At 71.6% G+C, this 43,155-nt stretch carries 37 protein-coding genes; 18 read left to right on the top strand and 19 right to left on the bottom strand.

Features of this window, described 5'->3' with window-relative positions:
* From AB0E14_RS02795 to AB0E14_RS02780, 4 genes are all read left to right on the top strand, one after another.
* A partial coding sequence (locus AB0E14_RS02795) for an MFS transporter (protein WP_362410832.1) occupies positions 1-1,300 on the top strand: 1,300 nt, incomplete at its 5' end.
* A 9-nt stretch (positions 1,301-1,309) separates the two neighbouring features.
* A complete protein-coding gene (locus AB0E14_RS02790; RefSeq protein WP_362410829.1) occupies positions 1,310-1,819 on the top strand; it encodes a MarR family transcriptional regulator in 510 nt (169 codons plus the stop codon).
* 152 nt (positions 1,820-1,971) lie between these two features.
* The gene (locus AB0E14_RS02785; RefSeq protein ID WP_362410826.1) at positions 1,972-2,304 is read left to right on the top strand and encodes a DUF3817 domain-containing protein; all 333 of its coding nucleotides are present in this window, start codon (positions 1,972-1,974) and stop codon (positions 2,302-2,304) included.
* Positions 2,305-2,387: 83 nt separating this feature from the next.
* Positions 2,388-4,088 (top strand): methylmalonyl-CoA mutase family protein, encoded by a 1,701-nt coding sequence (locus AB0E14_RS02780; RefSeq protein WP_362410823.1) that lies wholly within the window; start codon positions 2,388-2,390, stop codon positions 4,086-4,088.
* A 59-nt stretch (positions 4,089-4,147) separates the two neighbouring features.
* Here AB0E14_RS02780 and AB0E14_RS02775 read toward each other — a convergent pair whose 3' ends face one another.
* Positions 4,148-4,558 (bottom strand): PPOX class F420-dependent oxidoreductase, encoded by a 411-nt coding sequence (locus AB0E14_RS02775; RefSeq protein WP_362410820.1) that lies wholly within the window; start codon positions 4,556-4,558, stop codon positions 4,148-4,150.
* A 50-nt stretch (positions 4,559-4,608) separates the two neighbouring features.
* Complete coding sequence (locus AB0E14_RS02770) at positions 4,609-5,238, bottom strand: TetR/AcrR family transcriptional regulator (protein WP_362410817.1); 630 nt, start codon at positions 5,236-5,238, stop codon at positions 4,609-4,611.
* Between the two features lie 255 nt (positions 5,239-5,493).
* Between AB0E14_RS02770 and AB0E14_RS02765 the strand changes: the two genes are divergently transcribed.
* The 4 genes from AB0E14_RS02765 to AB0E14_RS02750 all read left to right on the top strand — a co-directional run bounded on the left by AB0E14_RS02765 (position 5,494) and on the right by AB0E14_RS02750 (position 9,772).
* A complete protein-coding gene (locus tag AB0E14_RS02765) occupies positions 5,494-6,468 on the top strand; it encodes a tetratricopeptide repeat protein (protein ID WP_362410814.1) in 975 nt (324 codons plus the stop codon).
* 585 nt (positions 6,469-7,053) lie between these two features.
* Positions 7,054-7,704, top strand: coding sequence for a DUF6230 family protein (locus AB0E14_RS02760; RefSeq protein ID WP_362410811.1), 651 nt, complete (start codon positions 7,054-7,056; stop codon positions 7,702-7,704).
* 138 nt (positions 7,705-7,842) lie between these two features.
* Complete coding sequence (locus tag AB0E14_RS02755) at positions 7,843-8,490, top strand: DUF6114 domain-containing protein (protein ID WP_362410807.1); 648 nt, start codon at positions 7,843-7,845, stop codon at positions 8,488-8,490.
* Positions 8,480-9,772, top strand: coding sequence for a hypothetical protein (locus AB0E14_RS02750; protein WP_362410804.1), 1,293 nt, complete (start codon positions 8,480-8,482; stop codon positions 9,770-9,772). Before AB0E14_RS02755 ends, AB0E14_RS02750 begins: the two co-directional genes overlap by 11 nt.
* Positions 9,773-9,870: 98 nt before the next feature.
* On the opposite strand, the gene pyk is transcribed toward AB0E14_RS02750, so the two are convergent.
* The 3 genes from pyk to pta form a co-directional block, all read right to left on the bottom strand.
* Complete coding sequence (pyk, locus tag AB0E14_RS02745) at positions 9,871-11,298, bottom strand: pyruvate kinase (protein WP_362410801.1); 1,428 nt, start codon at positions 11,296-11,298, stop codon at positions 9,871-9,873.
* 120 nt (positions 11,299-11,418) lie between these two features.
* Positions 11,419-12,630 carry an acetate kinase gene (locus AB0E14_RS02740; protein WP_362410798.1) on the bottom strand — a complete coding sequence of 404 codons (1,212 nt, stop codon included), beginning with the start codon at positions 12,628-12,630 and terminating at the stop codon, positions 11,419-11,421.
* Positions 12,627-14,717: a phosphate acetyltransferase gene (gene pta / locus AB0E14_RS02735; RefSeq protein WP_362410795.1), complete on the bottom strand. Its 2,091-nt coding sequence runs from the start codon at positions 14,715-14,717 to the stop codon at positions 12,627-12,629. The genes AB0E14_RS02740 and pta overlap by 4 nt, the downstream gene beginning before the upstream one ends.
* 257 nt (positions 14,718-14,974) lie before the next feature.
* Here pta and AB0E14_RS02730 point away from each other — a divergent pair, with 257 nt between their 5' ends.
* Positions 14,975-16,000 carry an ATP-dependent 6-phosphofructokinase gene (locus AB0E14_RS02730; protein WP_362410792.1) on the top strand — a complete coding sequence of 342 codons (1,026 nt, stop codon included), beginning with the start codon at positions 14,975-14,977 and terminating at the stop codon, positions 15,998-16,000.
* A 269-nt stretch (positions 16,001-16,269) separates the two neighbouring features.
* A complete protein-coding gene (locus AB0E14_RS02725; protein WP_362410789.1) occupies positions 16,270-17,376 on the top strand; it encodes a helix-turn-helix transcriptional regulator in 1,107 nt (368 codons plus the stop codon).
* A gap of 6 nt (positions 17,377-17,382) precedes the next feature.
* On the opposite strand, the gene AB0E14_RS02720 is transcribed toward AB0E14_RS02725, so the two are convergent.
* The 4 genes from AB0E14_RS02720 to AB0E14_RS02705 all read right to left on the bottom strand — a co-directional run bounded on the left by AB0E14_RS02720 (position 17,383) and on the right by AB0E14_RS02705 (position 21,371).
* Positions 17,383-18,141 (bottom strand): tyrosine-protein phosphatase, encoded by a 759-nt coding sequence (locus AB0E14_RS02720; RefSeq protein ID WP_362410786.1) that lies wholly within the window; start codon positions 18,139-18,141, stop codon positions 17,383-17,385.
* A gap of 29 nt (positions 18,142-18,170) precedes the next feature.
* Positions 18,171-18,779, bottom strand: coding sequence for a helix-turn-helix transcriptional regulator (locus AB0E14_RS02715; protein WP_362410855.1), 609 nt, complete (start codon positions 18,777-18,779; stop codon positions 18,171-18,173).
* A 211-nt stretch (positions 18,780-18,990) separates the two neighbouring features.
* On the bottom strand, positions 18,991-19,701 hold the full coding sequence (locus tag AB0E14_RS02710) for a response regulator (protein ID WP_362410783.1): 711 nt from the start codon (positions 19,699-19,701) through the stop codon (positions 18,991-18,993).
* Positions 19,698-21,371 carry a sensor histidine kinase gene (locus AB0E14_RS02705; protein WP_362410780.1) on the bottom strand — a complete coding sequence of 558 codons (1,674 nt, stop codon included), beginning with the start codon at positions 21,369-21,371 and terminating at the stop codon, positions 19,698-19,700. The genes AB0E14_RS02710 and AB0E14_RS02705 overlap by 4 nt, the downstream gene beginning before the upstream one ends.
* 125 nt (positions 21,372-21,496) lie before the next feature.
* On the opposite strand from AB0E14_RS02705, the gene AB0E14_RS02700 reads away from it, so the two are divergent.
* A complete protein-coding gene (locus AB0E14_RS02700) occupies positions 21,497-22,870 on the top strand; it encodes a cation:dicarboxylase symporter family transporter (protein ID WP_362410777.1) in 1,374 nt (457 codons plus the stop codon).
* A gap of 343 nt (positions 22,871-23,213) precedes the next feature.
* Here the strand turns inward: AB0E14_RS02700 and AB0E14_RS02695 are convergent, their stop codons facing one another.
* From AB0E14_RS02695 to AB0E14_RS02685, 3 genes are all read right to left on the bottom strand, one after another.
* Complete coding sequence (locus tag AB0E14_RS02695) at positions 23,214-24,677, bottom strand: glycoside hydrolase family 16 protein (protein WP_362410774.1); 1,464 nt, start codon at positions 24,675-24,677, stop codon at positions 23,214-23,216.
* Positions 24,678-24,812: 135 nt separating this feature from the next.
* A complete protein-coding gene (locus tag AB0E14_RS02690; RefSeq protein ID WP_362410771.1) occupies positions 24,813-25,700 on the bottom strand; it encodes an aldo/keto reductase in 888 nt (295 codons plus the stop codon).
* Complete coding sequence (locus AB0E14_RS02685) at positions 25,700-26,593, bottom strand: NAD-dependent epimerase/dehydratase family protein (protein WP_362410768.1); 894 nt, start codon at positions 26,591-26,593, stop codon at positions 25,700-25,702. Before AB0E14_RS02685 ends, AB0E14_RS02690 begins: the two co-directional genes overlap by 1 nt.
* A 44-nt stretch (positions 26,594-26,637) precedes the next feature.
* Between AB0E14_RS02685 and AB0E14_RS02680 the strand changes: the two genes are divergently transcribed.
* Entirely contained in the window at positions 26,638-27,171 is a 534-nt protein-coding gene (locus AB0E14_RS02680; protein ID WP_362410765.1) for an Lrp/AsnC family transcriptional regulator, read from the top strand.
* 22 nt (positions 27,172-27,193) lie between these two features.
* Here the strand turns inward: AB0E14_RS02680 and AB0E14_RS02675 are convergent, their stop codons facing one another.
* The gene (locus AB0E14_RS02675) at positions 27,194-27,787 is read right to left on the bottom strand and encodes a TetR/AcrR family transcriptional regulator (protein ID WP_362410762.1); all 594 of its coding nucleotides are present in this window, start codon (positions 27,785-27,787) and stop codon (positions 27,194-27,196) included.
* 51 nt (positions 27,788-27,838) lie between these two features.
* Here AB0E14_RS02675 and AB0E14_RS02670 point away from each other — a divergent pair, with 51 nt between their 5' ends.
* Genes AB0E14_RS02670 through AB0E14_RS02650 form a run of 5 tightly spaced genes read left to right on the top strand, consistent with a single transcriptional unit; the run spans position 27,839 to position 30,851 of the window.
* On the top strand, positions 27,839-28,393 hold the full coding sequence (locus tag AB0E14_RS02670; RefSeq protein WP_362410758.1) for a GNAT family protein: 555 nt from the start codon (positions 27,839-27,841) through the stop codon (positions 28,391-28,393).
* 46 nt (positions 28,394-28,439) lie between these two features.
* Positions 28,440-28,832 (top strand): MerR family transcriptional regulator, encoded by a 393-nt coding sequence (locus tag AB0E14_RS02665; protein ID WP_362410755.1) that lies wholly within the window; start codon positions 28,440-28,442, stop codon positions 28,830-28,832.
* A 4-nt stretch (positions 28,833-28,836) separates the two neighbouring features.
* Complete coding sequence (locus AB0E14_RS02660; protein ID WP_362410752.1) at positions 28,837-29,181, top strand: thioredoxin domain-containing protein; 345 nt, start codon at positions 28,837-28,839, stop codon at positions 29,179-29,181.
* 52 nt (positions 29,182-29,233) lie between these two features.
* Positions 29,234-29,728 carry a hypothetical protein gene (locus AB0E14_RS02655; protein ID WP_362410749.1) on the top strand — a complete coding sequence of 165 codons (495 nt, stop codon included), beginning with the start codon at positions 29,234-29,236 and terminating at the stop codon, positions 29,726-29,728.
* A 40-nt stretch (positions 29,729-29,768) separates the two neighbouring features.
* Entirely contained in the window at positions 29,769-30,851 is a 1,083-nt protein-coding gene (locus tag AB0E14_RS02650; RefSeq protein WP_362410746.1) for a zeta toxin family protein, read from the top strand.
* Between the two features lie 54 nt (positions 30,852-30,905).
* Here the strand turns inward: AB0E14_RS02650 and thrS are convergent, their stop codons facing one another.
* Positions 30,906-32,156 carry a threonine--tRNA ligase gene (gene thrS / locus AB0E14_RS02645; RefSeq protein WP_362410743.1) on the bottom strand — a complete coding sequence of 417 codons (1,251 nt, stop codon included), beginning with the start codon at positions 32,154-32,156 and terminating at the stop codon, positions 30,906-30,908.
* Between the two features lie 187 nt (positions 32,157-32,343).
* The gene (locus AB0E14_RS02640) at positions 32,344-32,928 is read right to left on the bottom strand and encodes a DUF6817 domain-containing protein (RefSeq protein WP_362410740.1); all 585 of its coding nucleotides are present in this window, start codon (positions 32,926-32,928) and stop codon (positions 32,344-32,346) included.
* A 132-nt stretch (positions 32,929-33,060) separates the two neighbouring features.
* On the opposite strand from AB0E14_RS02640, the gene AB0E14_RS02635 reads away from it, so the two are divergent.
* Positions 33,061-35,295, top strand: coding sequence for a UvrD-helicase domain-containing protein (locus AB0E14_RS02635; RefSeq protein WP_362410737.1), 2,235 nt, complete (start codon positions 33,061-33,063; stop codon positions 35,293-35,295).
* Positions 35,296-35,320: 25 nt separating this feature from the next.
* On the opposite strand, the gene glgB is transcribed toward AB0E14_RS02635, so the two are convergent.
* The 4 genes from glgB to AB0E14_RS02615 all read right to left on the bottom strand — a co-directional run bounded on the left by glgB (position 35,321) and on the right by AB0E14_RS02615 (position 43,022).
* Positions 35,321-37,603: a 1,4-alpha-glucan branching enzyme gene (glgB, locus tag AB0E14_RS02630; protein ID WP_362410734.1), complete on the bottom strand. Its 2,283-nt coding sequence runs from the start codon at positions 37,601-37,603 to the stop codon at positions 35,321-35,323.
* Positions 37,604-37,733: 130 nt separating this feature from the next.
* The gene (locus tag AB0E14_RS02625) at positions 37,734-39,077 is read right to left on the bottom strand and encodes a maltokinase (protein WP_362410731.1); all 1,344 of its coding nucleotides are present in this window, start codon (positions 39,075-39,077) and stop codon (positions 37,734-37,736) included.
* A 241-nt stretch (positions 39,078-39,318) separates the two neighbouring features.
* Positions 39,319-41,040, bottom strand: coding sequence for a maltose alpha-D-glucosyltransferase (treS, locus tag AB0E14_RS02620; protein ID WP_362410728.1), 1,722 nt, complete (start codon positions 41,038-41,040; stop codon positions 39,319-39,321).
* Entirely contained in the window at positions 41,037-43,022 is a 1,986-nt protein-coding gene (locus AB0E14_RS02615; protein ID WP_362410725.1) for an alpha-1,4-glucan--maltose-1-phosphate maltosyltransferase, read from the bottom strand. Before AB0E14_RS02615 ends, treS begins: the two co-directional genes overlap by 4 nt.
* Positions 43,023-43,155 lie beyond the last annotated feature (133 nt).

The raw sequence follows: 43,155 nt of genomic DNA, 5'->3' as shown, positions 1-43,155 counted from the left end.
GCCCGGTCCCGCCGCCCCCGGGCCGGCTCGGGCCGCCGCCGGGGCCGTCGAGCCCGGGGCCGACTCCGCAGCCGAGCCGCGGGTCGCCCGTACCCCCGGCTACCGGGCCGTCTTCGCCGTCGCCGAGTTCCGGGTCGTCTTCGGCGCGCACCTGCTCTCGCTGCTCGGCGTCGTCGTCAGCGAGATCGCGCTCACCGTGCTCGTCTACGAGCTCACCCGCTCGCCGCTGCTCTCCGCGCTCACCTTCGCCCTCGGCTTCCTGCCCTACCTCCTCGGCGGCACCCTCCTCGCCGGTGTCGCCGACCGGTACCCGCCGCGCCGGGTCCTCGTCGTCTGCGACCTGGTGTGCGCGGGGTGCGTCGCGCTCATGGTGCTGCCCGCCACCCCGGTCGCCGGGCTGCTGGTGCTGCGGTGCGTCGTCGCCGCCGTCGCGCCGGTCTTCAACGGGACGCGGATGGCGACCCTCGCCGACATCCTCGGCGAGGGCGACCTCTTCGTCCTCGGCCGCTCCCTCCTGCGGATCGTCTCCCAGAGCGCCCTGCTCACCGGCTTCGCCGTCGGCGGCCTGCTCCTCACCGTCGTCGCCCCGCGCGGCGCGATCGCCATCACCTCGGGCACCTTCCTCGCCTCCGCCCTCCTCCTGCGGCTCGGGACGCGGAGGCGGCCCGCCCGCGGGGCCGGGAAGGCGGAGAAGCGCGGAGGCAACCTCGCGCTCCTGCGCGACCGCCGCGTCCGCGCCCTCATGCTCATGTTCTGGGCGCCGCCCCTCTTCGCCGTAGTCCCCGAGGCACTCGCCGCCCCCTACGCCGACCAGGCCGGCGTCTCCACCGCCGCGCTCGGGCTGCTGATGTGCGCCCTGCCCGTCGGCACGATCGCGGGCGAGCTGTTCGCCGGGTCCGCGCTCGGTCCCGCGACCCGCTCCCGGCTCGTGTACCCGCTCGTGCTCGTCGGGGTCCTGCCGTATCTGCTCTACGTCGTCGAGCCCGGGGCCGCCCTCGCGGGCCTCGCCCTCGCGCTCGCCGGCCTCACCGGGGCGTACACCCTGGGCCTCGACGCCTGGTTCGTCGCCGCCGTCCCCGAGGAGCGGCGGGGGAGGGCCATGACACTGATGACCGCCGGGATGATGACCGCCCAGGGGGTCGGCATTGCCGGCGCCGGGCTCGCCGCCGAGTTCCTCCCCGTCCACCTCGTGGTCGCCGCCACGGGCGTCCTCGGCACGCTCTGCCTCGTCGCGGTCGTGCTCGAAGTGCGGGCGACCGAAGTGCGAGACGGGGCTGACCGGCATGTGACCAGTGGGTAAGGTCGACGCGTGCCGAAGCCGCTCAGTCTCCCCTTCGATCCCATCGCCCGCGCCGACGAACTCTGGCAGAAGCGCTGGGGGCCGGTCCCCTCGATGGCCGCGATCACCTCGATCATGCGCGCCCATCAGATCCTCCTCGCGGAGGTCGACGCCGTCGTCAAGCCGTACGGACTGACCTTCGCGCGCTACGAGGCCCTCGTCCTGCTCACCTTCTCCAAGGCCGGCGAGCTGCCGATGTCGAAGATCGGCGAGCGGCTGATGGTCCACCCGACCTCGGTCACCAACACCGTCGACCGGCTGGTCAAGTCCGGCCTGGTCGACAAGCGGCCCAACCCGAACGACGGGCGCGGCACCCTCGCCTCGATCACCGAGAAGGGCCGCGAGGTGGTCGAGGCGGCCACCCGCGACCTGATGGAGATGGACTTCGGCCTCGGGGTCTACGACGCCGAGGAGTGCGCCGAGATCTTCGCGATGCTCCGCCCGCTGCGGGTCTCCGCCGAGGACTTCGACGAGTCCTGAGCGCCGGGCCTGAGCGCCGGGCCTGAGCGCCGGGCCCGAGCGCGGGGCCCCGGCAGGCCCGTGCACGCGTCCCGAGCGCTCCCGACCGCGTCCCGAGCGCGAGCTCCCACCCGCCCGAAGATCGCCCGGAACGTGCCGTTACGCTCGACGGCATGAAATCCAGCGTGCTGACCCGCTACCGCGTGATGGCGTACATCACCGCCGTCATGCTGCTCGTGCTGTGCACCTGCATGGTCTTCAAGTACGGGTTCGACATGGGCGAGGACGTGACCTTCGCGGTCTCCCAGACCCACGGCGTCCTCTACATCATCTACCTGATCTTCGCCTTCGACCTGGGCTCCAAGGCGAAGTGGCCGTTCGGCAAGCTCCTGTGGGTGCTGCTGTCCGGGACGATCCCCTTCGCCGCCTTCTTCGTCGAGCGCAAGGTCGTCCGCGAGACGCTCCCGCTGGTCAACGGCGCGCAGCCGGCCCCGGCCAAGGCCTGATCCGACAGGAAGCCTGAACCTCCGCACGGATGTGCGGAGGTTTGCCATCGACATTTACTAGGACGTCCTAGTAAATTTGAAGCATGGACGCTGACGCCATCGAAGAGGGCCGCCGCCGCTGGCAGGCCCGGTACGACAAGGCCCGCAAGCGCGACGCCGACTTCACCACGCTCTCCGGCGACACCGTGGAGCCCGTCTACGGCCCCCGGCCCGGCGACACCTACGAGGGCTTCGAGCGCATCGGCTGGCCCGGCGAGTACCCCTTCACCCGGGGTCTGCACCCCACCGGCTACCGCGGCCGGACCTGGACCATCCGGCAGTTCGCCGGCTTCGGCAACGCCGAGCAGACCAACGAGCGGTACAAGATGATCCTGGCCGCCGGCGGCGGCGGGCTCTCGGTCGCCTTCGACATGCCCACCCTCATGGGCCGCGACTCCGACGACCCGCGCTCGCTCGGCGAGGTCGGCCACTGCGGCGTCGCCATCGACTCCGCCGCCGACATGGAGGTCCTCTTCAAGGACATCCCGCTCGGCGACGTCACCACCTCGATGACCATCTCCGGGCCCGCCGTGCCCGTCTTCTGCATGTACCTGGTCGCCGCCGAGCGCCAGGGTGTCGACCCGGGCGTGCTCAACGGCACCCTCCAGACCGACATCTTCAAGGAGTACATCGCGCAGAAGGAGTGGCTCTTCCAGCCCGAGCCGCACCTGCGCCTCATCGGCGACCTGATGGAGCACTGCGCCCAGGGCATCCCCGCCTACAAGCCGCTCTCCGTCTCCGGCTACCACATCCGCGAGGCCGGGGCGACGGCCGCGCAGGAGCTCGCGTACACCCTCGCCGACGGCTTCGGCTACGTGGAGCTGGGTCTGTCGCGCGGGCTCGACGTGGACGTCTTCGCGCCCGGCCTCTCCTTCTTCTTCGACGCGCACCTCGACTTCTTCGAGGAGATCGCCAAGTTCCGCGCCGCCCGCCGGATCTGGGCGCGCTGGATGAAGGAGGTCTACGGAGCCAAGACCGACAAGGCCCAGTGGCTCCGCTTCCACACCCAGACCGCCGGTGTCTCGCTCACCGCGCAGCAGCCGTACAACAACGTCGTACGGACCGCGGTCGAGGCGCTCGCCGCCGTCCTCGGCGGGACGAACTCGCTGCACACCAACGCCCTCGACGAGACCCTCGCCCTCCCCAGCGAGCAGGCCGCCGAGATCGCGCTGCGCACCCAGCAGGTGCTGATGGAGGAGACGGGCGTGGCCAACGTGGCCGACCCGCTCGGCGGCGCCTGGTACGTGGAGCAGCTCACCGACCGCATCGAGGCCGACGCCGAGAAGATCTTCGACCAGATCAAGGAGCGCGGCCGCCGGGCGCACCCGGACGGGCAGCACCCGATCGGTCCGATCACCTCCGGCATCCTGCGCGGTATCGAGGACGGCTGGTTCACCGGCGAGATCGCCGAGTCCGCCTTCCAGTACCAGCAGTCCCTGGAGAAGGGCGACAAGCGGGTCGTCGGCGTCAACGTCCACCACGGCTCGGTCACCGGCGACCTGGAGATCCTCCGGGTCAGCCACGAGGTCGAGTGGGAGCAGGTCCGGGTGCTCGGCGAGCGCAAGGACCGCCGTGACGACGCCAAGGTGAAGGCCGCGCTCGACGCGATGCTGGCGGCGGCCCGTGACGGCTCGAACATGATCGCCCCGATGCTCGACGCGGTCCGCGCCGAGGCCACGCTGGGAGAGATCTGCAACGTGCTCCGCGAGGAGTGGGGCGTCTACACCGAGCCCCCGGGCTTCTAGCCGCGAGGACAGCGCGAAGGGGCGGTACGGGACTTCCGTACCGCCCCTTCGCGTACGCGCTACCGCGTCGCCGTGCCGACCACCTTCGTCGGCGTCACGCGGATGACCACCCGCACCACCTCCGGCGGCAGTTCGAGGTAGTCCTGGCCGGCGCCCGGGCCCTCGTAGTGCTCGTCGAGCGAGACCGCGAGCGCCCGCCCGACGTCCTCCGTGACCGTGGCCGTACCGCGTATCTCGGCGTACAGCTGCGGGTCCTCGCTGTCGTACAGGGTCAGGCTGACCCGGGGGTCGGCCTCGATGTTCCGCACCTTGCGGCGGCCCGCCTGGGAGGAGATCAGGAGTTCGTCGCCGTCCCTGCCCACCCAGACCACCGAGGTCTGCGGGGAGCCGTCGGGATGGACGGTGGCCAGGATCGCTGGGTTGGTGCCGTCCAGAAGTGCGCGCACGGCGCTGTTCAGAGAGATCGTCACGACGCCTCACCCTAGGGGGTGACCCGTCGGCCGGTGCCGGGCCCGCGAGCCTAGGACGCGGCCGCCGCCGCGCCCAGGCCGCCGATCAGCAGGGCCGTGAAGCGCTGCACCCATGCCTCGTCGACCGGTTCCGCGCTCACCAGGGCGCGGTGGACGACGGCCCCCGCGATGACGTCGAAGATCAGGTCGTCGGTGCTGCCGACCGCGCCGGGGTCGCGGTCGTCCGGGAGTTCACCGCGCTCCTGGGCGCGCTGGCGGCCTTCGAGGACCAGCCGCTTCTGCCGGTCGACGATCGAGGTGCGGATGCGTTCGCGCAGCGGCTCGTCCCGGGTGGACTCCGCCACGACCGCCATCAGCGCCGTCTTGGTCTCGGGGCGCTGGAGGAGCGCGGCGAACTGCAGGACCACGTTCTCGATGTCGGCCTTGAGGGAGCCGAGGTCGGGGAGTTCGAGTTCGTCGAAGAGGACCGCGACGGCGTCCACGACCAGCTCGTTCTTGCTCGCCCAGCGTCGGTAGAGGGTGGTCTTGGCGACCCCCGCGCGGCTCGCCACATCGCCCATCGTCAGCTTCGACCAGCCCAGTTCGACCAGCGCGGCCCGGGTCGCGTCGAGGATCGCCGTATCGGCCTCGGCGCTGCGCGGGCGTCCGGTACGGGTGCGGGGGCTGATGCGCTTACACATGGGGATCGACCATACCCGCCGGTAGGTATTGCGCCAGGGGCCCGTGATGTGAGCCAGTTCACCGGGGAACCCTTCCCCCCGGTGGATCGGGACAGTTACGCTACGACCCGTAGCGAAAGGCTGGACCGGCCTTGAGCGACAACCACATGCGCCGGGTGGGGACCCGGGCGCGAAAACGAACGAGAGCCGTGCACCGTGGTGCACGGTTCAGCCATGACGTACCGGTTACGCGCGCGGAAGGGGGAGGATGTACTCATGCAGCCCAGAAACATGTCCATGAGCGGCGTCGTCGACCTCGCCGCGGTGAAGGCGGCCGGTGAGGCCAAGGCGAAGGCGGAGCAGGCGCGCGCCGAGGCCGCCCGGCAGGGTGGCGCGGCGGCCGTCGCCCCCTCTGCCCTGGTGATCGACGTCGACGAGGCCGGCTTCGAGCGCGACGTCCTGCAGCGCTCGGCCGAGGTCCCGGTCGTCATCGACTTCTGGGCCGAGTGGTGCGAGCCGTGCAAGCAGCTCGGCCCCCTCCTGGAGCGCCTGGCCGTCGAGTACAACGGCCGCTTCCTGCTGGCCAAGATCGACGTCGACGCCAACCAGATGCTGATGCAGCAGTTCGGCATCCAGGGAATTCCGGCCGTTTTCGCGGTGGTCGCCGGCCAGGCGCTGCCGCTCTTCCAGGGCGCGGCCCCCGAGGCCCAGATCCGCCAGACCCTGGACCAGCTGATCCAGGTCGGCGAGGAGCGTTTCGGCCTCACCGGTATCGCCGTCGACCCGAACGCCGAGTCCGACGGCGCGGCCGCCCAGGCCCCGGTGCCCGCAGGCCCCTACGACGCCCTGCTCGAAGCGGCCATGTCGGCGCTCGACGCCGGTGATCTGGCCGGCGCCGTCCAGGCGTACAAGAACGTGCTCGCGGACGACCCCGGTCACCCGGAGGCGAAGCTGGGCCTGGCGCAGGCGGAACTTCTCGCCCGCGTCCAGGACATGGACCCGCAGCAGGTGCGGAAGAACGCGGCCGACAACCCGGCCGACTCCGCCGCCCAGATCGCCGCCGCCGATCTCGATCTGGTGGGCGGTCATGTCGAGGACGCCTTCGGCCGGCTCGTGGACGCCGTGCGGCGCACGGCGGGCGAGGAGCGGGACGCGGCGCGGCTGCGGCTGCTTGAGCTCTTCGAGGTGATCGGTCCGGAGGACCCCAGGGTCACGGCGGCCCGACAGGCCCTCGCCCGGGTGCTGTTCTGACCCTTTCCCTCCCCCGGGAGGGCGCGCCGATCCGGCGACATTGCGACATGACGCGGCCGCGCTTTACCAAAACTTGGTAATCGCGGCCGCTGTTACTTGCAGTAAATCGAACCCGTGATTGTGTCCGGGTTTCCGCATACTCTTCCCGCTTTGCCGATGCCGCGGGCTGCACCCTGTGTGGCCACGCGGCATCGCGCTGTCGTGGCGAGGTTATCCGTCCGTTACTAGCGAGTAACGAACCCCCTTGTGCGGGCGCCCGGAATGGACCACGATCGGCGACGCTCGGTCCGATACCGCACCACCCCGGCAACCATCCGGGTCCGCGGCGGAGGGTCCCCACCGAGCGGGCCGACGGCAGTGGCGTCGGCCGTGGACAGGGGGGTTCCTGCTCGTACCGGCAGGGCCTGTCCAAGAGGTTGCGCGCAAGGCGTGGCCAGTGGTTGTCGCTCGGGGGTGATCGCCGGTGAAGTCGGACGCTCCGCGCGCCCGGTGTTCGGCGCTCCTTCCCGAGGACGTAGCACTTCTCCCATCCCAGGACGGGCCCTGGGCCCATCCGGAGATGTACGTCCGAGAAGGAGGATTCTCATGAAGTCCCAGGTTCGTGGCGGGACCAGATGGAAGCGGTTCGCCGTCGTCATGGTGCCGAGTGTGGCCGCGACGGCCGCGATCGGTGTCGGCCTGGCTCAGGGCGCGCTCGCCGCGTCCTTCAGCATCTCCGGCCAGGAGTTCAAGGTGAAGGCCGACAGCCTTGTCGGCAAGGACTTCGTCCAGTACGGCAGCGTGGCCGCCGGTAAGGACCTGCACGGCAAGCCGTTCGCTGAGCCGGTCGGTGTCTCGGGCTTCTCCGAGGCCTGGATCAGCAACATGTGCCAGTCCGTGGTGACGCCGGACGTGCCGTTCATCGGCAACGTCTCGCTGGAGCTGCGCGCCGGCACCGACCCGAAGAAGCCGGTCTACGCGAAGGACATCTACCTCGATGTCTCCTCGCTGAAGGCCGACGCCGAGTTCGGCAACATCGACATCGGTGTGGCCGCGGGTTCGCTCCCGAAGTCCGAGGGCAAGCCGGGCATCCAGCCCGGTACGAAGGCCAACCCGTACGGCTTCTCGCAGCGCGCCGAGACGGCGACGCTGACCAACGTGGAGCAGAAGGCGTGGGCGACCACTGCCGGAACCTTCAAGCTCAGCAACCTGAGCCTGAAGCTGCACAAGGGCACCAAGGAGTGCTTCACCGAGTAGTCACTCGGTGCGGTATCCGGCAGCAATGCCCGGCGGGCGCGGGCCGTCGACTCGTTCCGTACGGCCCCGCCCGTTCCCGGCCTCAAGTCCACTTTCTCCACTTCTCATCGCAACACCGCTTCCAGGGAGCTGTTTTCCATGAGCGCCGAGTCCACTGCTTCCCGCGGAGTCCCGACCGAGAGCGTGCGCCGCTTCCGCGACTGGCGGGGCAACCGTCCCTTCTGGGCCGGACTGTTCACCATGATCGGCGGCGTACCGATCGCCTACTTCCCGTACGCCGACCTGCGACTCGGCAACATGACGATCGCGATGGCGACCACGGGCGGCGCCGGAGCCCTGATCATCGGCGTGCTTCTGGTGACGCTCGGTCTGACGATGTGGTTCCAGCCCATCGTCCGGGTGTTCGCGGGCGTCGCGGCGATCGTCCTGGCACTCGTCTCCATCCCGGTCTCCAACCTCGGCGGCTTCTTCATGGGCTTCCTGCTCGCCCTGGTCGGCGGCGGACTCTCCGTGGCGTGGGCCCCGGGCAAGCCGGTGGAGGAGGAGACCGCGCAGCCGTCGGCCGAGCCGGCCGGCGAGCGTACGGAGGCCGGAGCGGACGAGCACGAGCACGACGGTCAGCAGCACGGCACCGAGGCGACGGAGACGACCGGCACGGTCGACTTCGGCAAGGCCCCGGTCCCGGAGCAGCGCGCCGGTGAGGAGCCGGACCCGCAGGCGGGTCCCGGTGCGCAGGCGACCGAATCGACGATCGACGCCAACGGCGGGAGGAACAGTGCGGGGTGACGACACACAGTCGGCGCAGTCGGCGGCGGCTGCGGACGGCGCCACTCTGGCTCGCAGCGGTCCGCGGCACGCGGCTCCGCGCAAGTCGCTGCTGAACAAGATCCAGGGACCCGCGGGCAAGGCCATGGCCCTGGCCGCCATGCCGACCGCGGTACTGATGGGCATGGGTATGGCGCCCAGGCTCGCCGTCGCCGACGAGAAGGACATCCCCTTCGCGCCCGGCCCGTGCGTGACCCGCTCCGACGAGCCGGTGACCGAGGAGCCGACGAAGCCCGCCGAGACGCCCAAGCCCACGGCGAGCGCGAGCGCGAGCGAGTCGCCCGAGCCGGAGACCGGCGAGGGCGGCGAGGGCGACGCGTCCCCGAAGCCGACCGCCACTCCGTCGGCGACGGCCACCACGGAGCAGCAGGCCACGCAGGAGAAGTCGCCCGCGCCGACGCCCACTCCCACCGCGACGACGAGCGTCAACCCGCTCGACCCGCTGGGCCTCGGTGACAAGATCAAGGACTTCTTCGACGGTCCGAACCCCACGCCGACGGCCACCCCGACGCCCTCCGCCACGGCCACCAAGCCGGCGAAGCCCGCGCCGACGGCCACCACGGCCCCGACCAAGCCCTCGACGACCGAACCCGACGCGGGCAAGGCCGACTCCACCGACGGCCCGGTCGACAAGACCAAGGCCGCCATCGAGAAGGCCGCCGAGGAGGCCGGTCAGAAGGTCGAGGAGCTGCCGGAGGACGCCAAGGGTCTCGACGCCAAGAAGGACGAGGCGATACCCGACGGCGCCAAGCCGCGCTTCCCCTGCCCTGAGCCCGACCCCAAGGCGCTCGCGGCGGCCGAACTGGAGCCGGGGATCCCGCTCCTGCCGGACGAGCCGTGGAAGCTGGAGAGCAGCCTGCTCACGCTGAAGGGGCTGAAGTACCACGGCATCGTCGAGGTCAAGACCGGCAGCGGCAAGGTCAAGAAGGCGCTGAAGTTCACCGCGAGCGAGGTCGACATCAAGGACCTGCACCAGCTCACGGTGCACGAGCCGGGCTACACGGGCCACGTCCGGTCCGACAAGGGCTCGACGTCGACGATCCGCAACGGCACGGTGACCATGTACACGGAGCAGCTGAAGGGCAACCTCTTCGGCCTGATCCCGATCACCTTCAACCCGCAGACCCCGCCGCCGCTCGACGTCCCGTTCGCCTTCTTCACGAACGTGGAGGTCATCCAGGCGGGCCAGTTCGGCGGCACCCTCAAGGTCCCCGGCCTGCGCAACACGGTCGAGCCCAGCTGACCCGCACCACCCCCAGCCCATCCGGGAGCCGCACATGACGAGGCCCCCGTCCGGTCGTCCGGACGGGGGCCCTCGTCGTGTCGTGTGCCGCGGGGGCGTCAGGCCTTGTCGCCGCCGAGGTGGTGGACCCGGACCATGTTCGTGGTGCCCGGGACGCCGGGGGGCGAGCCGGCCGTGATGACCATGGTGTCGCCCGAACCGTAGCGCTGGAGCTTCAGCAGCTCCGCGTCGACGATGTCGACCATCGCGTCCGTGGTCTCCACGAACGGGACGAGGAAGGACTCCACGCCCCAGCTCAGGGTGAGCTGGTTGCGGGTGGACTCGTCCGTGGTGAAGGCGAGGATGGGCTGGATCGTCCGGTAGCGGGACAGACGGCGCGCGGTGTCGCCGGACTGGGTGAAGGCGATCAGTGCCTTGCCGCCCAGGAAGTCCGCGATCTCGCAGGCCGCGCGGGCCACGGAACCGCCCTGCGTACGCGGCTTCTTGCCGGGCACGAGCGGCTGCAGGCCCTTGGCGAGCAGCTCCTCCTCGGCCGCCGCGACGATCTTCGACATCGTCTTGACGGTCTCGATCGGGTAGGCGCCCACGGAGGACTCCGCGGAGAGCATGACCGCGTCCGCGCCGTCCAGGATCGCGTTGGCCACGTCGGAGGCCTCGGCGCGGGTGGGGCGCGAGTTGGTGATCATCGACTCCATCATCTGGGTGGCGACGATGACCGGCTTGGCGTTGCGGCGGCACATCTCCACGAGGCGCTTCTGCACCATCGGGACCTTCTCCAGCGGGTACTCCACCGCGAGGTCGCCACGGGCGACCATGACGGCGTCGAACGCGGCGACCACGTCGGCCATGTTCTCGACCGCCTGCGGCTTCTCCACCTTGGCGATGACCGGGACCCGGCGGCCCTCCTCGTCCATCACCTTGTGGACGTCCTTGACGTCGTCGGCGTTGCGGACGAAGGAGAGGGCGACCATGTCGCAGCCCATCCGGAGGGCGAACCGCAGGTCCTCGACGTCCTTCTCGGACAGGGCCGGGACGTTGACCGCGGCGCCGGGCAGGTTGATGCCCTTGTGGTCGGAGATGACACCGCCCTCGATGACGACGGTCTTCACCCGCGGGCCCTCGACCTCCACGACCCGCAGCTCGACGTTGCCGTCGTTGATGAGGACCTGGTCGCCCTTGGAGACGTCACCCGGCAGGCCCTTGTAGGTGGTGCCGCAGATGGACTTGTCGCCCGGGACGTCGTCGGTGGTGATGGTGAACTCGTCACCGCGCACCAGCTCGACGGGACCCTCCGCGAAGGTCTCCAGACGGATCTTGGGGCCCTGGAGGTCGGCGAGCACGCCCACGGCGCGGCCGGTGTCCGCCACCGCCCTGCGGAGACGGTCGTACCGCTCCTGGTGCTCTGCCTGGGTCCCGTGGCTCATGTTGAATCGGGCCACGTTCATACCGGCCTCGATGAGCGCTTTCAGCTGCTCGTACGAGTCGACGGCGGGGCCCAGCGTGCAGACGATTTTGGAACGGCGCATGAGGCGGATCCTATCGGTTTGTTTCACTGCGGAATATTCCGTCTGGTGGAAAGTACAAATGGGCGCGGGGTCGCTCAGGCGTTCACTTCCGGAGCGCCCGACGACGGCCCGTGAGGACCCCTACCGGGCCACCAGGTCGTAGCTCTGGCGCGCGATCTCCAACTCCTCGTCCGTCGGCACCACGGCGACCGCCACCCGCGCGTACTCCGGCGAGATGATCCGGGCCTCGTCGGACCGTACGGCGTTGAGGTCGGCGTCCACCGCCAGGCCCAGCTCCTCCAGGCCCGCGATCGCAGCTTCCCGCACCGGGGCCGCGTTCTCGCCGACACCCGCCGTGAACGCGATCGCGTCCACCCGCCCGAGTACCGCGTAGTACGCCCCGATGTACTTCTTCAGCCGGTGGATGTAGACGTCGAAGGCGAGCGCCGCCCGTTCGTCGCCCTCGTCGATCCGGCGCCGGATCTCCCGCATGTCGTTGTCGCCGCAGAGCCCGACGAGCCCCGACCTCTTGTTCAGGAGCGTGTCGATCTCGTCCGCCGACATCCCCGCCACCCGCTTCAGATGGAAGGTCACCGCCGGGTCGACGTCGCCCGAGCGGGTGCCCATGACCAGGCCCTCCAGCGGGGTCAACCCCATCGAGGTGTCCACGCACCGTCCGCCCCGGACGGCGGAGGCGGAGGCTCCGTTGCCCAGGTGCAGCACGATCACGTTCACCTCCGCCGGCTCCTTGCCGAGCAGCTTCGCCGTCTCGCGCGACACATAGGCGTGCGAGGTGCCGTGGAAGCCGTACCGCCGGATGCGGTGCGCGTCCGCCGTCTCCACGTCGATCGCGTACCGGGCCGCCGACTCCGGCATCGTCGTGTGGAACGCGGTGTCGAAGACCGCGACCTGCGGCAGGTCGGGGCGGAGCGCCATCGCCGTACGGATCCCGGTGAGGTTCGCCGGGTTGTGCAGCGGCGCGACCGGCACGAGCCGCTCGATCTCGGCGAGCACCTCCTCGTCGATCACGGTCGGCGCGGTGAACCGCAGCCCGCCGTGCACCACCCGGTGGCCGATGGCGGCCAGTTCGGGGGAGTCCAGGCCGAGGCCGTCCGCCGTCAGCTCCTCGGCCACTGCCTTCAGGGCCGCCGCGTGGTCGGGGATCGGCCCCGTCCGCTCGCGCTTCTCACCGCCGCCGCCCTGGAGCGGGGTGTGGACGAGCCGGGAGGTCTCCTCGCCGATGCGCTCGACCAGGCCGACCGCGAGCCGGGTGTGCTCCTTCATGTCGAGGAGCTGGTACTTCACGGACGAGGAACCGGAGTTGAGGACGAGGACACGCGTGGGGGAGGTCATGCCGTGGGCTCCTGGGGGACCTGGGACTGGATCGCCGTGATGGCGACCGTGTTGACGATGTCGCTGACGAGCGCGCCGCGCGAGAGGTCGTTCACCGGCTTGCGTAGACCCTGCAGGACCGGGCCGACCGCCACGGCGCCGGCCGAACGCTGCACGGCCTTGTAGGTGTTGTTGCCGGTGTTGAGGTCGGGGAAGATCAGCACGGTCGCCTGGCCCGCCACCTCCGAACCCGGCAGCTTGGTCGCGGCGACCGACGGCTCGACGGCCGCGTCGTACTGGATGGGCCCCTCGATCCGCAGCTCCGGGTGGGACTCCCGGACCAGCTTCGTCGCCTCGCGGACCTTGTCGACGTCCGCGCCCGAGCCCGAGGTGCCGGTGGAGTACGAGAGCATCGCGATCCGCGGCTCGACGCCGAAGCGGGCCGCGGTGGCCGCCGACTGCACGGCGATGTCCGCGAGCTGCGCCGCGTCCGGGTCCGGGTTCACCGCGCAGTCGCCGTAGACGAGCACCTTGTCGGCGAGGCACATGAAGAAGACGGACGAGACGATCGAGGCCTCCGGCTTGGTCTTGATGATCTCGAAGGCGGGGCGGATCGTCGCGGCCGTGGAGTGCACCGAGCCGGAGACCATGCCGTCCGCGAGCCCCTCCTCGACCATGAGCGTGCCGAAGTAGTTGACGTCCGAGACGACGTCGTACGCCAGCTCCACCGTCACGCCCTTGTGGGCGCGCAGCTGCGCGTACTTCGTGGCGAAGCCGTCGCGCAGCTCGGAGGTCTGCGGGTCGATCAGCTGGGTGGCCGGCGAGGACAGGTCGATGCCGAGGTCCGCCGCCTTCTTGCGGATGACCTCGACGTCGCCGAGCAGGGTCAGGTCGCAGACGTCGCGCCGCAGCAGCACGTCGGCCGCGCGCAGCACCCGCTCCTCGGTGCCCTCGGGGAGGACCACCCGGCGGCGGTCGGCGCGGGCCTGCTCCAGGAGTTCGTGCTCGAACATCATCGGCGTCACCCGGCCGCTGCGGGCCAGCGAGATCCGCTTCAGCAGATCGGCGGTGTCCACGTGCCGCTCGAAGAGCCCGAGCGCCGTCTCCGCCTTGCGGGGCGTGGCCGCGTTCAACTTGCCTTCGAGCGAGAAGAGTTCGGCGGCCGTCGGGAAGCTGTTGCCGGGGACGGAGATGACCGGCGTGCCGGGCGCGAGCCGGGCCGCCAGGGTCAGGATCTCCGCACTGGGCCTCTCGTTCAGGGTGAGCAGCACGCCGGCGATCGGCGGGGTGCCGGCCGAGTGCGCCGCGAGCGCGCCCACGACGAGGTCGGCGCGGTCCCCGGGGGTGACCACCAGGCAGCCGGGGGTCAGCGCGTTCAGGAAGTTCGGCAGCATCGCGCCGCCGAAGACGAAGTCGAGCGCGTCGCGCGCCAGACCCGCGTCGTCACCGAGGACCACCGAGGCGCCCAGGTGATGGGTGATCTGGGCGACCGTGGGCGCCGCGAGCGCCGGCTCGTCGGGGAGCACGTAGCAGGGCACGGGGACCCGGGCGCCGAGCCGTTCGGCGATGGCCGCCCGGTCCTCGCCCGCCGCCCGGTTCACGACCATCGCGAGGACGTCGCAGCCGAGCCCGTCGTACGCCCGGAAGGCGTTGCGGGCCTCGGCCCGTACGGATTCGGCGGTCTGGTTCTTGCCGCCGACCACGGGTATCACCGAGGCGCCGAACTCGTTGGCCAGGCGCGCGTTGAGCGCCAGCTCGTCGGGGAGCTGGGTGGCGGCGAAGTCCGTACCGAGGACGAGGACGACCTCGTAGTCGCGGGCCACCGCGAGGAAGCGGTCGACGAGCCGGGAGACCAGCTCGTCGGTGCCCTGCTCGGCCTGGAGCGCCGAGGCCTCGTGGTAGTCCATGCCGTAGACCGTCGACGCGTCCTGGGTGAGGCGGTAACGCGCCCGCAGAAGATCGAACAGGCGGTCGGGCCCGTCGTGGACCAGCGGCCGGAACACCCCCACCCGGTCCACCTGGCGGGTCAGGAGCTCCATGACTCCCAGCTCGACCACCTGCCGGCCGTCTCCGCGGTCGATCCCGGTCACGTACACGCTGCGCGTCACGCCGTGGCTCCTGTCCAGTCCTGTCCGCCCGGTCTCGTCAACCGAGTGTGTTCAAAAAACCCCGTGAGGGTGGCGATACCCCCTTGACAATACCTCTGGGGGTGACTAGGACGCAGGGCGGCCGAACGGCCTGGAAAACGGGACGAAAGGCCTCAGAAGTCCGGCGCGCGGAGTAGCCGGGAGCGCGGGTGTCTCGCCGGGCGTGTGAGAATCGACAGAGCTCACATGTACCACTACCGAGCAGGAGACACAGCACGATGCGCATCGGAGTTCTCACCGCAGGCGGCGACTGTCCTGGCCTGAACGCAGTGATCCGGTCGGTCGTGCACCGCGCGCTCACCGGCCACGACGACGAAGTCATCGGCTTCGAGGACGGGTTCAAGGGTCTCCTCGACGGACATGTCCGCCCGCTCGACCTCAACGCGGTCAGCGGCATCCTCGCCCGCGGCGGCACCATCCTCGGCTCCGCCCGCCTGGAGCGCAACCGCTTGGCCGAAGCCGCCGAGTCCGCACCGGAGTTGGCGAAGAATTACGGCATCGACGTCCTCATCCCGATCGGCGGCGAGGGCACCCTGACCGCCGCCCGGATGCTCTCCGACGCCGGTATGCCCGTGGTCGGCGTACCGAAGACGATCGACAACGACATCTCCTCCACCGACCGCACCTTCGGCTTCGACACCGCCGTGGGCGTCGCGACGGAGGCCATAGACCGTCTGAAGACCACCGCCGAGTCCCACCAGCGCGTGATGGTCGTCGAGGTGATGGGCCGGCACGCCGGGTGGATCGCGCTGGAGTCCGGCATGGCCGGCGGTGCCCACGGCATCTGCCTGCCCGAGCGGCCCTTCCAGGTCGACGACCTGGTCAAGATGGTCGAGGAGCGCTTCGCGCGCGGCAAGAAGTTCGCCGTCGTCTGCGTCGCCGAGGGCGCGCACCCCGCCGAGGGCTCCATGGAGTACCAGAAGGGCGAGATCGACCAGTACGGTCACGAGCGCTTCCAGGGCATCGGCAACCGGCTCGCGGTCGAACTGGAGCGGCGCCTCGGCAAGGAGGCCCGGCCCGTCATCCTCGGTCACGTCCAGCGCGGCGGCACGCCGACCGCGTACGACCGGGTGCTCGCGACCCGCTTCGGCTGGCACGCCGTGGAGGCAGCGCACCGGGGCGAGTTCGGCCGGATGACGGCGCTGCGCGGCACGGACGTCGTGATGGTGCCGCTGGCCGAGGCCGTGACGCAGCTGAAGACCGTGCCGGAGAGCCGTATGTCCGAGGCCGAGTCGGTCTTCTGACCCGGCCGTCCGGGACCAAGGTCCCGAAGAGGTCCCGAGTTCCGGTGAAGGGCCCCGATCGTCCCCCCGTGGACGATCGGGGCCCTTCGCGTTCCCCCGTGATTCCCCCGTGGGGTCCCCCGGTTCCCCCGTGGGTTTCCCCCGTGGCGTTTCCGGCCCCTGACCGGAATTGCCGATTTCCACTCTTGAGTTGAACAGGCGGATCAACAAGGCTTGGGGCTGTCCCGGACATGTCCCAACCCGGTCCGGGGGAGGGGCGGGGAGTGCGCATGACCGAGGGAACGGCCGGCGGGGGCGGCGCACCCGACCCGCGCGAGGCCACCGACGCCCCGTCGTTCATCGCCCTGTTGCAGCAGCTCAAGGACTGGTCCGGGCTGACCTACCGCGAGCTGTCCGCCCGCGCGGAGGCGCTCGGCGAGGTCCTGCCCCGCTCGACCGTGGCGAACATGCTCGCCCGCTCGACCGTCCCCCGCGAGGAGCTGCTCGCGACCTTCGCGCGCGCCTGTGGCGTGGCCCCCGGGGAGCTGGAGACCTGGCAGAGCGTCCGCAAGGAACTGGCGGTACGGGGGGTGTACGCGGGGACGGTGGCGGTGGAACCGCGCGCGGAGGACGACGGCGCGGCGGACGAAGGCGCGGCGGATCCGATTGCGGAGGGCGAAGGCGCGGTGGGCGCGTGCACATCCTGGCCGAGGCCCGAGGAGACCGCACACGCGGCCGGACCCGGCTCCGCCACCGGTGCCGGGATCGGCTCCGGTGCCGGGACGGGCGCGGGACCCGACGAAGAGTCCTCCGGCCCCCCGTCCCGGCTCCGGCGCGGGTTCGTCGCGGTCGTCGCCGTCGCCGGGCTCGTCCTCGCCGCCGTCAGCCTGGTCGGCGCCCTCGTGACCGACGGGAGCGGCGACCGGCCGAAGACCGTCACCGCGCCCGCCGAGGGCGACGTGCAGATCCGGGTGATCGGCTCCGACCTCTGTCTGAACGAGCGGCGCGGCGGCCGCAGCGGCCAGATCCACCAGCGCCCCTGCGCGGGCGCCGACGTTCCCCGCTATGCGCTCAAGGACCTCGGCGCGGGCGAGTGGCGAATCGTTTCCGACCACCCGGACTACGGCCCCGGCTGCTCCGGCATCCCCTCCGGCGGCCGGATCGCGGACGCCGCGTTCGAGGACTCCGAGTGCGGGAACACGAGCCGGGTCGAAACGTTCCGCCTGGAACCCTTCGGCGGCCCGGTCACCGGCTACCGCATCGTCCCCGCAGGCTCGGCGACCCCGGACGCCTGCGTGACCGTCGTCGGCGACCGGGCCGCCGAGTGGGCGAAGCTGGCCCAGGCGCCCTGCCGTGCCGACGCCGCCGGCCAGCTCTTCAGCTTCGACCGCCGCTAGACACTCCTAGGACCGGTCCGGGAGCGGTGCCGGCTCCACGAGCCGCTCGCGCAGCGCCTCGACCACGGCCGGGTCGAGACCGACGTGACCGGTGACGTACCCGTACACCGACCCGTAGGTGGCGCGCAGGTCCGCGAGGACGAGCCGCATGATCTCCGCCGGTGCGCGGCCGTAGCCCGGCCAGCGCAGCTCGCGCCCCGGGTGGGCGGCGTGCCAGTCGGCGACCAGACGCGCGGTGGCCAGCTCGGTCAGGGCGAAGTCGTCGAGGATCTGCTCGTCGGGGACGTCGAGCAGCCCGAGCAGCAGCGCGGCGAGCAGACCCGTACGGTCCTTCCCTGAGGCGCAGTGGAAGACCAGCGGACCGTCCGCCGCCGCGACGACCTCCAGGGCCTCGCGCAGTTCGGCCGCGCCGTCGGCCGCGACCTCGGCGAAGCGGTCGGCGAGGTAGCGCCACGGGTCGACGTCGGGATCGATCTCCGCCTGGTCGTACGGGCGGTGCTCGATGCTCAGGTTGTGCCAGGCGATCCCGTGGGTCTCCGGGGTCTCCGGGAGCCGGCCCTTGGCCTCGATCTCCCACGGGTAGCGCAGGTCGATCACGGTCTGCACGCCCAGCGCGCCGAAGCCGCCCAGGTCGGGGCCGCGCAGCTTGGCCAGGGAGTCGGCGCGGTAGAGGAGCTGCCAGCGGACCGTGCCGCCGTCGGCGGTCCGATAGCCGCCCAGGTCACGGAAGTTGTGGAGATGCTCGAAGGGTACGTGTCGTCTCACGCCACCACCCTAGGGTCCGGCGTCCGGGCTCAGGGGCCGACGGCGTCCCAGAAGTGGGCCACGATGCCGTCCAGGTACTCCCGGCCCGCGTCGCCGCTGCCGCCCGAGGCGCCCCAGCTGCTCGTGGCCGCCATCTTGGCGTGGTAGTCGGTGTGCAGCCGCTGGAGCGCCGACTCCAGGATCCGCTTGGGCAGCGGCAGCAGCTTCACCACCGGCCGCACGTACGCCTGCCAGCGCGTCGTCGCCGCGTCCCGCAGCAGCGCCGCCAGCTCGTCGGCCCGGCCGGTGACCTGCACCAGTTCGCGGGGCCCGAGGCCGAGGACCTCGGCGAGGGCGGCGGTCTGGCGTTCGTTGCCGCGCCAGCGGCCCGACTCCTCCATCCGGAGATAGCCGGGGCCGTCCAGGCCCACCCGCCGGGCGAGTTCGTCGGACGGGAGACCGCGGGCCATCCGGTGCTCGCGCAGCGTCGTGGCGTCGGCGATCAGCTCGCCCGGGGCGCACCACAGGACGCCCGCGAGGGCGGTGAGCTCCTGGGCGGAGGGTGCGAGGCGCCCGCGTTCCCAGGCGATGACCGTCTCGGGGGCGACGGCGAGTCCGTACTGTGCGCGCAGGCCGTAGGCGACATGGCCCGGCGCCATACCGAGACCCTCACGGAGGCGGCGCGCCGCGAGCGCGTTGAACGGAGGGGGAGGGGGAGGGGAGTGGTGCACGCCGTCACGCTAGATGCGTAACGTGACCAGTGGCTACGGTGCGTTCGCCCAAGGCCAGATGTCGTAGAAACATGGGAACCCGGTGGTAACCATCCGTAATGATCACCCACCGGTTCGGTGACAGGCGACGGGTGTCCGGTCAGCGGACGCCCGTCGAGATCCAGCGGTACTGCAGCTCCGGCCGGCCGATCTGACCGTACTGCGGCGCCCGCGCCGCGCGCCCGTCGGTGACGAGGTGTTCCAGATAGCGGCGCGCGGTGATCCGGGAGATGCCGACGGCCGCGGCGGCCTCGGTCGCGGTCAGTCCCTCGTCGGCGCCCCGCAGGGTACGGGTGACGGCCTCCAGGGTCGGTGCGCTCAGGCCCTTGGGGAGCGAGGCGGGCTGCGGGGCGCGCAGCGCGGCCAGGGCGCGGTCGACGTCGTCCTGACCGGACGCCTCGCCCGCCGCCGCGCGGAACTCGGCGTATCGGGAGAGCCGGTCCCGCAGGGTCGCGAACGTGAACGGCTTCAGCACGTACTGGACGACCCCGAGGGAGACGCCCTCGCGCACGATCGCGAGATCGCGGGCCGAGGTCACCGCGATGACGTCGGCCGAGTGCCCGCCGGCGCGCAGCGCGCGGAGCAGCTGGAGGCCGTGGCCGTCGGGCAGATAGAGGTCGAGGAGGATGAGGTCGACCGGCGTACGGTCGAGGACCCGCACGGCGGCAGCCCGGGAGTGCGCCACCCCGACGACGGTGAACCCGGCCACCCGCCCCGCGTACAGCGCGTGCGCGTCGGCGGCGACCGGGTCGTCCTCGACCACCAGTACGCGAATGCCCTGGTCGCCGCTCCGGCTGCTGCTCGTGCTCACAGGGACACCTCCGACTCGGGATCGCTGGGTTGCGGCCGCGGCCGCGGCTGCGGTTGTGTCTGACGTTGCGGTCGCGGCTTCGGCAGGGGCTGCGCCAGGGGCAGGCGTACGGTGAACTCCGCGCCGCCCTCGGGGGTGTCCGCCAGGGTCACCGTGCCCGAGGCGCGCGTGGCCGCCTGCCGGACCAGAGCCAGGCCGAGGCCCCTGGCGGGGCCGTGGGTGGACCAGCCGCGGTCGAAGACCGCGTCCCGGTCGCCCTCCTCGACCCCGGGCCCGGTGTCGGCGACCCGCAGGAGGAGTTCACCCTCGCATGTGCGGGCGGTGACCGCGACCCGCGCGTGCGGGGTGCCGCTCGTCGCGTCCACCGCGTTGTCGATCAGGTTGCCGAGGATCGTCACCAGGTCCCGCGAGGGGATCTCCGGCGGCAGGAGCCCGTCGTCGATGCGGCTGTCCTCGGTGAGGGTCAGCTCCACGCCCCGCTCGTTGGCCTGCGCCGCCTTGCCGAGGAGCAGCGCCGCGAGCACCGGTTCGCCGACCGCTTCCACGACCCGGTCGGTGAGCGCCTGGGCCAGCTCCAGCTCCGCCGTCGCGAAGCCGACCGCCTCCTCCACCCGGCCGAGTTCGATCAGCGAGACGACCGTGTGCAGCCGGTTCGCCGCCTCGTGCGCCTGCGAGCGGAGCGCCTCCGTGAACCCCCGCTCGGACGTCAACTCGCCCGTCAACGCCTGGAGTTCGGTGCGGTCACGGAGCGTCGCGACCGTACCCCTGCGCTCCCCGCCGACCACCGGCCGGGTGTTGACCACGAGCACCCGCTCCGCCGTCAGATGCAGCTCGTCCACCCGCGGCTCCGAGGCGAGCAGCGCCGTGGTGAGCGAGACCGGCAGGCCGAGCTCGGCCGCCGACCGGCCGACGACCTCCGCGTCCAGGCCGAGCAGCTCCCGAGCCCCGTCGTTGATGAGCGCGATCCTGCGCTGCCCGTCCAGCATCACCAGACCCTCGCTCACCGCGTGGAGCGCGGCCTCGTGGTAGTCGTGCATCCGGCTCAGCTCGGTCGCGTTCATCCCGTGCGTGTGGCGCCGCAGCCGTGCGTTGATCACGTACGTACCGGCTCCGCCGACCGCCAGGGCAGCCCCCGCCATCCCCGACAGGGCCGTGACCTGCTTCCGTACCTGCTCGCTGATCTTCTGGATGGTGATGCCCGAACTGACCAGGGCGACGACCTTCCCCTCCTCGTACACCGGCGTGATCGTCCGCACCGAGCGCCCGAGCACCCCCATGTGCGTCTCGGAGAAGGTCCGCCCCTGGAGCGCCGGCTCGATGTGGCCCCGGTACGTGCGCCCGATCTCGACGCCCTCGGGGTGCGACCAGCGCGTGCCGTCCGGTGACATGACCACCACGAAGTCGACGCCGGTCCGTTTCCGTACCGACTCGGCGTACGGCTGGAGCAGGGCCGTGGGGTTCGGCGAGCGGAGCGCCTGGGTCACGGAGGGGGAGGCGGCGACGGCCGTCGCGGCCGCGGTGGACTGGCGGCGCGCGGTCTCCTCGGCCTGGGATCGATCGGTCACGTAGGCGAAGACCGCGCACCCGGCCACGATCGCCGCCACCAGCACGACCTGCATCGCGAAGAGCTGGCCGGCGAGGCTGCGGGGCCGGGGGAGGGGTATGCGCATGCGGGCCAGTGTGACAGTTCGGCCATGAACGAAACGAACGTAAGCGTGACCCGGGTCACAGGCTGATGGATAGTCGCGGGGATCCACCGGGACGTGGACACCCCCATCAGCACGAGGAGGACCCCGTGGCCGCACAGCGGGACCGCACCCATTATCTGTACATCGCCGTCATCGGCGCCGTGATCCTCGGCGTCACGGTCGGCTTCGTGGCGCCGGACTTCGCCGTCGAACTCAAGCCGCTGGGCACCGGCTTCGTGAACCTGATCAAGATGATGATCTCCCCGATCATCTTCTGCACGATCGTCCTCGGCGTCGGTTCGGTCCGCAAGGCCGCGAAGGTCGGCGCCGTCGGCGGACTCGCGCTCGGGTACTTCCTCGTCATGTCGACGGTCGCCCTCGCGATCGGTCTGCTCGTCGGCAACATCCTGGAGCCCGGTTCCAGCCTCCACCTCACCAAGGAGCTGGCCGAGGCCGGTGCCAAGCAGGCGGGCGGGGCGAGCGAGTCCACCGCGGACTTCCTGCTCGGGATCATCCCTCACACGCTGGTCTCCTCCTTCACCGAGGGCGAGGTCCTGCAGACCCTGCTCGTCGCCCTCCTCGCGGGCTTCGCGCTCCAGGCCATGGGGCGGGCCGGGGAGCCCGTGCTGCGCGGGATCGGGCACATCCAGCGGCTGGTCTTCCGGATCCTCGCCATGATCATGTGGGTCGCCCCGATCGGCGCGTTCGGCGCCATGGCGGCGGTCGTCGGCGCGACCGGCATCGACGCGCTGAAGTCGCTCGCCGTCATCATGATCGGCTTCTACGTGACCTGCGCCCTCTTCGTCTTCGTCGTGCTCGGCGCGCTGCTCCGGATCGTCGCGGGCATCAACATCCTCACGCTGCTGAAGTACCTGGGCCGTGAGTTCCTGCTGATCCTCTCCACCTCGTCCTCCGAGTCCGCGCTGCCCCGGCTGATCGCGAAGATGGAGCACATGGGCGTCAGCAAGCCCGTCGTCGGCATCACCGTCCCGACCGGCTACTCCTTCAACCTGGACGGCACCGCGATCTACCTGACGATGGCCTCCCTCTTCGTCGCCGAGGCCATGGGCAACCCGCTCTCGGTCGGCGAGCAGATCTCGCTGCTCGTCTTCATGATCATCGCGTCCAAGGGTGCGGCCGGTGTCACCGGCGCCGGCCTGGCGACCCTCGCGGGCGGCCTGCAGTCCCACCGGCCCGAGCTCGTCGACGGCGTCGGTCTGATCGTCGGCATCGACCGCTTCATGAGCGAGGCCCGCGCCCTCACCAACTTCGCGGGCAACGCCGTCGCCACCGTCCTCGTCGGCACCTGGACCAAGGAGATCGACAAGGAGCGGGTCGCGGAGGTCCTCGCCGGACGGGTCCCGTTCGACGAGAAGACCCTGGTCGACGACCACGGGCCGGTCGCCGAGCCGGACGAGGACGGTCCGGTGCCGGACCAGCGGGCGGACGGCGAGGAGGGGAAGGTCCGCGCGACGGTCTGAGCCCGATCGAAGATCGGACATCGGATATTGGATATCGGATCCAAGGCGGAGAGCCGTCGGACCGAATTCAACGAACCGGGTCCAGAGCCTTGGATACGGCGCATTGGATCCAGGATCATGGATATTGGATCCAAGGCGTCGGCTCCAAGGTGTCGGATCCAGGACACGGATCCAGGACATCGGATCCAGGACATCGGATCCAGGACACGGATCCAAGGCGTCGGATCCGATCCGAAGACCGCCCCGGCTCCCGGGCCTTGAGCCGGATCCGGGCTCCGGGGTACGGAGCGCCCCCGGCCGTGCACACGGCCGGGGGCGCTCCCTTGGTGCTCCGCGTCCGCCGTCAGGAGAACGGGATCCGGACCACCGACTGGTTGCCGACGCCGACCGTGCTCGGCCCGTTGCCGATCGCGTTCCACACCTCGACGCGGACCCGGCCGTTCGACAGGTTCCCGTGGCTGCCGGTCGCCGACTTCAGACCGCTCGCCTGGGTGTAGTGCTCGTAGCCGGGGACCGGATCGGTGGCGAAGTACCCGTACGTCTCGACCCGCTCCCAGCTGCCGTCGCCCGTGCGGTCGTAACTGACCCGGACCTGCTGTCCGTTTGCGACGACGGATCCGGCGTCCACGAACAGGTCGAACTGGGTGGCGCCGCCGTTGTACGTCCGCGTGATGGGTCCGGAGGTGAAGACCTGCGGGTTGGCGGGGGTGCCGTCGTGGTTGGCGCCGCCGGCCGAGGCGAGCGTCACCGTCGACGCGGACGCCTGCGCGTCGCCCGCGCCCCCGCCGGTCCGCAGGTACAGCTGCGAGGAGCCCGAGGGCGGCGGGGTGGTCGGCGGAGTGGTCGGCGGGGTCGTGCCGCCGCCCTTCGTCCAGACCGCCACGTAGTCGACGAGCATCGGGCGTCCGGAGACCGTCGCGGCGGTCGGGGTCGGGCCGCCGAGGGCGTCCGGGAAGGCGCCGCCCATCGCCACGTTGAGCAGCAGGAAGTAGCCCGCGTGGCTGGTCATGTCGGCCCAGGCCTGGGCGCCGACCCGGTTCTCGTCCACGCTGTGGAAGAGCTGGTCGTCCACGTACCAGCGCAGCGCGTTGGGGGTGACCGAGCGGTCCCACTCGAAGCGGTACGTGTGGAAGGCGGACTGGCAGCTCGCGCCCGGGCAGACGCGGCTGGCGCCGATGCCGGTGGTCTCGCCGCACGGACCGCCCGGGTTCACGCCGCAGTGCAGCACGCCCCAGACCGAGTTGATGCCGTTGACGTTCTCCATAATGTCGAACTCGCCGATGGCGGGCCAGTTCCAGTAGTTGCCCCGGTAGGGCGCGCCCAGGGCCCAGAAGGCGGGCCAGTAGCCGGCGGCCTCGGCCCCGGTCACGTTCGGCATCTGGATGCGGCCCTCGATGCGCAGGGTGCCGCCCGCCGGGGCCTTGAAGTCGGCGCGCTTGGTCTCGATCCGGGCCGAGGTCCAGTTCCCGGCGCCGTCCTTGAGCGGGGTGATACGGAGGTTGCCGGTGCCGTCGAGGCGCACGTTGTCGGGGCTCGACGTGTAGTTCTGGATCTCTCCGGTGCCCCAGTTGGCGGGGCCGCCCGGATAGCCGTGGCCGGTGTCGATCTGCCAGTCGGTGGCGTTCGGCAGGGCGCGGTCGGGGCCGTTGAAGTCGTCGCTCCACTGGAGTGACCAGCCGGGGGCCGGGGGCACGGCGCCGCTGGCGGTGCCGGCGCCGCCCAGGCCGAGCAGGGCGCCCGCGGCGAGGGCGGCGGCGAGGAGCGAGGCGAGGAGTGGGGTGCGTCTGGCGCGGCTCAGGGAGCTCAAGGAAGAACACCTCCGCTGGGGGGACGAGCGCCTGAGAGCGCTCTCAGCAAGCTTTTGTAGTTGGAGACACCGCACCCGTCAATGGGTGCGGTGTCTTCGACCTTCGAAGGCCCGCCGAACGTCCGGCGCGGCCGGCTACGCCCCGCCCAGCTCGCCCAACTCTGCTGCGTCCAGAACCAGTTCACCTGCGGCCGCCGAGTCCTGCACGGTCTCCGGCCGACTCGCGCCGGGGATCGGCAGCACCGTCTCCGACCGCGCGAGCAGCCACGCGAGCGCCACCCGCTGAGGGCTCACCCCGCGCGCCCGCGCCACCCGGTGGAACGCCCCGAACTCCGGGTCCTCCGCCAGGTCCGACGCCCCGTCGAGCGAGCTCCGCGAGATCCCGCCCAGCGGGCTCCACGGCAGGAACGCGATCCCCAGCTCCGCGCAGAGCCGCAGCTCCGCCTCCGCGGTCCGCACGGCGGGGGAGTACCGGTTCTGCACGGAGGCCAGCCGCTCGCCCAGGACCTCCCGCGCGAGCCGGATCTGCGCCACGTCCACGTTCGAGATCCCGGCCAGCCGGATCGTGCCCGCGTCCAGCAACTCCCGTATCGTGCCCAGCGATTCCGCGTAGGGCACGGCCGGATCCGGCTTGTGGAGCTGGTAGAGCCCGATCGCCTCGACGCAGAGCCGCCGCGCCGAGGCCTCCGCGGCCCGCCGCAGGTGCTCGGGCCGCCCGTCCACGGTCCAGCCGCCGTCGGCGGTCCGCCCCCGCCCGCCCTTCGTCGCGACGAGCACGTCACCGGTCCGGCCACGACCCCCGTACGTGGCCAGCGCCCGCGCCACCAGCAGTTCGCCGGCGCCGGGTTCGCCGCCGGGCGGGTGGTAGGAGTCCGCCGTGTCGAGCAGTGTCACGCCCGCGTCGAGCGCCGCGTGGACGGTGGCCACGGCGCGGGCCTCGTCCGGGTGCCCCTCGATGGAGAGCGGCATGGCGCCGAGGCCGATCGCCCCGACCCGTACGTCGCCGAGCGTGCGGTACCGCATCAGCGCACCCCCAGCGTCTCGGAGAGCGCCCGGCCGAGCCATTCCGAGGAATGCCGGAAGGAGAATCCGAGCGCGGTCGCACGCGAATTGTCCATTCCGTACGAGCGGGCGAAGGAGAACGGCGACACCTCGCCGACCTCCACCTCCCGGAATTCGGTACGACCGCCCACTCGGCGCTCGATCTCGGCGCATATCTCAGCGGTCGTGAGCGGCCCGTGGGAATGCGCGTTGACCGCCCCGGTGAATTCCTGCTCCACCGCCCACGCCAGGAATTCCGCGACCTCCTCGACGTACACATAGGTGGCCGGGTGGTTCACCACCGGCACGGCGATCGGCCCGCCCGCCCGGATCCGGTCCGCGTAGTGGCCGACCCGCCCCGTGAAGTCGTCCGCGCCGCCGAGCACATGGGCGACCCGGACCGCCGCGCACGGGAACGCGGGCTCGGCCGCGAAGACCGCCTCCGCCTGCCGCTTCCCCTCTCCGTAGTGCGCGTCGAGGAACTCCTGGTCGCCCCATGGCAGGTCGGGGTCGACGGCGACGGTCCGCGGGTCGACGGCCTCCTCCCGCACGGGCGCGGCGGAGTCCTCGTACTCGTACACCTCGACCGTCGACGTCATCACATAGCGCCGGGTGCGCGGCCCGAGGACCCGTCGGGCGATTCCGGCCTGGAGCGGGGTGTAGCAGACCTGGTCGACGACGGCGTCGAAGGTCAGATCGCCGAGCGCCTTTTCCAGAGCGGCCTCGTCGTTCCGGTCGGCGACGATGTGCGCGACCCCCTCCGGCGCGCCGGAGGACCCCCGATTGAGCAGGGTCACGGAATGCCCGGAATCCAGCAGTCGGGTCGTCAGTCTCTTTCCGAAATAGCGGTTCCCGCCGATGATCAGAATGTCCATACGACAAGTGTTACGTTGGGCGTTCGTCAGCTGAAGGGGGAAACATGGGAGTCCAGGCCGCCGCGCCGAAGGAACCACGGCATCTGCGTCCCGCCGCCAACGAAACCTCGGCGGGGTCCTTCGACGCCATCGACCGGCAGATCCTGGAACTCGTCCAGGCGGACGGCCGGATCAAGCTCAGCGAGCTGGGCCGCCGCGTCCGGCTGAGTCCGGCGGCGGTCACCGAGCGGGTGCGCAGGCTGGAGGCGTGCGGGGCGATCACCGGCTACGGCGCCCATGTCTCCCCGGCCCGGCTCGGCTACGGCATCCAGGCCTTCATCCGGGTGAACCCGCACGGCGGCTACACCCTCAAGCACCCCCGGACGCTGGAACTGACCGCCCGCCCGGAGGTCGTCGAGGCGCACCACGTCGTCGGGGAGGACTGCTGGATCCTCAAGGTCGCGGTCACGGACACCATCCACCTGGAAGAGATCCTGGAGCAGACCTCCGCCCTCGGCCGCACGACGACCTCGATCGTCCTGTCCTCGCCGGTCGAGCGCAAACCGCTGCTGCCGCCGGGTCCGGGGCGCGAGGCGTGACGACTCAGGGGGCCCAGGTGGCTCAGGCGGTGCGGGCGGCGAGCGCGGCCAGGTAGTCGTCCAGCAGCTCGACCTGGCGGTCGGGCGGAAAGGCGTCCGGGTCGAGCAGGGCCTGGACGACCAGGCCGAGCGCGAAGGACAGGGCGCCCGCGGCGAGCCGCGCCGGGTCGCCGGGGGGCAGCTCGCCGAGCTCCTGGGCCCCGGCGAGCGTGTCCCGGAGCCGGTCGCGGCCGCGTGCGTACTTCCCCGCGTAGTCGGCGCGCAGGGCCGGGTCGGCGAGCGCGGTGTCCCAGGAGGAGACCCAGATCCGGTTGGAGTCCGTGGCCTCGGGCGTCAGCGGCAGGATGTCGAGCAGCGCGTTCCGTACGGCCGCGAGGCCCGTGCCCGCGGTGCGCCGGGAGCGTGCGGTGGTGCGCTGGTCGAGCAGGTCGAGGGCGTGGGCGACCAGGTCGCTCTTGGCCGGGAAGTAGTGGGTCAGCAGGCCGGTGGTCGCGCCCAGCTCCGTGGCCACGGCCCGCAGCGTCAGCCCGCCGAACCCCCGGCTCGCGAGCACGCGCCAGACCGCCTCCGAGACTTCGAGTCGGCGGGCCTCGTGGTCCCCCTTGGCGCGTGGCATGCTGCTACTGTACATAGCCGTAACGCTTGTTATGCGAATGGGGCCGCCGCCATGTTCTCCCTCCCGCTCCGGGACAACGCCCTCCTGCGCCCGCTGGAGACCTGGCACGCCGAGGAGTTCGCCGCGAACCTGGACCGCGCGCGCGAGCACATCCGGCCCTGGGTCGGGCAGGCCTTCGTCACCGACAGCCTCGACGGGGCCCGGGCCACCCTGCTCCGCTATGCCGAGCGGCAGGCCGCCGACGGCGCCCGCCTCTACGGCATCTGGCTCGACGGCACGCTCGTCGGCGGCGTGATGTTCGTGTCCCTCGACGCCGCCTCGGGCAACTGCGAGATCGGCTGCTGGCTGGAGCCGGCCGCCGAGGGCCACGGGCTGATCACGGCCGCGTGCGGCGTCCTGCTCGACTGGGCCTTCGGCACCCGCGGCCTGCACCGCGCCGCGTGGCACTGCCGCGCGGACAACGCGCGCAGCGCCGCCGTGGCCGGCCGGCTCGGCATGACGCTGGAGGGCACGGAGCGCGAGTCCTGGCCGTACGACGGCGTCCGCCACGACACCCAGATCTGGTCCGTGCTCGCCCACGAGCGGCCGGCGGCCCGTCGCCCCTGACGACGCCCTTGCCTTGACGTCGGCGTCAAGGCGTACGTTCGCTGCCATGCGAATCGGCGAGCTGGCCGAGCGGGCCGGGACGACCAGGCGGACTCTGCGCTACTACGAGTCCCGTGGCCTCCTGGCCGCCCGGCGCACGGAGAACGGTCACCGCACCTACGACGAGGACGACCTGCGCCTCCTCCGGCAGATCAGGACCCTGCAGGACTTCGGGTTCGAGCTGGAGGAGACCCGGCCGTTCGTCGACTGCCTGCGAGCCGGCCACCCGGCGGGCGACGCCTGCCCCGCCTCGCTCGACGTGTACCGCCGCAAGCTGGCGGAGCTGGACGCCCTCGTGGACCAGCTCCAGGCGGTACGCGCCCAGGTCGCCGCGCAGTTGCTACGGGCCGAGGCGGAGCTGCCGGGCGGCCCGGAACCCACATGCGAACTCGGAGGATGACGACATGACCCATGTGACGGACGTGACCGACGCGACCTTCGACACCGAGGTCCTCGCCGCGGACCCCGACCTCCCGGTCCTGGTGAAGTTCACCGCCGACTGGTGCCCGCCGTGCCGCCAACTGGGCCCGGTGCTCCGGTCGATCGCGGAGGAGGAGGGAGACCGCCTGAAGATCGTCCAGATCGACGTGGACCACAACCCGGAGACGACCCTCCGCCACGGCGTCCTGGCCACCCCCACGTTGATGCTCTTCCGCGCGGGCGAACCCCTGAAATCCATGGTCGGCGCCCGCCCGAAGCGCCTGCTCCTCAAGGAGCTCGCGGACGTACTGCCGCCGGTCGGGCCATAGGTCTGGCAGGATCGCCCGAGGCGAGGACGACAGAGAGGCCAGGGTGGAAGTCATGACCGACGGGAAGCCGTCGTTGCGTGCGTACATCGAGCGTTACGCGGCGGGCGAGATCCCCCGCGAGGAAGCCCTGGCGACCATCGCAGCCTGGGACTTCGAGACGCTGTGGAACGCCCCCGCGGGGCCGCCGTACCCGGACAACACCCGGGCCGTGCTCAACGAGGCACGGACGCTCGGCAAGCTGACGCCCGAGGACATCGACGAGATCCGCACGCGCGAGGCGCAGGGGTGGCAGCGTCGGGTGACCGACGGGAAGCCGTCGTTGCGTGCGTACATCGAGCGTTACGCGGCGGGTGAGATCCCCCGCGCCGAGGCGCTGGCGACCATCGGCGCCTGGGACTTCGAGGAAGAGTGGTTCGACCCGACCCACACGGCGCCGACGCACCAGGACAACACGCTCGCCGTGGTCAACCAGGCACGAGGGCTCGGCAGGCTGACCGCCGAGGACATCGAAGAGATCCGCGCCCTGCTGCTGCGGCGTGGGTTCTGACGGCGGAGCGCAGGTCGCGAAGAGGGGGAGGGAAGCGCGCGTGTGGGTGACGGGGGAGTACGAGCCGGTCTACCGGGAGCTTCAGCACCGGATGGGCATCGGGGGAGACCTGGCGATGGGGGGCGCGTTCGACACCACGAACCGCCATTCCATGGGCGGGATCTGGACTCCCGAGCGGGCGCGGATCCACGACGCGCTCATCGAACGGTTCAAGGAGCAGTGCAGGGGGAAGCCCCGCGACGGCCACGCCGTGCTCTTCACCGGTGGAGCGCCGGGGTCCGGCAAGGGCAGGGCGCAGCGCAGCCTGCCGGAGTGGCAGAGTCAGGACTCCGAGCTCGGTGACGAGCTGCGGCGCGTCCACGGTGTCGACCTCGACGACTACGTCGTGCTCGACCCGGACGAGTTCAAGGTGCAGCTGTTCGAGCACGGTGGCGCGCCCGAGCTGCCGGCGGCGCTCGACCGTCTCTCCGACGGGCGCCGCTTGGCCCCGTCGGAGAAGGCGTCCCTGGTGCACCGGGAGTCGGGCCATGTTCAGAACTTGGTCGAGACGTGGGCCCGAGCCGAGGGCTACAACCTGCTCTACGACCAGTCCCTGCGGGCGTTCGACTGGACGGCGAACCTCTTCGCGGACCTCGAGAGGGAGGGGTACGACCGGCGTGTCGTGCTCTCCGTCGAGGTCCCGGAGGAGCAGTGCCTGGCGCAGAACGCGGACCGCTGGCTGACCGGCCGGCAGAGGTTCGACGCCGGGGCGGAATGGTACGGCGGCCGCATGGCGCCGGAGGGCTTCATCCGGAGCCTGTACGCGGACACGGTGACGGGCCGGGGCTACTCCGTAGGCCGGGAGAACGCCGAGAAGCTCGCCGAGCAGGGGTTGGCCACCGGGCTGATCGCCACCGACCGCGGCGACTTCGGCCCGCGACCCGCCCCCGCAGCCGCCGTCCCCGCGCCCAGTCGTGGGTTTCAGCAGGGCGACACCACGATCCGGGTGAACCCGGGCGCCGCGTTCATGCCCGGTGTGACCATCGCCCCGGGCCGGCCCCCGGCTCCTCGGGGGCCCGCCGCCCCGGCGACACCCCCGCCGCCCGTGCCGGGGCCGACCCGCGGCACGGGCATCGACCGGTGACCTCCTGAGGCCCTGGGGAGTGTCCGGAAAGTCTGGCCTGGCTCGCGACGCTCCCTAGGACGCGTCCCAGAGCGCGGTGTCGTGCGCGGCCACCCGCTCCTCGACGCGGCGGACGAGTTCCTCCGCCGGCAGCGGGGCCGGCCGGCGGCCGTCGCGCAGGCGTGGGGCGACCTGGCCGGACTCCGCCTCGCGGGCGCCGATGACCGCCAGGTACGGGACGAGGCGGGCCTCCCGGACGCGGGCGCCCAGGGTGCCGCGGTCCGGGCCCGCCACCTCGGCGCGCAGGCCGCGTTCGACGCAGCGGGCGGCCAGCGCCTCGGCGGCGGGGCGTTCGGACTCGGAGACCGGGAGGACGACGAGCTGGACGGGGGCGAGCCAGGCGGGGAACGCGCCGCCGTGCTGTTCGAGCAGGTGGGCGACGGCCCGCTCGACGCTGCCGACGACGCTGCGGTGGATCATGACGGGCCGGTGCCTTCCGCCGTCGGCGCCGATGTACCGCAGGTCGAACCGCTCCGGCTGGTGGAAGTCGATCTGTACGGTCGACAGGGTCGACTCCCGCCCCGCGCCGTCCGCGACCTGGACGTCGATCTTCGGGCCGTAGAAAGCGGCCTCGCCCTCCGCCGCCTCGTACGGCAGCCCGGAGGCGTCGAGCACCTCCTCCAGGAGGGCGACCGAGCGGGCCCACAGTTCGGGCGCGTCCACGTACTTGCCGCCCGGCCCCGGCAGCGAGAGCCGGTACCGCGCGGGCTCGATGCCCATCGCCGCGTACGCCCTCCGGATCAGCTCCAGGGCGCCGGCGGCCTCCTCCCGGGCCTGGTCCAGGGTGCAGAAGATGTGCGCGTCGTTGAGCTGGATGGACCGGACCCGGGTCAACCCGCCCAGGACGCCCGAGAGTTCGGACCGGTACATGGGGCCGAGCTCGGCCATGCGCAACGGGAGTTCGCGGTAACTGTGCGCCCGGGAGCGGTAGACGACGGCATGGTGCGGGCAGAGGCTGGGCCGCAGGACGACCTGCTCGCCGCCCAGTTCCATGGGCGGGAACATGTCGTCGCTGTAGTGGTCCCAGTGCCCGGAGATCTCGTACAGCTCGCGTTTGCCGAGCACGGGCGAGTACACGTGCCGGTACCCGGCCCGCCGCTCGACCTCGCGGACGTACTCCTCCAGCGCGTGCCGCACGGCGGCCCCGTCGGGCAGCCAGTACGGGAGTCCGGCCCCGATCAGCGGGTCGGTCCCGAACAGCTCCAGCTCGCGGCCGAGTCGGCGGTGGTCGTGGCGGTCGCGGTGGTCGTGGCGGTCGTGGTTCATCCGGTCCTCCTACGGGCGGGGCGAACGGCCACCGGAGGAACGACGAAGCCCCGGGGCGCTCGGCCCCGGGGCTTCGTGACGTCAAGACAGCGGTCAGCGCGCCGGGACACTCTCCGGCGTCGTCGTGATGACAGCGGCAGGCTTCATACGGCCGAGGGTAACGGAGCCGGGTCCGTGCCGCACGGGCTTAACGGCCGCGGTCGTCGGGGCGGCTTCCGAGTCCTTCGAGGAGGGCGAGATCCTCGATCGCGCGCTCGCTGAGCAGCCCCCGCCAGCGGGTGAACAGCCGCAGCAACCCACCGCCGTACCGCGATCGCAGCTCCTCGTTCGCCGCGAGGACGTCCAGCTCGTTCGCCGCCGTGAGTTCCGCGAAGTCGGCCCGCCGCCGGGCCGTCGGAATGCACGTCCCGCCCGTGAAACGGTCCCGAAAGGGGCCGTCCTCGGTCTCCAGCGCCGGATACGAGAATTCCCGGTCGCAGCTCGCGTAGAAGTACACGAGTTCCTCCGCGCCCGCGCCGATCGCCGCCGCGAGTTCCGCCCGCCGCTCCAGCGGCAGCAGGCTCTGGGCGAAGCCGTCCGTGCCGTAGAAGGCGTGGCACAGGCCGGCGAGCCGCAGCTCCTCGCGGGCGCCCCAGGCGGCCAGTCGGGCCTCGACCCGGTCCAGGTGGGCGAGGAGCGTGCCGCCCGGATGGTCGAGACCGTCCGCTCCTCGCGCGATCAGCAGATCGCGTGCCGCCGCTGCCCTGTCTCTCCCCGCGCTGTCTCTCCCCATGGCACACAAAAATACCCCGACTAGAATTGACAGTCGGGGTTGTGCGTCGCGTATATTTTGAAGTTCCGTGTTCGTGCACGACAAAGACACGGAGAAGTTCACTAAAAGCACTGTATCGCGCCGGGAGTCGAATTGTCAACCGAGGAATTTCGGAACGAGCAGAAATTCATCACCGAGCTCTATGCCCGACTCGACGACCTCAGAGACCAGGCCGAGGCCGCCGTCGGCACGGCGCTCAAGGCGCCCTGGGTCGGCAACCAGGGCCGTCTGGAGCGGGACGTGCTGGTGGCCGAACAGAGCGGGGTGCTCGCCGCCCTCGACGCCGGCGAGACCGGGCTCTGCTTCGGGCGGCTCGTCTTCCGGGACGGACGCGACCACCACATCGGGCGGATCGGCATCCGCGAGGACGACCCGAACCGCACGCCGCTCGTCGTCGACTGGCGCGCCGAGGTCGCGCGGCCGTTCTACCTCGCCACCGGCTACGCACCGATGGGCCTCAGCCGCCGCCGGCACATCACCACCCACGGCCGCGAGGTGACCGCCCTCCACGACGAGGTCCTCGACCTCGCCGACGCGACCCGCACCGGGCACGAGAACCGCGACGCCGACGAGGTCCTCCTCGCCGCCCTCGACGCCGCCCGCACCGGGCGCATGCACGACATCGTGCAGACCATCCAGGCCGAGCAGGACCGCATCATCCGCTCCCCGCACCGGGGCGTCCTCGTCGTCGAGGGCGGCCCGGGCACCGGCAAGACCGCCGTGGCCCTGCACCGTGCCGCGTACCTCCTCTACGCCCACCGCGAGCAGCTCGCCAAGCGCGCCGTCCTCATCGTCGGCCCCAACCCCGCCTTCCTCGGCTACATCGGCAACGTGCTGCCCTCCCTCGGCGAGACCGGCGTCCTGCTCGCGACCCCCGCCGAACTGTTCCCCGGCGTGCGCGCCACCGGTACGGACACCCCGCGCGCCGCCGCTGTCAAGGGCGCCGCAGGCATGGCCGACGCGCTCGCCGCGGCGGTACGGGACCGGCAGCAGGTCCCCGAGCGCGGGGCGCCGCTGATCGTCCCGCACGACGACGGCGACCTGGTCATCGACTGGGACATGGCCCTGGAGGCCCGCCACAAGGCCCGCGAGACCGGTCTCCCGCACAACCTCGCCCGGCCGTACTTCGTCTTCAACATCCTCGACGCGCTCGCCGCCCAGCTCGCCGACCGCATCGGCGCCGACCCCTACGGCGGCCCCAACTTCCTCGGCCCCGACGACATCGCCCTGCTGGCCAAGGGCATCGCCGCCAACGCCGAGGTCCACGCCGCCGTCGAGACCCTCTGGCCCGCCCTCACCCCCGAGTCGTTCCTCGCCGACTACCTCGCCGAGCCGACCCACCTCGACACCGACGAGGACGCGGACGCGATCAGGCGCGCGGACGGCCCCTGGACCCCCGCCGACGTCCCGCTGCTCGACGAGGCCGCCGAGCTCCTCGGCGTCGACGACTCCGCCGCCCGCGCCGCCGAGGAGGCCGAGCGGGACAAGCGGATCCAGTACGCGCAGGGCGTCCTCGACGTCAGCTACGCCTCGCGGACCTACGAGTTCGAGGACAAGGAGGAGCTCGACAAGGACGCCGCCGAGGTCCTCTCGGCCCACGACATCATCGACGCCGAGCGGTTCGCCGAGCGGCACGAGGAGGCCGACCATCGCAGCGCCGCCGAGCGCGCCGCCGCCGACCGGACCTGGGCCTTCGGCCACATCATCGTCGACGAGGCGCAGGAGCTCTCGGCGATGGCCTGGCGGCTGCTCATGCGCCGCAGCCCGACCCGCTCCATGACCCTGGTCGGCGACCCGGCGCAGACCGGTGACGCGGCCGGAGTCGGCGCGTGGGAGCAGATCCTCGCGCCGTACGTGGACGACCGCTGGGAACTCGTCCGGCTCGGCGTCAACTACCGCACCCCGGCGGAGATCATGGCGGTCGCCGCCGACGTGCGGCGCGAGGCCGACCCGGCCTTCGAGCCGCCCCGCTCGGTCCGCTCCACGGGCGTCGAGCCCTGGCGGCGCATCGTGGAGGACCCGGTGAAGGAGGCCGCCGACGCGGTCGCCGCCGAGGCGCGTGAGGAGGGCCGCCTCGCCGTGATCGCCCCGGCGGACCTCCACCCGGCGCTCACCGCCGCGCTCCCGGAGGCCTCCCACGGCCCCGACCCGGACCTGACCCGCCCGGTGGTCGTCCTCGACCCCCGGCAGGCCAAGGGCCTGGAGTTCGACACGGTCCTGGTCGTCGACCCGGACGGCATCCGGGCCGGCGCCACGCACGGCATCAACGACCTGTACGTGGCGCTGACCCGGGCCACCCAGCGACTGGGGATCATCGCGCAGGCCTGAGCGTCACGCAGGCCCGAGCGGCTCGTCACGCAGGCCTGAGCCAGACCGTCGCCAGCGGCGGCAGCGTCATCCGCACGCTCGCCGAACGGCCGTGGGAGGGCACCGACTCGGTCTTCACCGGGTCGGTGTTCGCCACGCCACTTCCGCCGTACCGCTGGTCGTCCGTGTTGAGGACCTCCGCCCAGGCGGCGCAGGTGTCCGGGACGCCGAGCCGGAAGTCGTGCCGGACGACGGGCGAGAAGTTGCTCACCGCGAGCAGCGGCGCGCCCTCGGCGTCGTGGCGGAGGAAGGCGAAGACGTTGTCCTCCGCCGCGTCGCCCACCACCCACTGGAAGCCCTCGGGGGCGGTGTCCCGCTCCCAGAGCGCCGGGGTCGCCCCGTAGACCGTGTTCAGGTCGCGCACCAGGTCCCGTACGCCCCTGTGGTCACCGGCCGAGTGGTAGGTCTCGTCCATCAGCCACCACTCGGGGCCGTGTTCGGCGGACCATTCGGCGCCCTGCGCGAACTCCTGCCCCATGAAGAGAAGTTGCTTGCCGGGGTGGGACCACATGAAGCCGAGGTACGCGCGGTGGTTGGCGCGCTGCTGCCACCAGTCGCCGGGCATCTTGGAGACGAGCGCCTGCTTGCCGTGCACGACCTCGTCGTGGGAGATCGGCAGGATGTAGTTCTCGCTGTACGCGTACACCATCGAGAACGTCATCTCGTTGTGGTGGTACTTGCGGTGCACCGGCTCCTTGGACACATAGCCGAGGGAGTCGTGCATCCAGCCCATGTTCCACTTCATGCCGAAGCCGAGCCCGCCGAAGCCACCGGGGCCGACCTGGTCGGTCGCCCGGGTCACGCCGTCCCAGGCCGTCGACTCCTCGGCGAAGGTGACGACGCCGGGGCAGCGGCGGTACACCGTGGCGTTCATCTCCTGGAGGAAGGCGACCGCGTCCAGGTTCTCCCGCCCGCCGAACTCGTTCGGCAGCCACTCGCCGTGCTCGCGCGAGTAGTCGAGGTAGAGCATCGAGGCGACCGCGTCCACCCGCAGGCCGTCGATGTGGAACTCCTCGCACCAGTACACCGCGTTGGCGACGAGGAAGTTCCGCACCTCCTTGCGGCCGTAGTCGAACTCCAGCGTGCCCCAGTCGGGATGGGCCGAACGGCGCGGGTCCTCGTGCTCGTACAGCGGCCGGCCGTCGAACTCCGCGAGCGCCCAGTCGTCGCGCGGGAAGTGCGCGGGCACCCAGTCCATCAGGACCCCGATGCCGGCCCGGTGCAGCGCGTCGACCAGGTACTTGAAGTCGTCGGGGGTGCCGAGGCGTGAGGTCGGCGCGTAGTAGCCGGTGACCTGGTAGCCCCAGGAGCCGCTGAAGGGGTGCTCGGCCACGGCCATGAACTCCACGTGCGTGAAGCCGAGATCGCGGACGTACGCCGGCAGCTGCTCGGCCAGCTGGCGGTACGTCAGCCCAGGACGCCAGGACGGCAGGTGCAGCTCGTAGACGGAGAGGGGGGCCTCGTGGTGCGGGCGCGCGCCCCGGCTCGCCATCCACCCGGCGTCCTCCCACTCGTGGTACGAGTCGGTGACCACGGACGCGGTGTTCGGCGGGCACTCGGCGCGGCGGGCCATCGGGTCGGCGCGCAGCGTGTGGGAGCCGTCGGGGCGGGTGATGTCGAACTTGTAGACCGCGCCCTCGCCGATCCCGGGGACGAACAGCTCCCAGACGCCGGTGGCGCCGAGCGAGCGCATCGGCAGCGCCGTGCCGTCCCAGTGCGTGAAGTCGCCGGTGACCCGCACGCCCCGCGCGTTGGGGGCCCAGACCGTGAACCGGGTGCCGGTGACGCCCTGGTGGACCATCGTCCGCGCGCCGAGCGCCTTCCACAGCTCCTCGTGCCGGCCCTCGCCGATGAGGTGGAGGTCCAGCTCGCCGAGGGCGGGCAGGAAGCGGTACGGGTCCTCCACGGGCAGCTCGTCGCCGTCGTAGCGGACCCGCAGCTCGTACGGCGGGATCTTGCGCAGCAGGGGCAGCAGTCCGGAGAAGAAGCCGTCGCCGTCGTCGTGCAGGGCGACGCGCCTGCCCTTGGCGAGGACGGCGACCTCACGGGCGAACGGGCGCAGGACCCGGATCGCGACGCCGCCGCGGACCGGGTGCGCGCCGAGCACCGCGTGCGGGTCGTGGTGCTCCCCGGCGAGCAGCCGCGCCCGGTCCCCGGGGTCGAGCGGCGGCGCCTTCCGTACCGCCTTCCGTTCGGCCTCCTGGGCGGCCCGGGGGGCGGGCGTCTTGGCCGGGGGCGCTGCCGTCTTGCGAGCGGATCGGGCGGTCACGGGGATGCCTCCTGCAAGGGTGTCGGAAGGTGTGGGGCTGAGGAATACGCGCCGGTTCCCACGCAACCGCAACGGCGCGGGTCCCGCACAGGACACTCCGCCGAACGGGCCTCGCACGGCCCTTCGGGGGTCACTCCCCGCCCGCCAGGCGTTCGATCGCCGCCATCGGCACCGGGAGCCAGTCCGGGCGGTGACGGGCCTCGTAGAGGACCTCGTAGACCGCCTTGTCGGTCTCGTAGGCCCGCAGCAGCGCCGGGTCCTCGCGCGGGTCGGTGCCCGCGGCCTCGGCGTAGCCCGTGCAGTACGAGGCCCGGCAGCGCGCCGCCCACTCCGGCTTCCAGGGGCGGTGCGTGCGCGCCGCGTAGTCGAAGGAGCGGAGCATCCCCGCCACGTCACGGACCGCGGGTTGCGGGCGGCAGCGCTCGGCGAGCGGCTTCGCCGGCTCGCCCTCGAAGTCGATCACCGCCCAGCCCCCGTCCGCGGCCCGCAGCGTCTGGCCGAGGTGCAGGTCGCCGTGGACGCGCTGGAGGTGCCCGGAGCCCTCGCCCGCCGCCGCGAAGACCGACCGCAGCCCCGGCACGTACGGGAGCAGCGCCGGCACCGCCTGCGCGGCCGCGTGCAGCCGCTGGTCCATCTCGGCGGCCAGGTGCGCGCTCTGGGTCCGCCGCAGCCGCTCCGTCGGCAGCGCCGTCGCGAGCGCCAGGTGCACCTCGGCCGTCGCCCGGCCCAGGGCGTGCGCCTCGGCGGTGAACTCGCGGCCCTCGGCCAGGGCGTCGAGGGCCAGCCGCCATCCGTCGCGGGAGTCCCGCAGATAGGGCTGGAGGACGCCGAGCGTGCTCGCGCCCGACTCGAACCAGGCCACCGGCGCGGGCACCCGTGCGCACCCCGCGCCGGCGAGCGCGAGCGGCAGCTCCAGATCGGGGTTCAGTCCGGGGCTGACCCGGCGGAAGATCTTCAGGATGTACGTATCGCCGTACACGAGCGAGGAGTTGGACTGCTCGGCGTCCAGGACCCTGGGTGCGAGGGACGCGGGCAGTTCGGTCGTGCCCCGGAAGGTCAGCGGGCCGATCCGGCCCGGGGTGCGCAGCCGTTCGTAGAGCAGTCCGGCGAGCCGCGGGTCCCGCAGCCCTTCGTAGACCGCCCGGCCGGCCAGCGGCCCCTGCCGGATCCGCCCGATCAGGGCGGGGGCGAGCCGGGGCGGCAGCTGGGTGCGGACGCCGAGGAGGAGTTGGTAGCAGTCGGCGGGTGTGCCCGTCGGGCGGCCGGGTTGTTCGACCCGGACGAGGAGATGCAGCAGCCCGGGTCCCGTGCCGTCCAGTGGCAGCAGCTCGGTGGCCGCCTCCAGGGTGAATCCGGTGACCCGGCGCCCCTTGCCCGCGAACCAGCGCTGCCGGGGCAGCCATTCATGGAGCAGGGGAGCGAGTGACGGGAGGAGGGCGGCCGGGGCCCGGGTGGTGGATGCGGTCTCCGGCATGGCATCGCGTCCTTTCCCCGGGGGGCGCAGATTCGAGTTCGCGTGAATCGAGTTCAAATGCGCAGAGTGTCCCGGATGGCGGCTTCGGCTGTCCGGATGTGCGGGACGTGTCGGATGGGGAAGATCCGTATGGGCCCGACAAGAAGGCCCGTATGGACCTGAATCGACTGTGTGTGGGACACAGTGCCCAGGGTGGCGCGGGGGAAACCCGCTCCACCCCGGGCAGTTGGCTGACGACTCGTCAGGAACTGCGTGTGGACGTCGTCAACCGGCTCTTCTTCAGGCGGAACCAGTAGAAGCCGTGTCCTGCCAGGGTCAGCAGGTAGGGCCACTGTCCGATCGCCGGGAACCGCACCTGGCCGATCAGCTCCACGGGGCTCATCCCGTCGAACTGCCGCAGGTCCAGCTCCGTCGGCTGCGCGAACCGCGAGAAGTTGTTCACGCAGAGCACCAGGTCGTCACCGGACTCCCGGAGGAAGGCCAGCACCGCCGGGTTGGAGGACGGCAGTTCCGTGTACGAACCGAGGCCGAAGGCCACGTTCTGCTTACGGATCTCGATCATCCGCTTGGTCCAGTGCAGCAGCGAGGACGGCGAGGCCATCCCCGACTCCACATTGGTCACCTGGAAGCCGTGGACCGGGTCCATGATGGCCGGCAGGGTGAGCCGCCCCGGGTCGCAGGACGAGAAGCCCGCGTTCCGGTCCGGCGTCCACTGCATCGGGGTCCGCACCCCGTCCCGGTCGCCGAGCCAGATGTTGTCGCCCATCCCGATCTCGTCGCCGTAGTACAGCACCGGCGAACCCGGCAGCGAGAAGAGCAGCGCGGTGAACAGCTCCATCTGCTTGCGGTCGTTGTCGAGGAGCGGGGCGAGCCGCCGCCGGATGCCGATGTTCGCCCGCATCCGGGGATCCTTGGCGTACTCGGCGTACATGTAGTCGCGCTCTTCGTCCGTCACCATCTCGAGGGTCAGCTCGTCGTGGTTGCGCAGGAAGATGCCCCACTGGCAGCCGTCCGGGATCGCCGGGGTCTTGGCCAGGATCTCCGAGACGGGGGTGCGCGACTCCCGCCGTACCGCCATGAAGATGCGCGGCATCACCGGGAAGTGGAACGCCATGTGGCACTCGTCGCCACCCGAGGCGAAGTCCCCGAAGTAGTCGACCACGTCCTCCGGCCACTGGTTCGCCTCGGCGAGCAGCACCGTGTCCGGGTAGTGGTCGTCGATCTCCTTGCGGACCCGCTTGAGGAAGGAGTGGGTGGCCGGCAGGTTCTCGCAGTTGGTGCCCTCCTGCTGGTACAGGTACGGCACCGCGTCGAGCCGGAAGCCGTCGATGCCGAGGTCCAGCCAGAACTTCAGCGCCGACAGGATCTCCTCCTGCACCGCCGGGTTCTCGTAGTTGAGATCCGGCTGGTGCGAGAAGAACCGGTGCCAGTAGTACTGCTTGCGCACCGGGTCGAAGGTCCAGTTCGACGTCTCCGTGTCGACGAAGATGATCCGGGCGTCCTGGAACTGTTTGTCGTCGTCGGCCCAGACGTAGTAGTCGCCGTACGGCCCGTCGGGGTCCGAGCGCGACTCCTGGAACCACGGGTGGGCGTCGCTCGTGTGGTTCATGACGAAGTCGATGATCACGCGCATGCCGCGCTGGTGCGCCGCGTCCACGAACTCCACGAAGTCGGCGAGATCGCCGAACTCCGGGAGCACGGAGGTGTAGTCGGCGACGTCGTAGCCACCGTCCCGCAGCGGGGACTTGAAGAACGGTGGCAGCCAGAGGCAGTCGACGCCGAGCCACTGCAGGTAGTCCAGGCGCGAGGTGATGCCCTTGAGGTCGCCTACGCCGTCCCCGTTGCTGTCCTGGAAGGAGCGCACGAGCACTTCGTAGAAGACGGCCCTCTTGAACCAGTCCGGGTCACGGTCCTTGGCGGGCGTGTCCTCGAAGGTGTCGGGGACGGGTTCGTTGACGGTCATGATGTGGGTGACCCTCCGATCGTCGGGGACGGTCGCAGGGCGAGGATGTGCGCGGGCGTGACGCCCGGCTCGAGGCGCACATAGTTGGCCCTGCCCCAGTGATAGGTCTCACCGGTGAGCTCGTCGCGCACCGGTACGGTCTCGTGCCAGTCGAGGCCGAGCTCCGGCATGTCCAACGAGACCGTGGCCTCCTGGGTGTGGTGCGGATCGAGGTTGGCGACCACCAGAACGGTGTTCGAACCCGAGCGCTTGCTGTACGCGATCACCGCGTCGTTGTCGGTCGTGTGGAAGTGCACGTTCCGCAGCCTTCGCAGCGCCGGGTGACGGCGCCTGACCCGGTTGAGCGTGGTGATCAGGGGCGCGATCGAGGCGCCCGCACGCTCCGCCGACTCCCAGTCACGGGGCCGGAGTTGGTACTTCTCCGAGTCCAGGTACTCCTCGCTGCCCTCGCGCAGCGCGGCGGCCTCGCACAGCTCGTAGCCGGCGTACACGCCCCAGGTCGGCGAGAGCGTGGCGGCGAGCACCGCCCGCACCTCGAAGGCCGGCCGGCCGCCCTGCTGGAGGTAGGCGTGCAGGATGTCCGGGGTGTTCACGAAGAAGTTCGGCCGCATGGCGGCGGCCGCGTCGCCGGACAGCTCGGTCACGTACTCCGTCAGCTCGTCCTTGGTGTTGCGCCAGGTGAAGTACGTGTACGACTGCTGGAAGCCGACCGTGCCGAGCGTGCGCATCATCGCGGGCCGGGTGAACGCCTCCGCCAGGAAGATCACGTCCGGGTCGGTGCCGTTGACCTCACCGATCACCCGCTCCCAGAACACCACCGGCTTGGTGTGCGGGTTGTCGACCCGGAAGATCCGCACGCCGTGGTCCATCCAGTGCCGCAGCACCCGGACCGTCTCGGCGACGATGCCGTCCATGTCCCGGTCGAAGGCGATCGGATAGATGTCCTGGTACTTCTTCGGCGGGTTCTCCGCGTACGCGATCGAGCCGTCCGCCCGGTGGTGGAACCACTCCGGGTGCTTCTCCACCCACGGGTGGTCGGGCGAGCACTGCAGCGCGAAGTCGAGCGCGATCTCCAGGCGCAGCTCGCGGGCGCGCGCCACGAAGGCGTCGAAGTCCTCGATCGTGCCCAGGTCCGGGTGGACGGCGTCGTGGCCGCCCTCGGGGGAGCCGATCGCCCACGGCACGCCGACGTCGTTCGGGCTCGCCGCGAGCGCGTTGTTGGGGCCCTTGCGGTGCGTGGTGCCGATGGGGTGGATCGGCGGGAGGTAGACCACGTCGAAGCCCATCGCGGCGATCGCCGGCAGCCGCTCGGCGGCCGTGCGGAACGTCCCGCCGACCGTCCTGCCCCGGACCTTCTTCACGCCCTCCGAGCGCGGGAAGAACTCGTACCAGGAGCCGTACAGCGCCCGCTCGCGCTCCACCCGGAGCGGCAACGCGGGCGAGGCGCTGACCAGTTCGCGCAGCGGGTGCCGCGTCAGCGCCTCGGTGACCTGCGGGGCGAGCGCCGCGGCGAGCCGGGCGGCGGCGGTGCGGGAGACGTCGCGCAGCGCGTCGGCGGCCGCGAGCACGGCCTCCCGGCCGCCGCCCTTCTTCGGGACGCCCTTGGCGGCGCGCTCGTGCAGCTCCGCGCCCTCGGCGAGGACGAGCTCGGAGTCGATCCCGGCCGGGATCTTGATCTTCGCGGTATGCCGCCAGGTGGCCAGTGGGTCGCTCCACGCCTCCACCGTGTACGTCCACAGGCCCTCGGCGTCCGGGGTGACCTCGGCGCCCCACCGGTCGGTGCCGGGGGCCAGTTCACGCATCGGGATCCAGGGGCCGGGACGGCCGGAGGGGCCGCGCAGCACGACATTGGCGGCGACCGCGTCGTGGCCCTCGCGGAACACGGTGGCGGTGACCTCGAAGGTCTCCCCGGCCACCGCCTTCGCGGGGCGTCGGCCGCAGTCGACCAGGGGGCGGACGTCGAGTACGGGAATGCGTCCCATGAGCGGATTCACAGCATCACCTGAGGGGGTACGGGGGTGCGGGTGGTGGTGCGCTCTTTGTAGCTCCGTCGACGGCTGGCGGGTTGCGGGCATGGCCGCTCCTGTCCGCGTTCACTCGGATGGCGGGTCTACG

Origin of the sequence: Streptomyces sp. NPDC047981 (genome assembly GCF_040653315.1) — a bacterium.
In the GTDB taxonomy this organism is placed as follows: domain Bacteria; phylum Actinomycetota; class Actinomycetes; order Streptomycetales; family Streptomycetaceae; genus Streptomyces.
The sequence above is the reverse complement of the archived record's forward strand: the minus strand, read 5'-3'. Positions and strand labels throughout refer to the sequence as shown.

Excerpts from the sequence above, each read along its gene's own strand:
- AB0E14_RS02785 (WP_362410826.1), top strand. The coding sequence starts at position 1,972 with ATGAAATCCAGCGTGCTGACCCGCTACCGCGTGATGGCGTACATCACC.
- AB0E14_RS02780 (WP_362410823.1), top strand. The coding sequence starts at position 2,388 with ATGGACGCTGACGCCATCGAAGAGGGCCGCCGCCGCTGGCAGGCCCGG.
- AB0E14_RS02770 (WP_362410817.1), bottom strand. The coding sequence starts at position 5,238 with ATGTGTAAGCGCATCAGCCCCCGCACCCGTACCGGACGCCCGCGCAGC.
- AB0E14_RS02765 (WP_362410814.1), top strand. The coding sequence starts at position 5,494 with ATGCAGCCCAGAAACATGTCCATGAGCGGCGTCGTCGACCTCGCCGCG.
- AB0E14_RS02760 (WP_362410811.1), top strand. The coding sequence starts at position 7,054 with ATGAAGTCCCAGGTTCGTGGCGGGACCAGATGGAAGCGGTTCGCCGTC.
- AB0E14_RS02755 (WP_362410807.1), top strand. The coding sequence starts at position 7,843 with ATGAGCGCCGAGTCCACTGCTTCCCGCGGAGTCCCGACCGAGAGCGTG.
- pyk (WP_362410801.1), bottom strand. The coding sequence starts at position 11,298 with ATGCGCCGTTCCAAAATCGTCTGCACGCTGGGCCCCGCCGTCGACTCG.
- AB0E14_RS02740 (WP_362410798.1), bottom strand. The coding sequence starts at position 12,630 with ATGACCTCCCCCACGCGTGTCCTCGTCCTCAACTCCGGTTCCTCGTCC.
- AB0E14_RS02730 (WP_362410792.1), top strand. The coding sequence starts at position 14,975 with ATGCGCATCGGAGTTCTCACCGCAGGCGGCGACTGTCCTGGCCTGAAC.
- AB0E14_RS02725 (WP_362410789.1), top strand. The coding sequence starts at position 16,270 with ATGACCGAGGGAACGGCCGGCGGGGGCGGCGCACCCGACCCGCGCGAG.
- AB0E14_RS02715 (WP_362410855.1), bottom strand. The coding sequence starts at position 18,779 with ATGGCGCCGGGCCATGTCGCCTACGGCCTGCGCGCACAGTACGGACTC.
- AB0E14_RS02705 (WP_362410780.1), bottom strand. The coding sequence starts at position 21,371 with ATGCGCATACCCCTCCCCCGGCCCCGCAGCCTCGCCGGCCAGCTCTTC.
- AB0E14_RS02690 (WP_362410771.1), bottom strand. The coding sequence starts at position 25,700 with ATGCGGTACCGCACGCTCGGCGACGTACGGGTCGGGGCGATCGGCCTC.
- AB0E14_RS02685 (WP_362410768.1), bottom strand. The coding sequence starts at position 26,593 with ATGGACATTCTGATCATCGGCGGGAACCGCTATTTCGGAAAGAGACTG.
- AB0E14_RS02680 (WP_362410765.1), top strand. The coding sequence starts at position 26,638 with ATGGGAGTCCAGGCCGCCGCGCCGAAGGAACCACGGCATCTGCGTCCC.
- AB0E14_RS02675 (WP_362410762.1), bottom strand. The coding sequence starts at position 27,787 with ATGCCACGCGCCAAGGGGGACCACGAGGCCCGCCGACTCGAAGTCTCG.
- AB0E14_RS02670 (WP_362410758.1), top strand. The coding sequence starts at position 27,839 with ATGTTCTCCCTCCCGCTCCGGGACAACGCCCTCCTGCGCCCGCTGGAG.
- AB0E14_RS02665 (WP_362410755.1), top strand. The coding sequence starts at position 28,440 with ATGCGAATCGGCGAGCTGGCCGAGCGGGCCGGGACGACCAGGCGGACT.
- AB0E14_RS02660 (WP_362410752.1), top strand. The coding sequence starts at position 28,837 with ATGACCCATGTGACGGACGTGACCGACGCGACCTTCGACACCGAGGTC.
- AB0E14_RS02655 (WP_362410749.1), top strand. The coding sequence starts at position 29,234 with ATGACCGACGGGAAGCCGTCGTTGCGTGCGTACATCGAGCGTTACGCG.
- thrS (WP_362410743.1), bottom strand. The coding sequence starts at position 32,156 with ATGAACCACGACCGCCACGACCACCGCGACCGCCACGACCACCGCCGA.
- AB0E14_RS02640 (WP_362410740.1), bottom strand. The coding sequence starts at position 32,928 with ATGGGGAGAGACAGCGCGGGGAGAGACAGGGCAGCGGCGGCACGCGAT.
- AB0E14_RS02625 (WP_362410731.1), bottom strand. The coding sequence starts at position 39,077 with ATGCCGGAGACCGCATCCACCACCCGGGCCCCGGCCGCCCTCCTCCCG.
- treS (WP_362410728.1), bottom strand. The coding sequence starts at position 41,040 with ATGACCGTCAACGAACCCGTCCCCGACACCTTCGAGGACACGCCCGCC.
- AB0E14_RS02615 (WP_362410725.1), bottom strand. The coding sequence starts at position 43,022 with ATGGGACGCATTCCCGTACTCGACGTCCGCCCCCTGGTCGACTGCGGC.